Genomic DNA, 57,671 nt, shown 5'->3' on the forward strand with positions numbered 1-57,671 from the left:
TACCACCTGTACCACGCCGCCGTTGACACCTGATCCGAAAGCGGAGATCGTCACGGTGAAGGTAACGAGCGAAGCGGGCAAAACGGAGTTTACACCGGGCGAGTCGGTAGACTATACCATTACGGTGACCAATAACGGTCCGAGCGATGCGACCGCGGTGAACGTGAAAGATACGGCCCCTGCGGGAACGACCATTACGAACTGGACGGCTGTGGTAACCACCGGAACGGTGACCTTACCGAACACATCGGGCACAGGTGATATCAATGAAACAATCGCCACGCTTCCGAACGGAGCAGTGGTGACCTATACGGTAACGGTGCAGACTCCAGGAAACTTTACGGAACCATTGGTGAACACCGTGCAGGTGACTACGCCAACGGAAGATCCGACACCCGGCTGTACAGCTTGTGAGACAACGCCATTACAACCAAATATCATAAGAACATTTAAATCACTGAAAACAGTGACGGATGCGAATGGTAACGGAAGAGCTGAATCCGGCGAAGAATTAACGTATACAATCAGTGTAGAGAATACCGGTAATGTAGATCTGGAAGACTTACATATTAGTGATCCGGTCCCTGTAGGAACAGACTATGTACAAGGTAGCGCCAACAATGGTGGTGTGATCACTGGCAATGTATTGAATTGGACGCTGGATGTGCCTTATGGCCAAACACGGAACGTGAGCTTTAAGGTGAAGGTGCAGAATAACCTGAGCGGTATATCGCAAATTGTGAACACAGCGAAAGTAACGAATCCGCTTAGTCCAAACACGACACCGCAAGAGCCGAGTGCTCCGCCTGTACCAACAAGCAATAACAGAAGCTTTGTTGCCAATAAAACGGTTGCTGATGCAAGCGGCGATGGAAAAGTGAAAGCCGGCGAAGAGCTGACCTACAACATTACAGTAGCGAATACGGGTGATGTTGATCTGGAAGGTTTGACGATCCGGGATGCAATTCCGACCGGTACCTCTTATATCGAGGGAAGCGCAGATAGTGGTGGAAGTCTTGCAAACGGTGCACTTAATTGGACTATCAATATTCCTTACGGTGAACAACGAAGTGTAAGCTTTAAGGTAAGGGTAAACAACGACTTGACGGATATCCTGGAGATTGCGAATACAGCGACGGTTTCTGATCCAAACGGCTCTGATACTACAACACCTCAACAGCCGAGTTCGCCATCTTTACCGGTTGATATCGTTAAACCGGAGGCTTCCGACGATTTGACGGAAACGGAGTCAGGAAAACCGGTGACTATTCCGGTATTAGACAACGACAGTCCGGGAGATGCAGCCTTTGATCCTTCAAGCTTTGAAATTATCCAGCAACCAATGCATGGAACAATTACGATAGGAACCGACGGTAACCTCATTTATACCCCTAACCCGGGATATACCGGAACCGAAACGTTTACCTATCGCGTGAAGGATGCAAATGGTAATTGGACGAATGTGGCAACCGTGACGATTACTATTAAGCCGAATCCATTGAAGATACCGAATGCCATTACACCAAATGGAGATGGTAAAAACGACTTGTTTGTCATTATCGGACTAGAAGGATACGAACGGGCAGAGCTTGTCATATTCAACCGATGGGGTAACGAGGTTTATAAGAGTGAGAATTATAACAATACGTGGGATGGCCAGGGATTAAATGAAGGTACGTATTACTACATCCTTCAACTATCTAATGGGGGCAACAAGGAAACTCATAAAGGTTGGATCTTGCTTAAACGAAGTTATTAATAAGGATATCTAGGGAGCGTTAGCTATGAACAAGAACATAAAAAGTGCAATACTAGCAATTAGCTTACTGTACGGGGTGATGCTGCCGGCCAAAGGCCAGCAGAACATCCAGTTTACGCAGTACATTTTTAATACACTTAGTGTAAATCCGGCTTACGCAGGGTACAAGGAAGAATGGTTTGCCCAATTGGCTTTACGAAACCAGTGGGTAAACATGCCGGGTAATCCGAAAACCGGTCAGGTATCGATTGACGGATTATTGGATCCCTACACAAAAAATAACGGCGTTGGTTTACAGATTACAGCCGATAAACTGGGACCGCAAGCGGCTACTTCAATTTATGGTAACTACTCGTACCGCCTGCGATTGAATACCGAAGACTCCAAACGCCTGAGTTTTGGCGTTGGTGTCGGGGTAACGCAATACAGTCTGGACGGTAGTTTAGTGGATGTACATGATGGGGGCGATCTGGGTTTGCCGGCAGGAAAAATTAGCAGCTTTATTCCGGATGTACGCTTTGGTGTATATTATTATACCAATAAATGGTATGCCGGTGCTTCTGTTATGGATTTGTTGAGTGGCGATAACAGCAACAACATCTTTAGGTGGGATAGCAATACGACCGGAAATATACGTCGTAAAAGACACCTGTATCTCGTAGCGGGTACGCTTCATAAGCTCGACCGTAATACTATGTTTAAGCCTAGTATCTTGATTAAAGAAGACTTTAACGGGCCAACAACCTTTGACTTCAATGCCATGTTTATTTTCAATAGCAGACTCTGGTTGGGTGCGAGTTATCGGAATGGTTTTGCGATTTGGAATAAAGACTACACGCGCAATCAAAGCCTGAATGTTAATAATGCTTTGGCAGGAATCATTCAAATGTATGTGTCTGACCGACTGCGAATCGGCTATTCGTATGATTATAGTATAAGTAAGTTAAGTACGGTTCAGAATGGAACACATGAGTTGACGCTTGGATTTACCTTCCCGCCAAAAGGTAATCGGATTATTAGTCCGCGGTTTTTCTGATACGGCACCCATGCAATTAATAGGAATGAATTTGATAACAGCAGCTAAACGAGCTGAAATTTAAGGGATCATGAAGCTTGAATATAATTTCATCACATTTATCGTTTTACTGAGCATCTTTAATGTAGCGATAGGTCAAGAACAATTAACGCAGCAGCAAAGAGCTGATCGGTTTTACTATGAATATCAGTATGCGAATGCCATTCCTATTTATTTGAAATTGGCAAATGCAAAACGGCCGGAACTGAGCGATCTAGAGCGTCTTTCTGAGTGCTATTTCAAAATTAACGACTATAAAAATGCCGAAAACTGGTATGCTAAAGTAGTGGTACATCCGGAAAGTAAACCGGAGAATTTTGTCCGATATGGTGAAATTTTAAAAGCCAATGCTAAATATGTGGAGGCAAAACAGGCTTTTGAAGATTATGCAACGAAAGTAGGAAATAGAGAAGCGGTATCCGTTGAAATTGCCGGTTGCGACTCTGCTTTAAAATGGTTGAAGGAACCAACTAGCTACCAAATTCGAAATGAAGAAGGTATTAATACCAAACTTTCTGAGTTCGCTGCCTTTCCCATCGGCGATCAAGTGTTCTATGCAGGAGAAAGGGATTCGATCAATGATAGAGATCGATATGGATGGACCGGGAAATCCTATTTATATGTTTATACGGCGGAACGTGGAGACGGAATCGGCTTGAGCAATCCTAGGCGATATAACAGCGACTTTAATGATCAGGCCTACCATGTGGGGCCTATTGCGAGTAATAAAGCGGGAGATACTTTATTTGTTACTCGGACTTATGCACTCAAAAAAGAAACTGAAATTAATAAGGAAGTAAAGCGAAAATACCGAACGCACAATCTGGAACTTTACATTTATACAAAAAACAGTGAAGGGAAGTGGGAGGGGAAGGCCTTTCCGTACAATGATACCAAATCTTATTCACTCGGCCATGCTTCCTTGAGTAAGGATGGCCGAATCTTGTATTACGTTTCGGATAGGCCGGGCGGATCAGGCGGAACGGATATTTGGTATTCTGAAAAATTGGCGGATGGCTCTTGGGGTACGCCGCAAAATGCGGGTCCAACCATTAATACGGCAAAAGATGAGCTATTCCCCAACCTAGATGAATCGGGCGTCTTATATTTTTCGAGCGATGGTATTGCAGGAATGGGCGGACTGGATATTTTTAAGAGTGAGGGAGAAAAAGGAAGCTGGACCAAGCCCTTAAACTTAAAAAACCCCATCAATTCGCCGGGAGATGATTTTGCTTTTGTTGTGCAGGAGCGGACAGACAAAGGCATGGCCGGTTACTTGGCTTCGAACCGATATGAAGGACTTGGAGGGGATGACATCTATTCCTTTATCTACGAAAAACCGAAGATACTACTTGTCTTAAAGGGTAAGACCTACAATAAAGCGACGAATGAACTGCTCCCAGCAACGAATGTAACCTTATATGGAGCGAATAAAGCGACACTTGGCCAGCAAAGCACAAAAGCAGATGGTACGTTTATTTTCGCTATTGAGCCAGGGCAGACTTATGAGGTATTGGGGCAGAAGATCAATTTTACATCTGATTCGGTAGCAGTTTCGACCCTCGGGATTATAAAGTCCGATACATTGGAAGTAGCTTTATATTTAGATCCCGCAATTAAAAAGGGCATGACCTTTAGGTTGGAAAATATTTTGTATGATTTTGATAAAAGCAATATCCGTAAAGACGCTGCATTGATCTTGGACAAGCTTGTTAAGATTATGGAAGAATATCCTAGCTTAAAAATTGAGCTTTCTTCCCACACCGATAGTCGCGGAAGTGATGCTTATAATTTGGCTTTATCCGACCGACGTGCTAAATCGGCGGTTCAGTACCTCGAGCAAAGAGGGATAGCGAAAGACAGAATGGTAGCAAAAGGTTACGGCGAAACAAAACTGGTTAATCGCTGTGCGAATGGAGTGAGTTGTAGTATACCGGAACACCAGGCTAATAGGCGGACGGAATTTACGGTGTTAGAGGATTAGGTGATCACAGTGGATGAATGCTAGTCCAAGGTTGTTTGCTTTAGTAAATTGTGATATATTTCTCACAATTTCGCATTTAATCATTCCGGCCCGATAATAGTGGCTATTATACTTGATGAACCGAAATAATTTCAGTTACTTTATTCATCAATTATAAAGCTAGGGAAGCGAATCTAACCTGGTTCGATCAACTATAATTCGGTAGCCTATGAAAGCAACCATTGGCATTGTGGAGGATCACACGTTAGTGTTAAAATCCTTGGAGATTATCATTAACTCTTTCTCTTGTTTTGAGGTCACTTTATTGGCGGATAGCGGCTCCTCCCTATTTGAGCAAATAGATAAGGGGGAGTCGGTACCGGATATCTTGTTAATAGACATGCTCATGCCTGAAATGAACGGAGATGAGGTGGCAGCACGCGTCAAAAAAAAATATGCAAACGTTAAATTGGTTGCGATTTCCGGGCTCGACGATTCGGTCAGTGTTATGAAAATGATCCGAGCCGGTTGCTGTGCGTATTTGCAAAAAAATATAGAATTAGAAGAATTGGAAGGTGCACTTCAGGAGATATGGATGAAGGGTTATTACAACAATTACCTGACAAACATGGGGTTTCAGGCTTCCAATACAGATTGGATGGACTTAAGAGACCGAGAATTGGAGTTTCTTCGTTTAGCTTGTTCCGATTTAAATTACCATGAAATAGCTGATTGCATGTGCCTTTCCATTAAAACAATCGACGGTTATCGGGCTTGCTTGTTTGCGAAATTTGGCGTGAAAAGTAGAGTGGGTTTAGTGTTGGAAGCATTAAAACATAATCTAATCTCTTTAACATCGCAAGCCTATTTGAAACGTAAGTATTAGTTTACTTGCTCCACCCTCCGCGTAATCAAAGGTGGTAAATAATAAAAAGAACAAGGCTATCTTAAAAGCGAGACAGCCTTGCTCCATGACTAACTTTTAGTCGGTTTCAAAGCCATATTTCTTGTAGATTGCTTTTGCCTCCTCGGAAGTTAGATAGTCTAAAAAATCGGCAGCGGCTCGGGGATGGGGTGCTTGTTTCAATTTACCGGCTATATAGGTAGCGCGTATGTTCTGTTCATCCGCTATTGGAATCAATTCAACCGGGTGGCCGATCATTTTCTGATAATAAGCTTCGGAATACCACACGGGGGCCACATCGCTTTGTCCGTATAATATACGCAGTGGACTTTCACGATGATGGATGCGTGTTAAATAAGTACGGTTGTTTTTTACTTTTGTCTGCATGATGGTTTCATACAAAGTTTCACCTCCGGCTTTTTTATAAGCGGCTTCAATCTGACGCCCGATTCCCTCCCAAGCCGGGTTCGGCATGCTGACCCGAATATCTTTTTTTCCTAGATCTTTTAAGGCCTTAATTTTTTTCGGATTTTTCTTTGGAACCATTAAGGCTAATTTATTGTACGCATAGACTTCCGTACGATCAAAATAGCTTGCCATCTCTGTTATCCGATTTTTTCCTGCGGTATAGACATCGGGTTGATGGGTAATCCGTAGATTGCCCATAGTCAGCGATCCGCCTTCTATTTGCTTTGCCAATATACCGGGCGGAAGTGTTTCAGCAAAGATGCGCTGGTACTCGGGATGCTTCTCCTTAAATCCACTAAGTAGCTCATCGATGCACATAAATTGATTACCCGCGAAGAATACAACGAGTTGCGGATTTTCCACATCACCATATAAATCAGGTGCATTGTTTATACCAGGCACGGTAAATTGAACACTCGATTCCGGTGGCGTATTCCAAGGTGGGTCATAATGGTGCCCTTGTTGTGCCTTAGCCAAGTGAAGGGTGAGTATACTTGCCATAAAAAAGAATGTTGTCTTCATGTTTTGATTTGTTATTGTGTTTGTTCTCTTGATCATTGTCTTGTTTCCTGTGTGTTCTGATTGGTAAGCGATCAAGGCTTAATAATCGTCCAGCCCTGGGCTGAGCGAATAACCAACTCGCCATTTCCACTGGGTACATAGGCAATAAAGTCATACAACTCTTCTTTTTTCAGTTTTCTTTCCTTTAAAGAATTTAAACATTGGGCTACAATTACGCCTTGATCGATTAAGCTTTTTAATGCGGGTTCATATTTGCCATTTTTTAGGTACGCTTCCGTACCTCCGGAGAAAGCGATCAGCTCTATTTCGATTTTTTCTTTTAGTCGCGGATCTTGCAGTACATTGTTGATGTTCCGTATGGCTTTTTCGATGGTAGCCGGAGCGTTACTATCCAGTTGATAGATGGCGCGATACCGAGGTTGGATCGCCTCGGCGCCTTGATAAGCCCTGTTACGGATAATGGCTTGGCTATCTTGGGCATAAACAAAAGATGCTAGACTTAAAAATAAAGCAGTAGCGAGAATAAATGGTTTCAATGATTTCATGATCGATATGGTATTAATGTTAAAAATTAAAAGGTCCTAATTTATGTTGTGTTATGGTAACCTGATCTATATAAGGCGGATAAGGGCAATCCTTTGGCTTTTTGGTCAGATCGGGATAGTCCAATTCTTTATTTGCTTTTTGCGGTCTGCTAAAGGAATTGATATAAGCAGCTACGTCATAGGCTTCTTCATCCGTTAAAATCGGGTTTTCAGCAGTTGCTCCCAAGGGCATATTCCCTTTGATGAATCGAGCCGCTGTCAGTAAACGGGCCATACCCGCTCCGTCATTGAAAGAATCGTTGCCCCAAAGCGGAGGGTATAGATAACCTTTTCCGTCGCCACTTTTACCTCGACGGTTACCCTGTCCATTTTCGCCATGGCAAGTTATACAATGTCGTTTGAATACAGCGGCTCCTTTTATTCTATCAGCTGCTCGACTAGGCTTGTTTAGCTGAACGAATCCTTGTCCCTCGATACGCTTACCGATTGCGACATCTCGGCTGAGATGCTTTATATAGCTGATCATAGCGAGCATCTCTTTACTATCAACCGGAATAGCTTTTCCGTTCATGCTTCGTTCAAAGCAACCATTGATGCGCTCCTCTAAAGATTCAACTTTATTTTCGCGTCCGATGTAAATAGGGAAGACTCCGGACAGACCAATATAGGGTGCAGCGTAAGCTTTGGTGCCTCCATTTAGATGGCAACTGGAGCAGGCCAGATTGTTACCGGTAACCATTCCTTCCTTTACTTCCGGACCTAGATATTTATAGGTTTCCGTGATTAATCGATGGCCGTAAGCAGCTAGTTCACCTTCTTTACTATTGTCGAAAGGTTTGATTATGGCCTCATTTATATGGGATGGATAGACGCCTGCTGTCGTTTTTTCCGCATTAGGGCCGACTACGGGAACCTGTACGGTCCTGCCATGGAGGATATAAATACACGACCCGATTAATAGCAAGATAAGGCATGTAAGGATTTTCGTGTACTTTGTCAACCGATAAACTTCCTGCCGGGCCGTCTCATCATCTGTAAAAGCTTCTTTTATCTTTTCCATGGTGGCAAATCTAGGTGCTATCTGTATCAGATTTAAACGAGCTTTTTTTATAGGGTATAACAGGAAGTTATGGAGCGGTTTTGGTTGAATTGTAAGTAGTTGAGTCGTTGAGTGGTTAAGTCGTTGAATAGTTAAGTGGTTAAATAGTTAATTTAGCTAATGTGATGATGTGACAATTAGCCAGTGTGACAATTAGCCAATGTGACAATTAGCCAATGTGACAATTATTTGTAAGTCAATGTGATGATGAGCATGCTAGTGGCTGAAAGCTGATTTCTGATAGCTAAAAGCTAATGCCTAAAGCCTATTGCCTAAGGCTTATAGCCTAAAAGGAAAATACGTATTTTTGAAAGTAAGTGAATCGCATCTGAAATGAAAGCACTAATTATTATCGATATACAACTCGATTTTTTGCCGGGAGGCGCTCTTGCAGTGGAACGAGGGGACGAAGTTATTCCAATTATCAATGAATTGCAATCGTCTTACGAGTTAGTGGTAGCTACACAGGATTGGCATCCGGCAAATCATAAAAGTTTTTTTACTGAACATCCGGGAAAACAGGTTTTTGAACGAATTCAATGGAATGGCTTGGAGCAAGTGCTTTGGCCGGTACACTGTGTACAGGGAACAGCGGGAGCGGCCTTAGCGCCGGAACTGTCAACGAATGCGGTCGAAGCTATTTTTAGAAAGGGCATGGATCAACATATTGATAGCTACAGCGGCTTTTTTGATAATGGAAGGAAGAAATCGACAGGTATGGCGGACTTTCTGAAGGGAAGAGGTGTAACAGAAGTAGCAGTTTGTGGTCTTGCAGCCGATTATTGCGTCTATTATACAGCCAATGATGCCCTTGACCTGGGATTTAAAGCCGGTATTATTGAACACGCCTCCCGTGCCATTGATCCGGAACGATATCAACGGCTGAAGCTCGATTTCCAAGAAAAAGGAGGACAGATTTTATAAGTATTACAAATAGAATGCTTTGTCGTGCCTCCTCGCAGAGACGCTCCTATCCACGTCCTTGCCTGCCTACCGCAGGCAGGCGACATGAAGAAGTGGAGTCTGGAAAGAAGTGAAGCAATCTAGGTATTATAAGCAGGCGTCATTTCCGATAATCATATTAAAAATATCCCACGTTCATTTGAAAACCATGCAAGCGTTTCTATTTTTGTTTACTATACTCATAGCCTATGTTAACAATTAGCGAACTCTTTATTTATCCAGTCAAATCGTTGGGCGGTATTTCGCTTTCGGAGGCCGAAGTCACCGATAGAGGCTTTAAATACGATCGGCGATGGATGTTGATCGATGAAAACAATCAATTTCTTACGCAACGCGTCCACCCGCAAATGGCTTTGTTTAAGCTCGAGATAGGGGCAGATTGCTTGTCGGTAACGCATCCTGAATGGGGAAAAATGCGTATACCTTTTGAGCCGGTTGAAGCTCAATTCAGCGAAGTTGTTATTTGGGAAGATACCTGCCGAGCGGTCTCCGTGAGCCGTGAGGTGGATGCCTGGTTTAGTGATGCCTTGGGCTTGACCTGCCGATTGGTGTATATGCCGGACAGTACCGCGCGCGAAGTGGATCAACGCTACGCGCCTAAAGGCATGATTACTTCTTTTCGGATGCTTACCCGTTTTTGATGATAGGACAAGCATCATTGGATGACTTAAACGCCCGGCTGGAGATCGCTCTTCCCATGAATCGCTTTAGGCCTAATATCGTATTTACAGGGGGCGCTGCCTTTGAAGAGGATCGCATGAACCATATACGAATTGGTGGCACGATCGATTTTTACGGCGTTAAGCTTTGTGCGCGGTGTGTGATGACTACAATTGATCAACAAAGTGCAAAAAAGGCGAAAGAACCGTTAAAAACATTGGCCTCGTACCGTTCAAGGGAAAAGAAAATTCTATTCGGACAGAATCTTATACATCAAGGTAGTGGTTTTGTTAAGGTTGGCGACCCTTTGGAAGTGCTGAGTACCCACACGGAGGAACGTTTTATAGTGGGAGGTAGTTGAGTAGTTGGGGCTTTAAATGGTTGAGTTGTTAAATAGTTGAGTAGTTAAATGGTTGAGTTGTTAAATAGTTGGCTTGTTAAATAGTTGGGTGGTTGAATGGTTCATTCGTTGAGCAGACTATCATAGGAATGGCTGACAGTTGCGATAGCAGTGGCAGAAGGGCGTTACGCGTAGGGCGAACTATTCACTATTAACAATTCCCTTATTCACTGTTTATAGCGTAAAGCTTTTAGCTTTTTTAAAAAAAATCCAAACAAAAAAGAAATCACTATGTTATCTATATAGATTTTTTTAAAGGGGTGGCTTTTAATAAGTCTGAGAATAAACCCATTGAACCTGATTTGGGTAATGCCAACGAAGGAATTAAGAAAGTCAAGGCGGCCTAGGTAGAAACTTGGGCCGTCTTTTTTAGTGCAAAAGGCTTGTATATGCATAAGGGAAGCTATTATATGGTTAACGGCATTACGTTTTATCGTTTAATAGCCGCTCCTTTTCTCCTGTTTCTTATCTTTTCTGAACAGCTTAACTGGTTCAAATGGTTACTAGCCTTCAGCTTTTTTACCGATGCCATCGACGGTTTTTTGGCTAGAAAGTACAAGGTTGTGAGTGTTATGGGCGCCAAGATGGACTCCATTGCGGACGATTTAACCATATTGGTGGCCGTTATTGGGCTATTTGTCTATCACAAGGATTTCCTATCCAGGGAGTATAGTTGGATACTCGTATTGCTTATTCTCTTTCTCATTCAAGTTGGCTCAGCGTTGATTCGTTATGGAAAATTTACCAGCTTTCATACCTACCTCGCTAAAGTGGCCGCCGTTGCCCAAGCACTTTTCTTAATACCGTCATTTTTTCTTACCACGCCTTCTTTACCCTTATTTTATATCGCGATCGCCTTTACGACTTTAGATCTACTCGAAGAAACCATCATGGTATGGCTGTTGCCCAACTGGAAAGCTGACGTCAAGGGGATAAAGGAAGCGCTGCGAGTGCGACGGAAGCAAAATCCAAGCTAGGCCTGTTGAATGGGTAGACTGAACCAAAACGTGGAGCCTTCGCCCGGTGAACTGACTGCGCCGATTTGACCTTGGTGACGTTTAATGATGTCCGACGAGATGAACAGACCTAAACCCAATCCTGAAAACTGTGACGACGATTCTTCTACACGGAAAAAGCGGTCAAATACCAGATCGAGCTTTTCCTGTGGTATGCCGATGCCGTAATCTTTAACGGAGATCTTTACTTCTTTCCCGTTTTGCTCGGCGAAGAGGTCTACTTTATCCGCTTTGGGTGAATACTTAATGGCATTGGTCAAAAAATTAATCAATACCTGCTCAATACGGTTTTTATCGGCATATACATCGACATCTATATTGCCGTGTATTTGAATCGTATGGCCCCCCATATTTTTTACTTCGTACACACAATCTTGTATCAATTCATTGATGTTAAACGTTGATTTCTGTAAGATAATCTTCCCTGCCTGAATTTTCGTTACGTCCAGCAGATTCTCGATTAAGAAAGTAATTTTATCGACCTGCTGATTGGCTTTCGCTACAAATGTTTTGAGCATACCATTGGGTCCGCCTTTTTCCGCTAGTCGATCGATAAGCTGCAAGCTGGCCTTCATGCTCGTAATTGGCGTTTTTAATTCGTGGCTGGCAATGCTCATAAACTCATCCTTCTTGGTAGCTAATTCCCTGGTAGCTAACTCGGCTTCTTTTAATGTACTTACATCCATTAATGAGCTGATTACTCGAAAAGGCATACCGGACTCATTATTCAGGATAAAACTTCTATCGAACACGTGGCAGTAAGAGCCATCCCCTTTGTGAAAACGATATTCGCCGCTCCATTGTTCGGCACCTTGGTTAATCGCTTTAAGCAAATCTTTTCGTACAGCTTTCACATCCTCGGGATGGATTTTGCTGAACCATTGATTGATTTCCTTTAAATTCTCTTCCGACTTATAGGCGAAGATGGAATAGAAATTATCGCTGTACCATACCGTATTATTAACAAGATCCCAATCGCGTATGCAGTCGTTGGTGGCACGAGCTACCAACCGAAAACGCTCTTCGCTCAGCGCTAATTCAGCGGTTCTTTTTGCTACTTCCTCTTCCAGGCCACTATTGAGGTTCTTCAACTGCTCACGCGCAACAACGAGTTCATTATAGTTTTTGCGCAACCTATCGGTCGTTTCCCGTTGCAGTGTAATATCATTAAACGTGAGCGCCAGGCCGTCTTTCATTTTGACCATGCTCACCTCAAACCACTGTTCTCGGCTGTCGATCTGTAAATTACAGGCAATCTTACGAGCAGTTCCGGAAGAATAGGTGTCAAGTAGTTTTTTGGTGACCCGCTGGCCGAGGCGTTTGCTTAAATGCCCGAAAAAGGACGGATGTTCTTTATGAATAGCTAGTTTATCTAACAGATTGATTCCTGCTTCATTTTGGGTGAGCAAGGCAAATTGTTGATCGGGGCTTGAAGCGTCCTTATTGACCGCTAGCACAAATATGGCTTCTAAGCTGGCATCAAATACGGCTTTGATGATGCTGTTCAGGTTTTCCAAAGCGGAAATATCAATGAAGCTTAATACAAGGCCATCGATCTCCTTGTCGCGTCGAACGAAGGGATAAATACGCATAAGGTAGATGCGGCCATCCTGCAATTGCACCTCTTTTTCGTAAAAGCCTTTGTCGCTTTGCGCTTTCTTAATATCTTCCAACAGGTTATCATTGGCAAGATTATTGGAAATATGGCCGATGGGCCGTCCGATGTCACCTTCTATTAAATTAATTAGGCGCATGGCTTGCGGGTTAAACTTCCGGATTTTTAAATCCTTGTCCAGAAATACCTGACCGATCTCCGTGCTTTTGAAGTAATTGTCAAGGTCATCATTCAACTCGATGAGCTCCTTAATCTTCAGCTGGTGCTCCGTGTTTAAGGTATGCAACTCCTCATTGAGCGACTGCAACTCTTCGTTGGAACTTTGTAACTCTTCGTTACTGGATAATAATTCTTCATTGGAGCTCTGGAGTTCTTCATTGGTTGTCTCCAATCCTTCTATCGCCAATTGCAAATTATTACGTGTTTCGCTCAATTGCTCTTCCAGCTCCTGAATGTAGCGCTTTTCATCTGGCGAATCGCTACGCGGCGTAAACGTCGATAGGGGTTCATGTTCCCGCAGCGGGATGGTTACATCAATAAAGACCAGCATGGATAGATGCTCGTGTGGAGGTGCCGCTGGGTGTATGTGGATATTGACATGATTGATTTGGTCATCCTTACGGAAGCTTAAGCCCGTCAAAGATACTTTTATTCCTTCTTGTCTCGATTCACGTATGGCATTGCTCAATGGTAGTTTTACCTCCTCGGGAACCATACTGAGGATATTCAAATTCAGCTTTTTTTTGGGAAGGCTCAAATAATTGTGGTAGTTGCCGAGGGTTTCTTTGACCTCATTGTAACCGTCTATATAGATAACGGTATAACCGAGTTCGTCCAACATGAGTTGTTGAAAATCACGACGAAGGCTTTCACTGACACTCAGTGATTCAGTGGCTTTCCGAGGAACATAGGAGGAACTACTGAGGGTGCCTAACGTATTCCCATATTCGCCCAAGTACTTTTTCAGCTGATGTGGCGACCTTTTGAAAATCTTCCATTTGCCCGATATTTGTTCAAACCCGTTTTCAAGAGCCCCGGTGGTTTCACTGGGTCCTAAAAAGAGGGCACCGCCCGGTTTCAGGGCAAAATGAAAGATCGACAATATTTTCTCTTGCAATACCTTGTTCATGTAGATCAGCATATTGCGACAACTGACCAGATCGTTTTTTATAAAAGCCGGATCTTTGATGACATTATGGTGAGCGAAAACAACTTGCTTTCGAATGCGTGGTATAACAGTATAGTGATTATCCTCTAGCGTGAAATAGCGTTTCAATATCGAAGAGGGTACATCCTTTTCAATGGATAAGGGATATCGATTTCTGCTGGCAAGTCGAATGTTACTTTCATCGACATCGGTGGCAAAGATCTTGACCGGAAGCCGAGTTGCCGTCTGCTGAAGGTATTGATCCAGCGATATGGCCAATGAGTAGGCTTCCTCGCCGGTGCTACAGGCACAAACCCATATCTTAAAGGTCTCCCCGGTTGCTTTTTGCTTGACCAGCGATGGGTAAACTTGTTCTTCTAGGTAGCGGAACGCTTCGGGGTCCCGAAAAAAACGCGTCACATTGATTAATAAATCATTTGCTAAACTATGCACCTCGTCCGCATTTCCTTCCAGGAATTCGATGTATTTTTGAACGCTTTTTATTTGCTGCAGCCGTATGCGCCGCGAAATACGGCGGATAATCGTCGGTGTTTTATAATAATTGAAGTCGCGATCACTGTTTTCATGCACCAGTGCCAGAATACGATCCACCTGTTGATCGTTCAGCTCACCGCTCAGCATTTCATCTTCCCCGTTCATGAGCTGTATATAATCCAGCATCTGCTGAGGCATTTCCTTAGGAGGTAATATCGCATCCGCATAGCCACTCATAATGGCCATATTAGGCATGCCGTCAAATTTAGCCGTATTTGGCTCTTGTACGAGCACATAGCCTTTGTTCTTTTTTATAGCCTGAATACCTTTGGTACCATCACTTCCCGTACCGGAGAGGATGACAGCAATAGCCCTTTCCTGTTGGTCGTTTGCCAGCGAGTCCAAAAAAATATCAATGGCGTTGTTGGGAACATTGTTGACCACTTTTTCTGCTAGACACAAGATACCATTGTGAATGGTCATGCTCATCCGATTTGGAATTACATAAATGGCACCACGCTCGACCGTCATATTATCTTTGGCTTCCAGCACTTTCATTTTCGTGTGCTTGGATACCAATTCCACTAAAAGGCTCTTATAATCGGGCGATAAATGTTGTATAATGATAAAAGATAATTGTGAAAAATCCTGTACGGCATCGAAAAAGCTATTGATAGCTTCTAAGCCACCGGCAGAGGCTCCAATGGCTACTATATAGTGGGCCGTTTCTCTTATATCCTTTTTTTCGGTCATAGAAAGATGATACTGCAATAATAATTATTATTCCTGCGCATTTTTACTTAAATACTCAAATATGTAGAGTCGGATGGCGTGAGCGGCCTCTTTTTCTTCCTCTTTCCAAGGGACGGATGAGTTCTTCACCTCTTGTTTCCAAATCCTAAAGGAGTTACGTGGATGATAAGTGCCGGCATCCTGCTCGAAATTTACGGCTTCGTTTGGATTTCCGCCCCAGTCAATGGTATAAGGGTGTTCAGATCTAAAACACAACAGATAATTTCCCTTGTGTTTGTCTATTTCGATGGCCAATAAACCGCTGCCTATATTCGAATACACTTGCGCTTCTTCAAATTCATTTGTCATATTATTACTAACAAAAACCGGTTCTAATTGCTTTTCCTGTAACCAAAAGACAAGGTTTTGTAATTGCTCTTCGGTTGGAACAGCGCCGGTGCTATAGTATTTATTGTCGTATATCAATACGGCTCCTTGCGCACTAAATAGTTTCAATAAATGATATTCGTCATCAAAAAGTGCTTTTTCAAGGGAAACTTCACGGTATAGATTGCGAAGGATAGCATTTTTATGAGTTGAGATGGTGCTGCTGAATGCAAAGGTCTCGGCACTTAACAGATTGGCAAGTTGTTTCGAAACAAAATCAGCCAGTAGCTCAAACTGACAGCAGGTTTCGAAATCCGGGTAGCGCGGTGTATTATGATGAAAGGAGACCAGCCCCCAAAGTGTATCATTTACGAGAAGCCGCACAGACATGCTGGCATCTACTTCCATATTATGCAGGTATTCCAAATGCACCGGTGCAACACTCCGTAGATGGCAATCAGACAAATCAACAAACGACATACTGAGTGGGTTGATAATCGGGTACAGCTTTACCGGTTCATAATGGGATGTCGGTATCAAGCGATAGGGGCTTTTTTTATAGAGTTCTCTTGCACTCTTCGGAATATCGGAAGCCGGGAATTGTTGGCCTAAATAGCTCACCTTCCCACTATGGTTTGCCTCCGCAACTACTTTTCCATTCCAATGCTCATCGAACTGATAAATCATAACCCGGTCAAACCCTGAAAGTAGCTGGAATTGATGGGCCGTAGCCGATAAAAGTGTGGGAAGGTCATGCTTTTGTTCTAGCTCTGCAAAATTATACCGAAGCGCCTGATAAATTTCCAAAAAACTTTTTTCTTCGCTTGTGGGGCTTAATTCTACTAATAGATAAGGCCCTTTCATATGGATTAGCGCTAAAAATAAGCTGTCGGCCAAACGTAGACGAAATGGAATCTTTTGACTGCTGAAGTGGTTGCCGGTAAGCTTTTCGGCATGCAACGATTCGTCCAGCCAATCATTGATAGTGGTTCCGATAATGGCATCTAGGGGCTGATTGAATAGCGCTGCTATGTTTTCGCTTACTTGTACGATCTCCAAATGTTCCGGATCTAAAACTAAGAGATACCCATGAGGCTGAATTAAATTAACATTATGTAGGGGTATTTTTCCGCAAAATTCAGCATCATAGTTTCTGATCGTCATGTTATCGTTCTCCTGTAATTTGTAGCGCTTTTTCGTAAAAGTACTATTTAATAAATTAATTGTTGTCTCTTCCGGTTTACAAAGTACCCTTAAGGGACCAAATCGGACTTAATCATCTTAATAAAACGAAGAAGCAAAACTTTTGTTTCATCCTGTTAGGATATTTTTTTTCTTTAGACGAAACGATTTGATTACCTATTTGCTGTTTTCAATTTCGTGTAGACTGTAGTTGACGCCAAACAATAACCGGTACATTGGGTTATCTTAAAAAAGAACTGCGATTATGGCATTGAAGGAACCGATCTTGAAGCTGCTGCGTAAAAAGTATGATCCATTATCTTTGGTGGAATTAACTTTTCAGCGTTACGATCTGATGTTTAAAACCGATGAAGAGGGGAGGCCTATTTTGCTTTTTATGGGCAAGAAGGACGCGAATGGGAATATACGGGGTGAACGATACGCTAGAAGACTTAAGTTTGACAAGGAAGGACGTCTCATTAAAGACCACTGGGATCAGAAAGGGAAAGCCACGCCTTAGTGAAACAAGGGGCCTGGTTACCCATTTTAGCCCCTTGTTGTTCGTTAAGCTCTTAATTTAAGATCGGAAATAAAGGAGAGGTGATTGAGATAGTCAACGATATCCTCTCTACTTTTTCCTGTTTTCTGCTCTAACCGATGGACCAGCTCGATCTCTTTACCTTCTTCATAGTATAGGTCATCTTCCGTGAGCTCACTCCATTTCGTTCTTATCTGATTTTTAATCTGTCGCCATGATCTTTTTAATTTCCATTCACTCATATGCATTTCATGTTAGGTAAACGTATAGACGTAAATTTCACTTACTTTGTTTGCAAGCTAAGAATTATTTATTTCTTTTTAGTGACGTCTTCTGTGATTATTTCAATAATTTACACAGGGAGGCGGTGTTTACGTGGTATGAAACTGGTTGGTATACAGTTTTTTCACAATTGGGTCTCAATTTTTTCTTTTTAACTAACGAACTTATTACTTTTGTCCTAGTAGAATCAACCTAAATTAATCTCATGACAAAAAATCCGCTGTTAGATGAGCAAACAATCGCCTTTCTGGAAGAGTTCGCTGAAAGTATTCGTGCCGAAATTGACGCCATACAATGTACCATTGATATCGTGCAGAAACGAAAGCAAATTTCTGTTTTTCATGAACCCAAAATGACGGATGCTGCAACAGAAGAGGCGGTTTCTTCCCCAGCGAAATGGAGGAGAGGTGTTTTGGTGCCTGTTGAAAAATTCGACCCTTTCGGTAAATTGGATAGAAAAATTGCTTATGCACTCACACGTTTAGGAACGGGCGACCGTGATGCCATTTTAAACGAAATCCATCAGGCGCAGCCGGACCGGGATAAATACAAACTGGAGAACGCTTTGGCAGTGCGGATGAATTACCTTTTGAAGAACGGTTTTGTGGATGCGCAAAAAATCGGAAGAAAGTATCAATATCAATTGCTCAAGACGGACTGAAAGAAATAGCTGTATGCAAAAAGCTAATATGCTACAATAGCTTGCATACATACTACAATAGCACTATTGTTCTCGCTGATAAATTTGTCAGTATAAATCTAATCTGTTTGACTAGTAGATAATCAATAGGTGTAAAACGGCAAAGAGCCTTTTTACGCATAGCTATACTGATTATCAATCTAGCAGATTGGATTGATTCAATAGGCTATGGAAAGAATTATTGCGAAATACTATATTGAAACTCCCTTTGATCCGGAAAAAGCGGCTTTGATCTTGACGGGCGAACAATCATCGGGTACCTTTGTGTCAGTTCCCGGTGAAACGGAAGATCTAAAGCGACGCTTTGCTGCGCGTGTGGAAAGCGTTCACCTGCTGGGATCGGTTTCACAGCCGGCCATTCCGAGCACGAAGTTCACATCCGAACGGTATCAACGAGCTTATATCGAAATCTCTTGGTCGATAGAAAATTTTGGCTATAATTTACCGGTGCTTATTTCCACTTTGCAAGGGAACCTCTATGAACTCAGTCAATTCACCGGCTTGAAATTATTAGATATCCAATTCCCTACCGCCTATGGCGCTCACTTTGAAGGGCCTCGTTTTGGAGTGGCCGGTTCCCGAGCAAGTACAAAGGTGGACGGACGACCCTTGATCGGCACCATTATTAAACCGAGTATTGGCATGAGCCCTTCAGATAGTGCTAAATTGGTGAAAACCTTGGTGGAGGCCGGTATTGACTTCATAAAAGATGACGAACTGCAATCAGCAGCAGCTAACTCCAAGTTAGAAGATCGGGTTGACGCCATTATGCGTGTCATTAATGCGCATGCGGACAAAACCGGGAAAAAGGTTATGTATGCTTTTAACATTAGCGATGAATTGGATAGCATGTTGTCTCGTTATGACTATATCGTTAAGGCAGGTGGGACCTGCGCCATGCTTAGTATCAATAGTGTTGGCCTTGCCGGCGTAAAAAAAATATGTGATCAGGGTGCATTGGTTATCCACGGTCATCGGAATGGTTGGGGTATGCTGAATAGGCACCCCCTGCTGGGTATTGAATTTACGGCCTACCAAAAACTTTGGCGCCTGGCAGGCGTAGATCAGCTACATGTAAATGGAATTCAGAATAAATTCTGGGAATCGGATGATTCGGTGGTACAGTCCATCGAAGCTTGCCTAACGCCTTTATTTTCTCGTGAAACATTATTGCCCGTGGTATCTTCCGGCCAGTGGGGAGGGCAAGCCTTTGAAACCTACAGACGTACGAAAACCATTGATTTATTGTACATGGCAGGAGGCGGGATTATGGCGCATCCCAAAGGTCCCGGTGGGGGTGTGGTGGCCTTGCAACAGGCTTGGGAGGGCGCGGTTAAAGGACTTGCCATGGAAGAGGCCGTTCGACTATATCCTGAATTTGCCCAATCGGTTCAAAAATTTGGTCAGCAATAAACATGGATGCAATGCAGGCCCCCTTCTTCGCCTATTATGGTGATGATTTTACCGGATCTACCGACGCCTTAGAATGTCTCAATCAGGCGGGGTTAAAAACCGTATTATTTATTGATGTGCCGAACGTTGAGCAGTTGGCACGCTATCCCGGGATACAGGCTATTGGTGTTGCCGGGATGACGCGAACCATGAATCCGGTGGCTATGGGAAAGGAGTTGTCGCAAGCCTTTGCTGCTTTAAAAGCATTGGGAGTTCGACATGTGCATTACAAAGTTTGTTCAACCTTCGACTCCTCGCCGCAAATAGGGAGTATCGGTACGGCCGCAGAAGTTGGGATCAGTATCTTTAATCCCCGCCTTGTTCCCTTATTGGTGGCTGCCCCGCCTTTGGGAAGATTTTGTTTATTCGGTAACCTTTTTGCCAAAATGGGAATCGGTAGTCGAGGCGATATTTATCGCCTGGATCGCCACCCTGCTATCAGCTACCATCCGGTTACACCCATGCAAGAGGCGGATTTACGTTTGCATTTATCCAAACAAACGGAATTACCTGTTGGCTTGGTGAACATTTTATCGGTTCATCAGGGGGTGGAGGAAATTAGGACAAAAACGCAGGCATGCTTAGACCAGGGAATTCCGATGGTGCTTTTTGATGCTCTTCATCTTTCGGATTTAATGCCGATCGCCGAGGTGCTGGATACATACGGCACACCGGAGAACCCCCTGTTTTCAATAGGATCTTCAGGCATAGAAATGGCTTTCGGTATGTATTGGAAGAACAGGGGGTTGGGAAAACAAACGGTGGATTGGCCAGCTTTAAACCGTGTCGGAAAGCTTTTGGTGCTTTCAGGCAGTTGCTCGCCTGTAACGGCGAAGCAAATCGAGTATGCGCTTCTTCATGGTTTTCGGGCAGTCGCTGTTCCTGCTTCTGTTATTGATTCCACAGCCGATTTACAAACGCTTATGCGCAGCTGTATAGAACAAACGCTTGCTTTTATGGAAGCGGGTTTTCCCGTAATTCTGCATACCAGTTTAGGTCAAGAGGATGAACGGATCGCGGAAACGCGTGAATTGCTGCGTCAAAAAGGATATGCCGAAACGGAGATAAGTGCACAAACAGCCCGCATTCACGGGCAAGTGTTAGGTGAAATTGCTCGCTATATTGCAAGGACTACTGATTTGGGACGTCTTGGCGTAGCGGGAGGCGATACCTCGAGCCTCGTTGCGCGTGCTTTAGGAATAGAAGCAGTAGAGATGATTGCTCCGTTTTCACCCGGTGCACCTTTATGCCGGGCCTTCGCACCTAACACACCCTTGGATGGAATAGAAATTAATTTCAAGGGTGGACAAGTAGGGGATGAACATTATTTTATTAAGCTATGGGGCGCGAACGCTTCTTAAATATTTTATGATATGATACCAAAGACTTTAGGACTTATTCATACGTCGGCTACGTTGATTCCTGTTTTTCAGCAACTATGCCAGCAATATTTGCCGGGCGTAAACCTCTTCAATATTGTAGATGATAGTTTAGTGAAGAATATTATTGCACGAGGCGGTAAACTTACGCCTTCCATCTCCAAGCGGGTGGCCGATTATGTCGCCTCCGCGGAAGACTCAGGTGCCGATTATATTCTGGTTACTTGCTCGTCCATCGGTGCTGCGGTAGAGGCGGCAGCCGACACTGTCAGGGTGCCGGTACTTAGGGTAGATCAACCGATGGCCGACCTGGCTGTACAGAAAGGTAAACGGATAGGTGTTATCGCAACGCTCCGAACTACCCTGGAGCCAACAGCCAACCTGGTGCAACGAAGAGCTGCTTTGGCAGGAAAGGAAATTGAAATAAATGCACGATTATGTGAGGGCGCATTTGAAGCCTTAATGGGTGGTGATGCCGCTAAACACGATGAATTAGTAGCAAAAGCATTGCGTCAACTGATGCAGGAAGTGGATGTTATTCTATTAGCCCAAGCTAGTATGGCACGAGTGGTTGATACATTAGCAGATGAAGATAAGGGGTACCGATCTTAGCCAGTCCTCCTAATGCCATCCAATATATTGCAAACTTAGTCTAAGGATGCTCATGATGCATTTACGAAGAGCCTGTTTGGGAATAAGTGGCATTGTCGCCCTTCTCCTATTACTTGGGATTGTGTTGCAAAACGAAGCCATCTGGCAGCCTGCTGCGGTTTGTACCGCCTTGGGCCTAGCGGTGGGTATAGGAAGCATCGATATACTGAGAAATTACCAATACACAGCCTGGATTATTGTCGCAGTCGTTTCGGCTATGATTTACCCACAGGCTTTTACGCAATGGGGCGAAGTGGATTTGAGGAATAAATGGTTAATTTTAATCATTATACAGCTCGTTATGTTCGGTATGGGAATACAAATGAGCATTCGTGATTTTTCGGGTCTCGGTAGTACGGGCAGAGGAGTTTTGATCGGCTTAATCTGTCATTTTTCGGTGATGCCTTTGGTTGGGTATTTATTGACACGTCTGTTTCCTTTCGATGACGAAATTGCTGCCGGCATTATTCTTATCGGTTCTTGTTCGAGCGGATTGGCCTCCAACGTGATGGTATACCTAGCGCGGGCAAATTTGGTTCTATCGGTAACGGTTACGGCCATGGCCACGCTGGCGGCTCCTTTTTTAACGCCTTTGCTGATGCGTTTGCTGGCGGGGACATTGATTGAAGTGAAATTTTTGCCGATGATGCTGGAAATTATACAGATCGTCATCGTGCCTATAGGAGCGGCCCTGTTACATGATTACCTCAAAACGGCCAAGCCCGCACGAAAGAAGCTTGTGGTCGTCATCGGACTCGTCTGCGCCGGTTGGCTCTTCTCGCAGGTGCTATTTTTATGGGATTTATTAGCCTCGCATTTCTCGGTGCCGGCCGGCCAATCTTTGACTGTCCTGAACTTTTTTACGGGGGCATTTATTGTGGGCGGACTATATCACCTTCTTTATCTCCGCTTTAAGCGTATTGATCAGTTAGTGCCCTATGTATCGATGTTTGGCATTGTTTATTTCACCACGGTAACTACCGCTGCCGGCAGGGAGCATCTGTTACAAGTGGGGCTGCTCTTATTTTTGGCTTCGGTTTTGCATAATGGTGCTGGTTACTTCTTCGGTTACTGGCTTGCCCGCCTTTTTAAATTAGATAAAAATTCCGCCCGCACCATTGCTTTTGAAGTAGGTTTACAAAATGGTGGGATGGCATCGGGCTTAGCAGGAAGTATGGGTAAATTGGCAACCGTAGGTTTAGCCGCTGCTGTATTCAGTCCATGGATGAATATTTCCGGATCTTTATTGGCTAATTATTGGCGGAAAAGACCGGTCATTGATGAGAACGAAGAGAAGTAAATACCGCTAATTTCTTTTATGCAAAACTTTTAGCAAGAATCGGAGGTTTCTATTGGGAACAGCAAGGTGTGGCTATGACGGCTTTCTTTAACCCCATTATTAAACATAAATATACAGCTGATCCAACAGTTATAAGTTACGGTGATCGCGTCTACCTCTACACCGGGCATGATGATCCGCCTCCTGGAGTTGATGATTATGTAATGAACGATTGGTGCTGTTTTTCTTCGAACGACTTAATGAATTGGGAAGAGCATCCGACTCCACTAAAGGCGACCGATTTTTCCTGGGCTTCGGGTGATGCCTTCGCGTCTAATGTGGTGTGTCGTGATCACATTTTTTACTGGTATGTAGCCGTTTCCCATCGATCAATTTTCGGAAAAGCAATCGGTGTAGCGGTGTCCAATAGGCCAACAGGTCCATTTACCGATGCTAAAGGGTCGGCGCTGATTACCGGCGATATGTTACCCTGTCCCACAACGGAAAAGGCAAACCTGGATCCGAGTGTGGTCATCGATGACATCGGACAAGCTTATTTATTTTGGGGAAATACGACCTGTTATTACGCGAAGTTGAAGGCGAATATGATCGAGTTGGACAGTGACATCCAAGTGGTGAATGTCCCCGCATTTGGGGAAGGGGCACACGTCTTTAAGCGGAATGGATGGTATTACTTGATGTATGGTTATGGTTTTCCGGAAGACATAGCCTATGCCATGAGCCCCACCGTGCATGGGCCGTGGGATTTCAAAGGAGTTATCAATAAGATGCCCTATAACTGTGAAACGAATCGTGCGGCGACACTTGATTTTCAAGGAAAATCTTATTTTTTTTATCATAATGGAGCTTTAGAAGGAGGAGGCAGTCACAGACGGTCGGTCTGCCTCGACCTCCTTTCCTACAGGCCCGATGGCACCATCGAGCCGATTATCGTGACCCGAGAAGGAATAACAGCCGATGAGGGTTGATCTGACTTTACTTGGCACCGTCTATTGCTGACTTTTCTACTTTTCGAGCTGCAGGTGTTTTAAACTGTGCATGCTCAATTTTTAGTACAATTGGATTGGGCCATTGGTTGTTGGTGTAGAAACGTTGCCCATTGACAGCACTCACAGCGAGGCCGGCCGGGCTTGTGCTAGCTATTGTTTTTGCTGATAACCCTTCTTGGTACTCAACTAGCTCACTTTTGTAACCCAGTATACTCACTTTGGTCTGTTCACTTCCGATGATATAGGGAAGTAAGAAGTTTCTCCGGGCGCCATAGGCCCAATCGGATGGCTCTTCACGTGTAACGAATGCGTAAATAGTCTCGTCATTATTTGCTTGAGTAAACCAGATGTCGCCATCACGTATAGTTGGCAAGGGCTTGACCTCATAAATTGATTCTCTGTTGGCAAAGTTCCATAAGGCAATTTCACGAAGCAGGTTCTCTTGTTCTGTTTGCATGGATCCATTTGGTTTAGGGCCTACATTTAATAGAAAATTACCACCTTTCGCCCGAATTTCAATCAACATGTTGATAATCTCCGTACCGCTTTTATGTGGATCATTGGTGGCTTTGTATTGCCAGTCGGTGCCCATCGTATAACAGGCTTCCCAAGGACGAGGTAAGGGAGCGTCAGGAATATGCTGTTCAGGTGTTTTCATCAGATCGCGCGTAATCACCAGATCAGGATTGATACTCCAGGCATATTCGCGAAGTCCATCTCCCGGGCCGTCGATGAAAAGGATATCGATATTTCCATAATGGGTTAGCAATTCCTTCAACTGCGCTTTATCATAGTCAAATAAGGCTTTGTTATTTGCCGGATAATGCATAGGATGCTGTAAGCGACCTAAAGGAAGTTTCTGGCGATGAAGGAAATAAAAATCTTCCGGCGAAAAATAAATGCCGATAGCGATGCCTTGCTTTCGAAAGGCGTCAATAAGCTGCTTCGTGATATCCCCTTTATAAGGCGTATTCATTACATTAAAGGGCGTTGTCTTGGTATCAAACATACAGAAACCGGCATGATGCTTTGCGGTAAATACTACATATCTCATGCCTGCCAATTTGGCCATCATCGCCCATTCGTCGGGATTAAACTCCTTCGGGTTGAAAAAATGAGGAAGCTCTTCGATGTAGCGATTCACATAATCGTCCGATGCACCGGCTAGGGAGTGACTAATAACACCACCCAAGGAGACGTCTACGTTCCAATGAATAAACATACCGAAGGCTAAATCCTGAAACCAGGCAACTCGCTCCGGCTTGTTGTCTTTCTGTTGGGCATTCGCGCATAAGAGGATATGAAAAATCGCAAAAGATAGATAGAAACATTTGAGGCGAAGTTTTGAAAATAGCATCGTGTAGCGTTTTAAGATCCCGGTTTATCTTCAGAAACTAAATTAGCAAAACTTACGACTTTTTCTATAGGAATATAGAATTACTTTTTTAGGTATACAAACATTGGTTGGGGGAGATCATTACCTACAGCTAATTTTTTTTCGTGTAAGCTAAAACAATACGGATTTCTTCTTGTTTTTGAAAACATGAGCGTTAAGCATGTTCTTATTATTGTCTAACCTGATGAATAAGAGCCAACCCGTTCTAAGAATGAAGTCAAAAGATACTAATCAGTTTACATACATGAAACAAATAATCGTTGTAGAAGATGACAAAGATATAAGAGAATTAGTGGAATATCTATTGGTTAATGAACAATTTGATGTGAAAAGTTGTGCAAATGTAAAAGAGTTTAGGCAACGTATACAAGGTAATAAACCGAACCTCATTTTGCTAGATATCATGTTGCCGGATGGGAATGGTGTCGATCTTTGTCGAGAGCTCTATCGGGATGAAAAAACGAAGGACATTCCAGTCGTACTCATGTCAGCACACGGTAGGCGCAATTTAGTTGAAACGGAGCATTGTGTGCGCGATTTTATCGAAAAACCTTTCGATATCGACCATTTCATTAATACCATTAATCACTACAGTGTGTAATTGACTTTAAACAATTCCACGGTTTTTCCCAAGTCATTTTTTTTAAAGAAAGAAACTACAATGACTATAATTTTGTTACTATGACAGTATTTAATTGTTAGTTAAATTTGAAACATGAAGATTGCTGTCGTAGATTATAATCCGATCCATCGGGAAGGCGTAAAAAAGACCCTCGAAAAACACGATTTAGACGTTGTATTTGCCGGGCAACACTTGGATGACTTACCGAAGAGCACGGAATTACTGCTTTGTTTTGTGGATCAGTACGGAAATCAACGATGGCAAAATTGCATTCAGCAAGCGGTTGCCTCCGGATTGAAAGTAATAGTTTATGATATTGCTTCGAACCTACAAAGACCAGCCCTGTTTAAAAAACTAGGTGCGCATGGTTATCTTTCCAGTACGTTTAATTTAGATGATTTTCCGCAGGTTTTAAGGGTTGTTAAAAAAAACAACTTTTTTATCGATCCATCTTTACCCTTTTTGTTTTTTGAACGTTTGGCACCTTACGAAAATTATTTGGATGCATTTAATCCTAACGTTGCCTTAACCGATCAGGAAAATGAGGTACTGGATCTATTAATCGAGGGTTATACTACAAAGGAAATCTCGAAACGTTTAACAAGCAATAAAAGATTGATCGATGAGACAAAAGAAAAAATTTTTGCGAAGATAGGTGCTGTAGACAACTTGAGCCTGATATTGTATCGCATTTGTAGCCGGCTTTAGAAAGAACTTTCGCGACTCGGTTTTTCACTTCGATAAATGGCTTGCACCCAACTGGACTTCCCGCAATTTTTACAGCTTGTATCTTTGCCCTGATCCAAGCCACAGTAAGCGCAGACGGTTTGATCGGTAAGCTGAAAGCGATGTAGGTAAGCCGTATCGTTCGCAGGAATAATGGATAAACCGGCGAGGTCGTCTTCATTTTCAATTAAGGTAAAGCTGCCGTTGGGCTCAATGTAAAGTCTTTTCACCTGACCTAGATGAACGATATGCTCGGAACGCAATTGTGCAAAAACGCGTTCTCGGGTCAATGTAGTGCTTCTTATATTTTGCAGGCATAGGACTCCGTTTTCAACCAACGTATCGATATTACCTTGACTAATGCGCTCGAATTTTTCGCTCTTACTGGCTCGCTTGGCGATTATACGGCCAAAAAAAACGACTACGATCGCGATAATAATGGCTGGGAGAATACCTCGTTCCGGTGACTGAATGGGAACCCCAATAGCAGCGGCTAAGGTGACAAGGGAGGCCTGTTCGGTGCGACTTAACTGGCCTGCCATACGACTGCCGATTAGACGGAAGCCGATCATAAGGATCGCATAAATAACAATGGTGCGGATAACGATTTCAATAAAGAAGGCACCTGGGGCCTCTCCTATAAATACTCTCAGCCAGTCGCCAAGTTGAATGTCTTCTTTTTTCATCGGATATTAAATAATGGCTTGGATAAATTCGGTAGCTCCACAGTTGGCACAGGGATCTTGTTGGGTCCTACTTACCTTGCCACAGCTGCAGCAAGCGTAATCACCGTCGTTGTATTGTGTATCGGATAAGCGCAGGTCATTTAGTGGATAAAGGGATAGGCCCGCTCTTTTACCCTGATGTTGATAAACGCTAAAGAGTCCGCAGGCTTCTAAATAAACGCGATCCACTTGCCCTAAATTGAATATTTTCTGATTTCGGAGTTTGGAAAATAATTGCTGCCTGGAGATATTCATTTTTTGCAGCGTTGGTAAATCGATTATTCCGTCTCTTACGAGTAGGTTTACTTTTCCTTGTATAACATCCTCCGCCTCGTGATTTTTATACGAAAGATAATTAAGGCCCCGTAGAAAAGCGACCGCGAGCAGCAGTATGATTATCCCTTGTACAATTCCTCGATCGGGGATTTGCATAGGCACAGCCACAATGGCACCCATGGTAATCATCACCGCCATTTCCGCTATCGTCAACTGCCCCGTCATGCGTTTTCCTAATAGTTTGAGGACAAGCAATAAGGCCAAATAAATAATAATCGTCCGTATGAACACTTCTAGCATAAAGGCCGCGGGCGTTTCTCCAAATAGGATACGTTGTATGTCCGTCAATTTTATTTCTTCTTTCTTCATAGGATCGCGCTTGTGCCCTTGGTTTACCCTCAGAAGAAATTCAAAACATTGGCCAAATTACTGCAGTTAGTTGGCAAGCTCATGGTGCGACGGGAGCCAGCGCTCTTACTTTTTAATTGTTTTGATTTATATACAACAATGAGGCAAGAAAGCGACAGACATCTACTTTTTGTTGTACCATCGAAATCCATATCCGAAGAGGTTTATACATTGGCGCTGTTACGCAGGTTCTACCCTGTTAGCAGCATCCGCGTTTGATTTTTAGCTCTTTTTATGGTGATGTGGCTGTGAATAGGAGGGTGGATCACTGGCAGGAAAGCTCTGTTCGATCTCATCGTCTAACTCTTGATCCATTTTCTTCTTCGCCTCTGCGTGTTGCCTTTTTTCTTCGTTTTCAGCGTCGACCGCTTTTTTATCCTTTTTCATAACTTAATTTTTTCCGATAGCAACAATCTGCTACCCTTTAGTAACAAGCTATAAATGATACAGTTTTGGAAAAAGGATAAAGAGCCCGAACAAAAAGTAAAGGATACCTGGAGACGATGTTAGGCCTTGGAAATCTATTTGACGTCATACGGGCGAAAATAAATTCCACTGATAAGTGGTAGAACAATCGGGTTTGTTTTCTGTTTATTTAAAGCCGATCTTTTTGAGAAGTGAACGTAGGCATCGGCGGGCTAATCGTGTATGTAGCTTAAAAAAAGATATGAGCGCAAACAATGCAATTGAAAGAGTAAACCACTCGTTAACACTCGAAGAAGATCTATCCTTGCATATAAAGGGATGGAAGACCCAAAAAGTGGGTGGTCTGCTCATCTTGATTTTAATGATTTTGACAGCTCTTGGGTTGTTCGGTGAAGGGCCCTTAAGTGCCCGAAAAATAGTAAACGGGGATATCACAGTGGAGTATGAACGTTATCTACGGTATCAGAAAGAGATGGATGTTAGCCTTCGTCTTTCGAATCAAGCCAATGTGCAGATAGCTATTCCAATTGAATACCTCGATTGTTTTAAAATCGAAAAGATAGTACCGGAGGCAAATGAGAGCATCATTTCCGACGGAAAGGTCGTTTATACTTTTAACGTTGATAAAACGGGGGAAACTATTCTCCATTTCTATTTGCATGCACAAAAACCGGGGAGCGCAAAGGGAACATGGGAAGTTAATCACCACAATTTTCAAATCAATCAGTTTATTTATCCTTAAATACGATGAATCCAATTATACGAGGTATTGCCATTTATCTCTTCTTGCTGGTACTTTTTCGGGTATTGGGCAAACGTAGTTTAGCAGAGACGACAACTTTTGATTTTGTTTTGCTATTAATTATAGGAGAAGCTACGCAACAAGCGTTGTTGGGCGAAGATTTTTCAATGACGAATAGTTTGATTCTCATTACGGTGCTGATCGGGCTCGATATGATTTTGGGCAAATTTAAGGGGCGTTTTCCACGGTTGGATAAGATGCTGGAAGGGACACCCCTGATATTAATTGATCAAGGTCAACCTTTGAAAGAGCGAATGAAGCGAGCAGGTGTGGAAGAAGAAGATATTATGGAAGCAGCTCGTCTTAATCATGGGCTGGAACAGTTGAACCAAATAAAGTATGCCGTTTTAGAAAGAAACGGAAGTATTTCTATTATCCCATTCACTGCTCAAAGCTAATTAAGTCATTCGTTGGTTTGCCACCTGATCGTATTTACAACAGCTGCTTCTGAATTCGTTGTACAAAATCGTGAATATCAAATGGTTTTTTGATAAAATCCTCTGCGGGGCATTTACCATCGCCCATGAGTTGATGGTGCGCCGACATAATAATGATGGGTATATGTGAGGTAGATTGATTGGCTTTCAGTTGGTTGCATATGTCAATCCCGTTTCCGTCAGGCAACATCACATCCAACAAAAAGAGATCGGCGTGATTATCTTGAACATCCTTCCAAAAACTCTCTGCCCGTGCGTGGCTTTGAACGGCTAATTTCTCTTCTACTAAAATGTATTCGATGATTTCGCGAATGTCGGCATCGTCCTCAAGAATAACAACTTTCTTTTCCATAAAATGGGCTTTGTCTTTAGCTTATAGTTTTGCAACAATAGCTGCGCCATTATTCTCAACACAAGCCTGAATTCTACAGAATGTGTAACAAGTGTGTAATTAAGTCGTTGACCGGTATCGGTTTTCACTTAAGATAAATAGGCTCTTAATTCATAACCGTGGCAATATTTTGGACACAATGTTCAATAAAAATGGGAGCGAGCAAAGATAGCATAGGAGCTATTTTAGTTGACGAAATGGGCGGCCCCGGGAGTTCCCTGAGCATTTGATATGCTAAATGAAATTTTCAAAAACTTTAAGCGATTTAGGTCGTTGTTTTAATATCTACTTTAAAAACATGCAGTTATGGCAAATTTTGGAACGCCCGACGAAGGGCAACACACAAAGGAAATCGAAAATCAAACGGCAAAGATCCCATCGACAGTTTTTTTGGCAGCTGCTGTCGTTTCGATGGGCGCATCGTTAACCTTAAAATGCATGGGATGCAAGCATAGTGCTCTTTTCGTAGGGCAATGGGCGGCTCCTTTCCTACTTTTAGGGATTTACAACAAAATCGTGAAAACGTCCGGTAATGATTAAGAGATGCTAAAAGGCCTGGACATTACCGGGCCTTTTTTATGCTCTTTAAGACCGACTCGGCCTCTACCTCGGTTATGTGGAAACGCGTGGAAACATAAGCCAAACCCAAGCAATACTGTTCATTGCCTTGATAAATAAACACATCAATTTGCTAATTAGGACACTGCATCCATACCAAAATCGATGCGTTGTTTTTTACCTACCCTGTATGGTGTAATAGAACGCAAACGGAGATTGGCAACATATTGGTTTACTTATAAAGGAATAACCATAAACATTTAGGGAAATGAAAAAGCATGAAAAAGAACCAACACCGAAACCCACCCAGTTTGATGTGGATGAATCGGTCGGGGATTCCGCATTAGCGACGGAAAAGGAAGGTAAGAAGGAACCAAAGTCGTTCGATGAAGATGAATCGATCGGCAATAGTAACATGGATAATAAAAAAAGGAACAAGTAAAGTGTTGATATTATGAACGATAGAGAAAATACAGGAAGATACGCCTTAATTACCGGCGGGACCAGCGGTATTGGCTTGGAGCTGGCAAAGTTGTTTGCAGAGAATGATTACAATTTAGTGTTGGTGGCTAGAAACGAGCAGGAGCTGGTTCAGACTGCCGAAGAATTACGTACTAACGGAAGAGAGGTTATTACGGTGGTCGCCGACTTCTTTAACCCGGATGCTCCCTTTTCTGTATACGAGGAAGTGAAGGCTTATGGCATTGATATCGATGTGTTGATAAACAACGCCGGACAAGGGGTGTATGGAAAGTTCATAGAAACGGAATTGCAGCGCGAGTTGGACATCATACATCTAAATATTAGTGCTTGTGTCGTGCTCAGCAAATTTTTTGTCAAGGATATGGTACAACGAGGTTATGGTAAGATCTTAAATTTATCGTCAATAGCAGGCAAAATTCCCGGCCCTTATCAGGCGGTGTATCATGGTACTAAAGCCTTTGTTCATTTCTTTAGCGAGGCAATCCGTAGCGAATTGAAGGATACCGGCGTGACGGTAACGTCGCTATTACCCGGAGCAACCGATACCGATTTCTTTAGGAAAGCAGATATGGAAGAATCAAAGATTGTCCAAGAGCAGGAGTTGGCAGATCCAGCTTTCGTTGCCAGAAAAGGCTACGAGGCGCTCATGAAAGGAGAAGATATGGTGGTCGCCGGATTTAAAAACAAAATGCAAGTCGCCATCGGAAACTTAAGTACGGACGAAGCGGCAACGGAGCGAATGGGTAATATGCAAAAACCGACTGACCAATAAATTGGTGCCGCTGTTCTAAAAAAAAATCACGTCTGTCTTCTTTATAGATCATGCTTAGTGGTAGCGGCCTTGTATTGGACGCAGAAGAAAGATTTGACTAAGGGCACCTATGGTGTGCGCCTCTATTGGAACGATTTTGGCAATAGCTTACCTACCTGTTACTTATAAACATGAATAAACTTTCTTTAAGCGAACCACCTACACGGCCGCGAGGCGGCATTCGGTGGAAACCGATTGGTGACTCAGGCTCGTTAGACGTAGACCCGCGTCTAATGATTCTGGATATCGATTATACAGCGGCTAAATTACTTAATTGTGATCAAAGGAGCGTTAGAGGATATAATGTCTGGGATGTCTTATGTGCCTCCTTGCCTGCCTATCATCATCAGGTGGTGAATGCAGCGATCACGAACAGGGAAAGGCGTGTTATTCGCACCCGATTAAGTGGAACGAATGTTCCTGTTTTTCTAACAGTAGTACCTAAAAGCAATGGCTGCATGAACATTATGGTATCAAGAATTTCTTAAGATTAGATGCAGTTCGCACGTAAACCCAAAAATAATGGTGCTTAAAAAAGAAACAACGAAAAATGAAGCTGTTCTAAACCTTACCGCTTCGCTTAGAGCAGCCTTGGAAGGAGACGGTGTATTTCAGTCGCTTGTGAAGGAAGTGAAGTTATTGGCTTCTAATAAGGAAGGGATATATAGATTGGAGCAAGTGCTTGTCGATCACGAAGGACAGCTAAAGGAAGTTGTTTTTGATGGCAAACATTATAGATAAATAAATTTTCTTCTAAATTGTAAAGTTTAGTGCCACCACGTTGTCGAGATGACATCGTGGTTTTTTTTGCCAGATTAACGACAATAAAAAAATATAGGTTACCTACCCGCAACTGTAATAATGGTAGGATTCTTGTTTTTATCTATGTGACGTGTTGTTTTTAGTATTTTTTCCAAAAGCCCTTTGCTGTCGTGAGATAACAAAGGGCTTTTTATCGATAATTTGATACGGTACCATACGCAAAGCTTTATTGAGCTAAGCCGCGCATAGCAGATTATTCGTCATATTGATATTTCAACACAATCACAGCGAGCGGAGGTAATATTAGGGACAAAGAATGTGTCCGACCATGATAAGGAATAGGGGCAGTTTCAATAATTGCATCGTTTAACACATCGCTTCCATGATATTTGAGATTGTCTGAATTAAGGACTTCACTATAAAATCCTTTTTTGGGTGCACCTATGCGGTAATTTTTACGCACTACGGGCGTAAAGTTAGCTACAAATAAAAGACTATCATCTTGCTCATCACTTTTTCTAATCCAGCTGATAACACTGTTAACGGCATCGTCTATTGCATTCCACTCAAAACCCGCGGGATCATAATTGTGTACATGCATCGCCGGTTCGGTTTGATAAAGCTTGTTTAAGTCCTGAATAAACGCTACGAGCCCCCGATTGGGCGCTCCAAGAGATTCGTCCCAGCTTAAACCATCATCGTGTTTCCATTCGTGCGACTGACCAAACTCAGCACCCATATAAATCATTTTTCCGCCCGGATGTCCGTACATGAAAGCGTATAATAAACGAAGGTTAGCAAATTGTTGCCAGGCATCGCCCGGCATTTTCTTTAACAAAGATGCTTTTCCATACACTACTTCGTCATGCGATAAAGGAAGAATAAACTTTTCTGAATAGGCATAAACCATGCTGAAGGTTAATTGACCTTGATGATAACGACGATAAAGAGGGTCTTTTTGAAAGTAAGATAGGGTATCATGCATCCAACCCATCATCCACTTGAAATCGAAACCCAAACCGCCAAGCTGTACGGGGGCTGTTACTCTAGGCCAAGCGGTTGACTCTTCTGCGATTGTAAAGGCCCGTGGACAATATAGATGCACGGCCTCGTTTAGCTCTTGCAGAAATTGAATAGCTTCTAAATTTTCCCTACCTCCATACTTATTCGGAATCCACTGGCCTTCGACTCGCGAATAATCGAGGTATAACATAGAAGCAACGGCGTCGACACGTAGGCCATCAATGTGGTACTTTTCTAACCAAAAGAGGGCATTGGAGATCAGAAAAGAACGCACTTCGTTTCGATCGTAATTAAAGATGCTACTTTTCCAGTCGGGATGGAAGCCTTTCTTGGGGTCGGCGTGTTCGTAGAGGTGGGTGCCATCAAAATAGCCTAAACCGTGCTCGTCTGTTGGAAAGTGTGAGGGTACCCAATCCAGTATGACACCGATATCGTGCTGATGCAACGTATCTACGAGATACATAAAGTCTTGTGGCGATCCATATCGACTGCTTGGTGCGAAGTAGCCCACAACCTGATAGCCCCAGGAGCCATAAAACGGATGTTCCATCACGGGCATAAACTCGACATGGCTGAATCCAAGTTCCTTACAATAAGTTGGTAGTTCTGAAGCCAACTGGCTATAGCTTAAAAAGCTTGTGGGATCATCGTTGTGGCGTTTCCATGAACCAATATGCGTTTCATAAATTTTCAATGGAACGGTGAAGATATCGGTGCGCCTTTGTTTTTCTAGCCACGACTCATCCTGCCAGGCATAGTTTAAGTGGGCAATTCGTGATGCCGTCCGCGGCGGTTCTTCCCAAGCATACGCGTAGGGGTCGCCTTTTTCCACTTCGTAGCCATTGTATCCTTTAATATAGTATTTGTAACACTCACCTTCCAACCGATCGGGAATGAATAGCTCCCATATTCCGGAATCATCAGGTCTTCGTCCCATCGGATTAGCCGTTCGATCCCAATGGTTAAAATCGCCGACAACGGAAACTTGTTCGGCATTGGGCGCCCACACAGCAAAGTGAACTCCTTGTGCATCCGTTTCGCTGACAAGATGAGCGCCCAACTTACCATAAAGCTGGTAATGTTTGCCCTCCTTAAACAAACTGAGATCAAAGGCGGTGAAACGTGACTTAGGGTCGGTATGCGGAGCGGTGTTCATGATCGTTGATTTTATGCCTTAAACTTCTTTTAAAATGGATTTAATGCCTCGGAGCGGAACTAGTACCCAGTCGGGACGATTGTTAATCTCATAATTCAGTTCATATACGGCCTTTTGTAGCAAATATACGTCCATCATGATTTGTAGATCCTCCAACCGGGTTGGTATAAATGCTGCTTCATTAACCTTGTCAAGGTAGGCACGCATGAAAAAGCCGCTCATATAGTGGTACCATTGCTCGATAAATGGAGTTAGCGTTTTGATGTCGTCCTCTCGGATCTGGTTATCAAGAAGCAGGCTGCCGAAGGCAGCGTAGTGTAAGGAGCGCAACATACCGGCTACGTCACGTAAGGGCGAAAACTTCAAGCGCCGTTCACTATAACTTCGAGCCGGCTCGCCTTCAAAGTCGAGTATTAAAAAATCTTTGCCCGTAAAAAGTACCTGACCTAAATGGTAGTCTCCGTGAATTCGGGTTTTGACAGCATCTATTCGATGCTGATAGATACGTTTCATGGTACTGAGGACTCTCTCGCGGAGTAACAGCACTTCTTTTGCTTCTTCCTGAACCTCTGCACTTAGGTTTTCCATATTTTTTTGAAGACTCTGAAAGCTTGCTCGCACCAGTGATTGGAGTGAGGAATATAGGGAGCGCTGGTAATGGAGCGAAAAGGGCTCAGGTTTAAATTCGGGTAGTTCCGTTGGTTTTGCTAAAGCGAGATGCATTTCGGCAGTTCTTATACCTAACAGCTTTACCAATTCTGCAAGGTTGCCTTCCAGCAGCAATTTCATGTTGTTGGGTATCTCATCAAAATTTAAGGGAAGTAATAGCTTTCCCTTTACTTCTTCCAGCAGTGAATTGGGATCAGCGTGAGACAATACCCTTTCATTGAAATCGTTTAAGCGATCGAGCATATAAGTCCATCCATCACTGTTGCTTACGGCCATTTCCTGCATCATGGCTAAAACCATCGTATGGCCTGATTTAAATTCCCATTGTATTCTACCTAAATAAGCGGGGACGTGCTTGAACCGAGCCGTTCCCGAAAGATAGGCGATCATTTCCACGTCGGGATTAATGATTGCGTCGACCTTTCGATAGATTTTAAGATAAAACGTATTATCGTAAATAATAGAAGTATTGCTCTGCTCTGCACTCAATACACGAGGCCTGGGCCTTGGATTTTCCTTGATATGTTTTTTTACTTTTTTGTTTCCCAAAAAGCTTATTTGTCCGTTTTTTTGACCTATGTGTCGGTTACCAACCATATTGGCGATGATGGCATGCTGCAACTCAATTCCATAAATGGCGTCATAAAGAACGCCTTCCGTGTGGCCTACTTTCAAATGGGCGATTACTGATTGCGGGCAATTGTCTTGTAAACGATAGGAAAATTGCCCCTTGCCGAAAGCTACAGGCAATTGATAGGTTTCCGGTAAGCCATCATGATAGGATACCTCGATAAGCAATAAAAAGGCGGTTCCTTCTTCCAAACCAATAGTAGCGTGATCAATGATTCGGAAATTTTCAGGTCCCTTGCCTTTCCCTCCAAACCAACGTAATTTCATGATGTAATCCGGTAGAATACGGTTTTCCAGTTGTTCGATAACAGGCTCGTCTAACAGCTCTTTCCACTCGTCTATCTCGATTAAATGTAATCTTGCTTCATCCGCCAGCTCGGGATGTGCTTTTTCGAGTAAGAACACTTGACTTGCATAAGGGCCTAATGTGAAAAAATAGGGTATATCTTCCTTTATGACAGGGAAGCGGTTGCGACTTAGAATTTCGATCGGGGCAAACCCTTTGTAAGTCTCTAGAAATAGCTCCGCAGCCTGCGAGAAGCGGGACAAATTGGCCACTACGAGCATAATTTCATTGTCATATGTTCTTGTAAAGGCTAAAATTTTAGCGTTTTCCGTGTACACGAATTGAATGTCGCCACGACCAAAAGCCTTATACTTTTTACGAGTGCTGATCATTCGTTTCATCCACCAAAGTAGAGAAGAGGTGTTGCGCGATTGTAATTCAACATTGACTGATTCATAGTGATATTCAGGGTCTAGAATGAGCGGGAGGTACAATCGTTGCGGATTAGCTTCAGAAAAGCCTGCGTTACGATCGGGATGCCATTGCATAGGGGTACGAACACCGTCTCGGTCGCCCAAATAGTAATTGTCGCCCATGCCTATTTCGTCTCCGTAATAGATTACGGGAGTACCCGGTAATGAAAACAATAAGGCATTAAGCAATTCAATTTTCTTTCGATTGTTCTCTAATAAAGGGGCTAATCGGTGCCTGATCCCTAAATTAATTCTGGCTACAGGATCCTTGACATAAACCTTGTACATATAATCACGCTCTTCGTCGGTTACCATTTCCAATGTAAGTTCATCGTGGTTCCGCAGAAAAATTGCCCACTGGCAAGTAGGAGGGATGGAAGGCGTCTGTTCAAAAATATCGGTCAGAGGATATCGGTCTTCCATCTGTAATGCCATAAACATCCGCGGCATAATGGGGAAATGGTAATTCATGTGGCATTCGTCTCCCGCTCCAAAATAAGCGGCAGAATCCTCCGGCCACATATTGGCTTCCGCTAAAAGAAGGGTGCCTGGGTAATGCAGGTCTATGTGCTCCCGTAGTTTCTTTAAAAAGGCATGGGTTTCGGGTAGGTTTTCGCAATTAGTGCCGTCTCGCTCAAAAAGGTAAGGGACAGCGTCCAATCGAAAGCCGTCTACTCCCATGGCGCACCAATAATTTAGAATATCGAACACTTCCTTTTGCACCAAGGGGTTGTCGTAATTAAGATCAGGTTGATGATGAAAGAATCGATGCCAATAGTATTGCTGAGCAATTGGATCCCACGACCAATTGGAACTTTCGAAGTCTTGAAAAATAATCCGTGCATCGGCGTACCGATTGGGATCATCGGTCCACACATAATAATTTCGAAGTCCGGAGCCTTTAGGAGCTCTTCGCGCTCGTTGAAACCACGGATGCTGATCCGAGGTATGGTTGATAACGAGCTCAGTTATTACCTTTAGGCCGCGTTTATGTGCCTCTCTAAGAAGGCGTTTAAATTTTTTGATGTTACCGTATGCCGGATTGATGTTATAATAGTCGGCTATGTCGTATCCATCATCTCGAAGGGGCGAAGGATAAAATGGGAGTAACCAAATGGCGGTAATACCTAAGTCCTGTAAATAATCAAGTTTTTGAAGCAGCCCTTCAAAGTCGCCCACCCCATCGCCATTTCCATCGCGAAACGCTTTGATGTGCAACTCATATATGATGGCATCTTTGTACCAGTGAAGTTGGTTGTCTAATTGGCCGTTTTTCATAACAATTTATTGAGTTACATAAAAATATGGGCAGGCATGAGGTAAGGATTCAGTTCTATATAATTCCATTCGCCAAACCATTCATACTTGTCTCCGCTTAGCAGATCGAATAAATGATAGGGCTTATCAGCATCTAAATGAAGGGCCGATAATGGAATCTTAACGAAGGCTCCCTGGCTATTGAAAAGATCAAGGTTCACGGCAATAATTAACCGGTCCTGCTTGCGTTGATCCGTTTTTACATAACAGATCAACTGGTCATTTTGTACCTCCGCAAACTCAATATTATACGTGTTTTGTAATGCGGGGTGCAGTTTCCGGATCCGGTTAAGTCGTGCAATGATTTCGCCTATCCGCGTATGTGCGTTCCAGTCCCAATGCTTTATCTCATACTTCTCATTGTTTGTGTATTCTTCTTTTCCCGGATGCGCTTCATTGAGACCAAATTCGTAAACCGGGCCGTAAATGCCATAATTGGCAGAAAGCGTTGCTGCGAGGATGGCACGCATGATATGGGCATTTTCTCCACACTCACTTAGCATGGGGGGTAAAATGTCGGGCGTATTAGGCCAAAAACATGGCCTAAAGTAGTATCGCATATCAGTTTTTGTGAGCTCATACAGGTATGTTTCGAGCTCCCATTTGGTGTTTCGCCAGGTAAAATAAGTATACGACTGATTGAAGCCTCCTTTTGCCAATTGCTCCATAATGCGTGGTCGGGTGAAAGCCTCTGCTAGGAAGATAGTTGCCGGGTGGTCTTTCCGAATTTCCGGTATCACCCATTCCCAAAAGGCGAGTGCTTTGGTGTGCGGATTATCAATACGGAAAATGCTAATCCCGATAGCAATCCAGTAGGATAGGACACTCTTTAGTTCGCTCCATAGATTTTGCCAGTCGGATGTCTCAAAATCGAAAGGTAGGATGTCCTCATAGCGTTTTGGTGGGTTCTCAGCGTATTGGATGGATCCATCAGGTCGCCATTTAAACCAGTTGGGATGGAGCTGCACATAGGGATGATCGGGGGCGCATTGAAAAGCGATATCCATGGCTATTTCGATATCATATTTCTTGGCTGATATGATTAGTTCCTGGAAGTCTTCTAAGCTGCCCAGTTGCGGATGAATCGCTTTATGTCCGCCATGTCGATTACCGATTGCCCAAGGTGACCCGGGTTCTTCCGGATTAGCGATAAGTGCGTTGTTCTTTCCTTTTCTTTTCACTTCACCGATGGGATGAATAGGAGGGAGGTAAAGCACGTCAAAGCCCATTTTTGCGATTCTCGGTAATAGCCGCTTGACGTCTTGGAAGCTTCCATGTTGTCCCGGTATCTCAGCGGTGGATCGTGGAAAAAGCTCATACCAGGTGCTAAAACCAGCCTTTTGACGTTCTGCCTCAATTTTGTAAACTTGGGTGATAGAAGTAAAGGGCTCTAAGCGGTACTGCCGCATAATGGGTAATGTCTCCTCCTTTAATGTCTTTAGTAAATCCTTTTCTATTGCGCCTTGTCGCAAAACCGCTCCCCACTTTTGCAGTTCGGGGAGCAATAAAGGAAGTTCGGTTGTGGCCTCTTCGAGCAGATTTGCGCCGATTAGCAAATCAACGTAAACATCTTGTTCGGCCTCTACCTTCTTTTGCAAGCCATTGATCCAGGAAGCATAGTGATTGACCCAAGCTCTTATACAGAAAAAGTAAACACCTATCGCGGGAAAGCGGAAGGTTGCTGCCCAATGATCATTGATCACATGCTGCATGGCAACCTCCTGCCACTCGTTTGCATGCTGCGCCTTTATGAAAAGGCTTGCAGATACTTGGTCGTGTCCGTCAGCAAAAAGATCAGCGGTAAAGGAAGTTTCATCATTTATCACTGCTTTTGAGGGATAGGTACCATTATCGATAGTGGGCATCACGTGCGTGATATAAACCCTTTGCCGACCCATTATATTATCCATATATCCATCCCCATTGAAATTAAAATCTATACTATTCAATGGTGCATCAGAATAGTGCCGGTATCCTTAAAAAGATATAACTCAAAAAAGATTGGTGTTTTTTAGTGCGATAACGTTCCACGCATGTAGGCACCGTCGGGATGAATGAACGTGTTGATGATATAGTGTGCATTTGGAATGATTTTTATATGGTACTGAAAAACTTACACTACTATAGCATAGAAGATGCATGTGTCATATGGTCGACGCCGCCAAAGGAATAGCCTGATGAAGCTAATCAACACAGGTCCCTACATAGTTGTTCAATACTGTTTAATTAAGGGCTTGCATATGCTCGCAAGACCTGTCAATCATGCTTTTGCTTGGAGAGATTCTTGTATATAAAAAGGAAAAGCAACGAATGATCGTAGACAAATTAAGACCCGGTGATCACATCCAAATCATCGCCCCTGCACAGAGCTTAATGCCCAAATTAACGCAAGAGATGCGTATTCGGGGCGTGAAGAGGTTAGAGGAATTAGGTTTAACGGTAAGCTTTGGAGATCACGTCCATGAAATAGATGAGTTTGGATCAACAACCATAGACAATCGCTTAGCGGATCTACATCGAGCTTACGAAGATAAATCGGTGAAGGCAATTTTAGCGGTATCCGGAGGAACAACATCTAACCAGTTATTGCCCTATATAGATTATAAATTGTTAAAAGACAACCCTAAAATTCTTTGTGGTTTGTCAGATATCACGGCTCTAATAAACGCCGTCTATGCTAAAACCGATGTAGTGACCTACTACGGCCCTCATTTCAATATGTTGAGTGCGGGAGAAGATCTTGGTTTCTCTCTCGATTATTTTCGCGCATGTCTTTTTGACGATAAGCCGATAAGCCTTAGCCCTTCGCTATTTTACTATAATTCTATATGGGAACATGAACAGTTGGATAATCCCGGTTATTGGGTAATTAATGAAGGAGATGTGGAAGGGAAAATTCTGGGAGGGAATTTCTTAACTTTTAACTTTTTACAGGGCAGCGAGTATCTGCCTGATACAAGTGACAGTATCTTTTTTTTGGAAGACAACGGTCCGGAAGATTATAAAAACGTTCAAAACCAGTTGCAAGCGCTTCTCAATCAACCTAGCTTTAGTGGGGTAAAAGCGCTCGCTATTGGTCGGTTTAAACAGAACTCGATGATGACCAAAGAGATTCTTACGAAAATTATCAAGACAAAAAAGCAACTCGACGGTATTCCGGTTATTGCCAATATCGATTTTGGCCATACCCTTCCAATGATAACCATTCCAATTGGAGGGCGCGCTCGTGTCATAGCCGATCCAACGAATCCCGTGATTGAATTACTGATACATTAAGTTGTGATCGCCATTACACCGATTCAGGCGATTCGTATGCGAATACTAAAATTTAAAAGGCATCGCTATGGTAATTTTAGGACATAGAGAAAACCTTGCCGGGAAATGGGGTGACCGAATCGTATCAGGCTGGAATAGGATACGATACTGATTTCCGTATTATTCAATTAAACGATAAAAATGAAGATTCGAGGCATGGATCATGCGTATACTTCTGATATAAATAAAATTTGCCTATGAAAAAGTATTTGATTTTTGCGTTTGTGTATTTGACGATAAGCCATTTCGTCTTATCGTGCAGTGATGATGATGACACCAACCCGGTGATGATGGATAACCAAACTTTTGTTTCGACGGCTGCGAGCAGCAATCAGTTTGAAATTATGGCAGGAGCGCAGGCCGTTGAAAAAGGAAGTGCTGAAGCCGTGCGAAGTTACGGAGAGCATATGGTGAACGATCACGGGAAAGCGGGTGAAGAGTTAAAAGCAATAGCGGAGACGCAGGGCTTTACGGTGCCCATGGAACTTGCAGCGAAGGAAAAGGCGAACCTAGACCAGCTGACACCACTTACGGGAGAAGCTTTTGACAAAGCTTTTGCGCAGATCATGGTGAAATCGCACGAAGAGGCGGTTTTGTTATTTTCCGAGGCAGCGAGTCAGAGCGGTGTACCGAACAGTGCTTTGAGGACTTGGGCGAACGAAAAATTGCCAACCCTTGAAGCGCATTTGGAAGATGCGAAAGCTTTGAATACTCAAATTAATCCCTAATTTCTTTCTAATTCTTCAAGTCGGAGGAGCACCGCCAAGTGCTCCTTCTTCGCTTAAAAAAATTAAAGTACATGATGAAAAAGAGTAATGATGGTAAGTTTATACCGATGACATCGGTCAATAGCAATAGCGGACAAGAAGTCACCAAGGATGTTTTTTACTATACCAATCAAATTGTTAATATCGTCATGATTGGTGAGGTTGGAAAAGAAGGATGGGTTTTGGTGGATACCGGTATGCCGAAGTGTGCAGACGAAATGATAGCGGTGGCTCGATCTCGTTTTGACGAACATCCTCCGGCAGCTATCGTGTTGACCCATGGGCATTTTGATCATGTGGGAAATGTAGTCGACTTATTGACCCATTGGCCCGATGTGCCGGTTTTTGCGCATCCCTTGGAATTCCCTTACTTAACAGGGCTACAGGACTATCCAGAGCCGGATACTTCAGTGGAAGGGGGTATGTTGGCGAAATTGGCGGCCATTTATCCACATGAATCGATCGATATTAAGGAACGACTGTTCCCTTTACCGGAAGACGGCCAAGTACCTTTTTTATCGGATTGGCAATGGATACACGTACCGGGACACGCTCCGGGTCAAATAGCTTTGTTCCGAGAAGGAGATCGTCTTTTATTGTCTGCCGATGCCATTGTGACGGTAAGGCAAGATGCACTCTATAAGGTGTTGATGCAAAAAAAGGAGATTAATGGGCCACCGCGATATTTGACGACTAACTGGAAAGCAGCCTATGATTCAGCCGTAAAGCTACAACAGCTAAGGCCTGCTCTCTTAATTGCCGGACATGGTGAGGCAATGGAGGGAAAGGATTTAACCATGGGTTTGAGTCGTTTGATAACAGAATTTGATAAAATCGCCATACCAAAACATGGTAGATTTGTGGACTAAAACTAAGCGGGCAATGGCGCTGAAACCCATTCACAGGCTATTTGCTGATCTTCCAGTCGATATGTCCGGATTTCACCGTGTACCAAGGGGCTGAGTATATCGTAGATTTTGCGAACCCACTGCTGATCGGATACGATGGCCATTCGATTCCATTTGCTAAAGTGTTCAAAACTGACTTTAATATATTCTAAAAGGGCCTGAAGACTGTAATCTTCAAAACCCGTTTCTAGCAATACAATAAAATTGATTTGAGGATAAGCTTTCGCAACTTCGGCGATACGCTGCACTACAATTTCTTTGTATTCTTCGCCGTTAACTTTTCCTTGCGCCCGATAAGCCACCACATGTGGTGGAAAATTATCCATTAATGCTAACATTTCTTTTCCGTTGTTTTGCTGAAGTATATATATGTTGATCACCTGGTTTTGGCATAACAATCCGTTGCGACTCGCGAACGGTAATTAAACCGGAGATGCATAATCCGATACCCATCAGCAGATGAAAAGCATAGGTAGTTTCTGAAAATAAATATAACCACGGCGATAAGGCCAAGTAAGCACCACCAAAAATATCGGCATATAAATGTATATCCATTGGGATGGTTTTCCGTACACCTCCCTCATAATTCGTTAACAAGGACATACCCAAAATCATTACACCAAACAATATACACAACACAGTAGCCGGTCGCTCCTCGCTAAAATGGAAAAGAAAGGGGGCAACTATTAGCAGTAAGGCAGCGCCATAATCTAATACGGCGTGCAGTATTCGGGGGAAGATTCTTACTAGCATAATATTTCAATTTTTTGTTCACATGAGTGAATTTCGTAGATTCAAAAAGCAGGCTGCCTCCCATAAAAGGCAGCCTGCTAGTTTAACTTAAGACACCGCCCTGAGCCACGCCATGTTGACTGGCGGGCGCGGTACAGAGGCCGGCAATAATGGAGAATACACCGACGATGAGATGAGGCAAAAATACCTGATCACTGAAATTAAGCAGCCAAGGCGATAAGGCCAATAATATGCCCAAGATGACATCCATTACCAAATGCGTTGACATCGGAATAACCTTGGCAACTCCGCCTTCATGCCGGGTAAGTAAAGCCATACCCAATACTAAAACACCGGCAATAATAGCACTGTACTTTGCCCCCGGGATATGGGAAAAACCCAGTAAGGTGGGAGCAAGAATTAATAAGATTCCCACTATATAGTCTAACATAGCGTGAACGCGTCTACTGATAAATTTCATATATTATCTTTTTTGTTTATCATTTGTTCAGCTTGGGCATAACCTTCTCTAATGGGGGGAGCTAGCATAGGTTCCTCGCCCATGGGTGTGCCATGCTCGTAGGTAAAAACGCCTTTGCCGTCAATGGAGGTTCCATCGGTCCATCGAGCAATCGGTTTTTCGGGCATATTAATATTAGTAGAAATAAAGGAGTAGGCAACGGAGCTAACTTCTTCTTCCTGCGGAAAGCTATTCGGAATAGGATGCGCGCTTGGGCCACCTAATTCCTCGAGAACGGCTAGCCACTGATTTTGATGCATGGTATCACGCGCAATCAAAAAGGCTAGCATGTCTTTCATGCCTGGATCGGTAGTTGATTCCCATAAACGCGTGGCTAAGGTACGCCCGGTAGCTTCCGCCATCACATTTGCGTGCATGTCTGCTGCTAGGTTACCACTTGCTACCACCCAAGAGCCGTTAAACGGTACACCGTTGGCATCGGCAGCCATAGCCGCTAAACCGGCAGAAAGGTAGTGGCGAGGGTCCATCCCTCCCATGATCTGTTCAACCACCGGATTGGACGACACCACTTCGTCAATAATAGAACCTTTCGCTCCCTCCAAGTTTAAGGCAACGGCCGTACACAACATCTCGATGTGCGAAATTTCTTCCGTTCCCGTCTCCAAAAGCATGTTTCTGTATTTTGCCGGCCCCCGGTTGCCCCAAGCTTGGAAAAGATACTGTAGACATACTCTAATTTCTCCTTCGATACCGCCGATTGCCTGTTGTAACAAACGCGCGAATTGCGGGTTGGGCTTATCAACCCGAACCTTGTACTGTAATCTTCTGTCGTGAAAAAACATAGCTGATTCTCTTTTAGTTAAACTATTGGATTTAACTATGATAATATCATGCCGTATCGATAATGCCCCCGAAATGGACATTATGATTCCGCAATAGTGGGATCGGACGAGTGGATTATACTAGGATAATATCTGTTTATTAGGACGTAGAAAAAACCTTGCCAAAAAAATGCATGGGTATGAGGGTAACCGAGGCGTAGCTTCATACAACCAAATATGGATCTGTTAAAGGCCGAGGAGGGTTTAAGGTGTTTTCGGTAATGGAAGTGTAATAACGAATTCACTGCCTTTCCCGTATTCGCTAACAACGTTGATTCTACCATCGTGTCGTTCAATGATCTCCCGGGAAAGATAAAGCCCGATTCCTAACCCTGCTATACCCGAAGTATTATCGGCACGATAAAATCGGGTAAAGACTTGTTGTTGTTGAGAAGACGTCAATCCCATGCCTTCGTCTCGGATGCTGATGGTAGCAACGGTTTCTTTCTTTTCGCATTGAACAAAAACCTCATTGGCGTTCGGTGAATACTTAACGGCATTGCTTAAGAGGTTAATGATAACCTGTTCGATTCGTTGTTTATCGGCTTTAATGGTAATCGGGTATGCGGGGCGGTTCAACGAAATATCGTGGCTATTGACGGAAAAGCGAAAAGACTCTACGGTTTCTTGGACCAGCTCGCCGAGATCGAACAGTTCGGTATTAAACTGAAGCTTACCAGCTTCGATTTTGGAAATATCCAATAATTCGGACACCAATTTGTTTAGTTTGTCTAATTGTTTTACGCTTTTATCAACAAACAGAGACGCCATTTTACTGTCGGGTTTCTTTTCCAACAATTGCAGATAGCCGTAAACGCTTGTAAGTGGTGTTTTAAGCTCATGACTGGCTAATGCGATAAACTCATCTTTCTTTGCGCTTAAGGCCTTGACCTCTTCGAATAACCTGGAATTGTCGAGGGCGATGGCTGCTTGGGCTGTGATGTTACTGATCAAGCTTTCATGGTGTACATTGAACTTGCCGGGCTCCGGATGTCCTAAAAACAGTCCGCCCATTACGACCCCTTTGGCAGAAACAACGGGAGCCGCCAAATAACTCACGACGGGAAGATGACCATGCGGCATTCCGTAGTAAGGGTAATTTTGACCGTAACGGGAATCTTTTCTGATGTCGTCGGATCGTACAATCTCATTGCCGTTGAAGGTTGGGTGAAGCAGGGGTGTGTCGCGCGGCATTTCCAAATGCTTAAGTGCTTCGGCTGGATAACCCGATACGGTAAATCGGGTTTTTATTGTTCCATCTACCTCAACTAAATGGTAAAAAAATGCACCAAAGGCTGCGCCGGTCACTTCTTTACTCGCATCTGTCACTTGCTGTAAAGTGCTCTGTACATCCAATTTCGAAGAAATAGCCCGGCTGATAGAATTGAGGGTTTCCAAATCCCGCGTGTACTGATAGATAGCATTTTGTACCTTCACTTCTTCCGATATATCCCGGGCGATTTTGGATGCACCTATAATTTTGCCTTGCTTGTCCCTAATCGGGGACACGGTGAGCGATATAAGTATTTCCTTTCCGTATTTATTGAGTCGTACCGTTTGATAATGGTCAACTTTTTCTCCTTTACGGACCTGCCCTAAAATATAGTCTTCCTCACTTAAGCGCGGTTTGGGGATTAAAATGGTAATGGATTTCCCCATTACTTCTTCCGCTGTATAGCCGAAAAGTCGCTCGGCACCAATGTTCCAACTAGTAATAATACCCTGAAGGTCTTTACTGACAATAGCATCATCCGATGATTCGACAATGGATGAAAGGAAAGCTTGCCGCTCTTCCAAGGGGGTACGGTCACTGATGTCAACTAGTGTAGCGTGAGTGCCGGTAATTTCACCAGCGGCATTATAAAGCACCTTGGGAAACACCAAGAGTTTTCGGTTTGTCCCGTCAGGTCGTTCAATGATTACTTCGGATTGATCGGTGCGATTTAGACCCTTAGCCGTTAAAGCAGTCGGAAATTCTTCTTCAGCCAGTTTCTTCCCATCGGGGCTATAGACCTTGTAAGCACCACTCCAACGGTCTTTTTGCAGGTTGGGCGTTCGGCCCCAAAGGGTGGCTGCAGCAGTATTATAAAAAATAATGGTGCCTTCGGTATTACAGGCATAAATAGCCACCGCTGAGTCGTAAACCAAATTGTGCAACAAAAAGTCGGCATCATTCCCAAAAGGGTTGTACGCCGCATTTGTAAAGGAGTCTCCCATTATTTAACCTAATTTCTTTGAACTGGTTTGTAAATATAGACTATTTCTATAATAGCCCAAGAGCTGGATGCCGAAATCATTACAAATTAAATGCCGAAAATTTGTGAAGCGTAAGCACTGTTTTCTGAATTTGAATTAAAACAATTATGACTTTATGATTAGAATCAATCAGTCAATTATTACGTTATATAGAAAAATCCAACACCGAAGCTGCTTAAATTTGTTATAGTTCTAGCAAAAGCTGAACATACAAAGGTGGGTCCAAATTGAATGATCATAAAAAGTTATCCATGACTAAAGAAAACAGTAACCCCTTAGACGGACTGAGTGTTAACACCATCCGTTTCCTGGCGACCGATATGGTGCAACAGGCAAATTCGGGCCATCCCGGGCTTCCGCTGGGAGCCGCGCCCATGGCATATGTTTTATGGAATCGTTTTCTGCGGTTTAATCCGAAAGATCCTAAATGGCCGAATCGCGACCGCTTCATCCTTTCTGCCGGCCACGGCTCGGCATTATTGTACAGTTTATTGCATTTATACGGATATGATCTGCCGCTGACTGAACTGCAACACTTTCGGCAATTGGGATCAAAAACACCCGGCCATCCGGAATCGGTGTTGACTCCAGGAATTGAGGTGACTACCGGTCCGCTAGGGCAGGGGTTTGGAAATGGCGTGGGAATCGCTATTGCTGAGCGGTTTTTAGCGACGAAATACAATAAAGAGAGCTACGATTTAATAGATCATTATACCTATGCGATTGTTAGCGACGGCGATTTAATGGAAGGGGTCGCTTCAGAGGCGGCATCTTTAGCAGGACACCTCAAGTTGGGCAAGCTTATTTATTTATATGATGATAATGCGATTTCCCTCGATGGGCCGACCAGCTTGGCCTTTACAGAGGATGTGCCTGCACGCTTTAGGGCTTATGGCTGGCAAACCTTAACGGTAGAGGATGGCAATGATCTGGATGCCATTGAGCAGGCCATTTTAGCAGCGCAGGCTGAAACCGAAAAACCCTCTTTAATATCCGTTAAAACGATTATCGGTTATGGCAGTCCGCAACAGGGAACGAATAAGGTACATGGCAATCCACTGGGTATCGAAAATCTAAAGAAAACGAAGGAGTTTTTCGGATGGGACCCGGAGAAAAACTTTTTTATACCGGAAGAAGTGAGCGATTACCTTTTGGGCCGAGGACAAAAAGGAGCTGAATTGCAACAGGCATGGAACGAGCAATTTACATCTTATAAAGTAGTTTTTGAAGCAGAAGCGAAGGACCTTGAAATTAGCTTTGAAGGTGAATTGCCAGCGGGCTGGGATAATGGGATGCCTACTTTCAATGCCGCGGATGCGCTAGCAACCAGAGAGGCTTCGGGAAAGGTATTGGAAGTATTGCGCCAAAACATAAGCTGGTTGATTGGCGGCTCAGCGGATTTAGCAAGTTCGAACAATACGCCTGTTAAAGGAGATGAAAGTTTCCAGCCGGGACATTACGACTTACGCAACATTTGGTTTGGTGTCCGCGAACACGGTATGGGCGCAATATTAAATGGTATGGCCTCTTACGGGGGTACGCGTGTCTATGGCGGTACCTTTTTGACGTTTTCGGATTATATGCGAGGAGCCATTCGTTTGGCAGCCTTAACGAAAGCACCGGTCACCTATATATTTACGCATGATAGTGTTGCCTTAGGTGAGGATGGCCCTACGCATCAGTCGGTTGAACATGTTTCGGCTTTGCGGTTAATCCCCAACTTGACGGTCATACGGCCGGCAGACGCTTTTGAGACGATAGCAGCCTGGAAAGTTGCTATGAGTCGACTAAAGGGGCCGGTAGCACTCATCTTGTCGCGACAGAAGTTACCGGTTATCGATCAGCAGCGTTACGCTTCCGGCGATAATTTAAGCAAAGGCGGCTATGTCTTAAGTGACACCGATGGTACCCCTGATATTATTCTTATAGCCACGGGGTCGGAGGTGCAACTCGTTTTAGAAGCGCAAGAGCAACTGACGAAGGAAGGCATTGGCGCCAGGGTTGTCAGTATGCCTTCCTTTGAACTGTTTAATCAACAGGATCAGGCCTATCGTGAGCAGGTTCTGCCACCTCATGTGGCCAAACGGTTAGCCGTGGAAGCAGGTGTGACGCCACTATGGTATCAGTATGTTGGTGCAGACGGAGATGTAATAGGCATCGATACCTTCGGTGAATCGGGTGAAGGCAAAGCGGTGATGACACATTTTGGTTTTACTGCCAGGCATGTTTACGATCGAGCTCTTAAGTTGTTGAAACGTTAAGTAGTTGAGACGTTGAGTAGTTGAGTAGGGAATTAGTTTAGTAGTTAAAGTGATGAATTATAATTGATGAACGAATGAATGATGAGTGATCAGTTGTGAGTTGCCCGTTGTGAGTTGTGAGAAAGGTTCGAGCGACTGATAACCGAAAGCTGATAGCTGATTTCCGATGGCTTCTTGCCACCGAAGGCAGCATGCATACCTTTGGAAATAGACACAAATAAATAATTATTATAATGAAACCTGCATGAGCTACCGCTCAAAAAAGAGCGTGATTAACGCGGCTCATGCAAGCTGAATTGCCACTAAAAGTCTAATTTAATCAGATGAAACCATCATGATTTATTCAAACCACACAGGGGTATGAATGAATCTGATAGCTTCATCGCCACTAAAAGTCTAATTTAATCAGATGAAAAATCCATTAGCAAAGATCCCTGATTTCGGCCAAAGTATATGGTTGGATTATATCAAAAGATCGTTTATTCAATCCGGTGAATTGAAGAAATTGATAGACGAAGACAATTTAAGAGGAGTTACCTCAAATCCTGCAATTTTCGAAGAAGCGATTGCACGTAGTGAAGACTATAATGATACCATCAGTGAATTGGGAAAGACGGATATCTCGAATGAGGAAATTTTTCTCAAAATGGCTATTGAGGATGTTCAGCATGCCGCTGATGTTTTTAAGGGGGTTTACGAACAGACCAAAGGACTGGATGGCTACGTAAGTCTAGAGGTTTCACCCGGTTTGGCATTGGATACCGAAGGCTCTATTGCAGAGGCACGATCGTCCTGGAAAGCACTTGACCGTCCGAATGTGATGATTAAAATTCCCGGCACAAAGGAAGGCTTGCCGGCCATTAAACAGTTGATAAGCGAAGGCATTAATATCAACGTAACGCTACTTTTTGGTTTAGACCGATATCGCGAAGTAGCGGAAGCTTATATTGCAGGATTAGAAGAACGGGCAGAAAGAGGAGAACCCCTGGAAAAAGTAACCTCGGTAGCAAGTTTCTTTTTAAGTCGCATCGACACAATGGTAGATACGATGTTAGACGAGGTTGCTGAAAATGATCCGAGTAAAGCTACAGCGGCAAAGCAGATTAAAGGACAGGTCGCAATCGCAAGTGCTAAAGTGGCATATAGTATTTATAACGAACTTTTTATGTCTGATCGTTTTCTGGAATTGGAAGCCAAGGGTGCTAAACCACAGCGTTTGCTATGGGCCAGCACCAGTGTGAAAAACAAAGCCTATGATGATCTAATGTATGTTGAAGCACTTATCGGCCCACAAACGGTAGACACCTTGCCAAAAGAAACCTTGAATGCCTATCGCGATCATGGCAACCCCGCAGCACGCTTAAAAGATGACCTTGAGCACGCACGTTATACGCTGTACAAATTGGAAGATATTGTTGGCATTAAGCTTTCAGACGTTACGCAACACCTGGAAGAAGAAGGGATTCAGAAATTTATTAAACCTTTTGATAGCTTGATGGACGTGCTAGCACAGAAACGCAAGGAGGTGGTTTCCTAATGCCTGAACACAATAGCACCATTAAAGCACTCTTTCTGGATATAGGAGGAGTGTTTTTAACAAATGGCTGGGATACAGAAGCTCGTAAAGAAGCAGCAATCAAATTCGGACTTGATTTTGAGGAACTGAATGGAAGACATCGTATCATCTTTGACGCCTATGAGTCAGGTAAATCTACTTTGGACGAATATTTGACTTTGTTAATATTCTATAAACCACGCAATTTTACACGAGAGGATATTAAAGCATTTATGATGCAAAAGTCGCAACCTTATCCCGAGATGATCGAATTGATCCGTACCATAAAACGGAAGCATCATCTTCTCACCATCGCCGTGAATAATGAAGGCAGGGAATTGAACGACTACCGCATTCAGCAATTTGACCTAAAGAGTTTTATTGATGTTTTTGCCTCTTCTTGTTTTGTGCATATGCGAAAACCCGATATGGATATGTATCAACTTGCAATCGATCTGGCACAGGTAAAGCCTGAAGAAATCGTCTATTTAGACGATCGCCCGGTCTTTATTGAGGCGGCTTGCCAACTGGGTATACAGGGTGTTGAACATGTCGATGTAGCAACGACGAAATCAGCTTTGGCTCAGTACGGATTAATATAGTATTGTTAAGTGGTTGAGTAGGGCGATGGTTAAGTAGTTGTTAACGCACAACGCCCTACTCAATTCTTAATTGTTCGCTGTTGATTGTTAGCTATCAGTAATCAGCTGTCAGAAATCGGCTTTCGGCTATTCCGAGTTATAAGTTCTACGTTATAGGTTTTACGTAAGGGCATCTGCTAATGTGGTAACCATTATCACATTGGCTCATTCGCCAGCTGTCAGTAATCAGCTTTCAGTCGCACCAGCCCTTATCACATCATCACATTGGCCAATTGGCTCATCGGCTAACCGACCGCAGGAAGCTCATGAGTGCCGAAAAAGCAAGCACTTACGAATAATTGTCACACTGGCTAATTGGCTAATTGTCACATTGGCTAATCAAGCTATAAGCCATAGGCTTTAGGCATTAGCTTTTAGCTATCAGAAATCAGCTTTCAGCCACTAACCTGTTCATCATCACATTGGCTCATCGGCTAATTATTCACTATCTGTTTTTATTATTAAGGTGTTCATGAGCTCACTTTGTTCGGTTATCACATTGACCAATTAACGTCTCAACAACTTAACTATTTCCCTACTCAACAACCTACTATTCAACTATTTTTCTTTACTAAGGTTAATCGTGATCGAGTGTTCGTCCAAACCTTCAATGTGCTCATCGGTAAAAATGTCTTTTGATTTCTCCTGAATGGCAGTGAGTAAATCCTCTGCCGATCCTTCGTAGTCTACTAAGATCACAGAGCCGGATGGACTGAATTTCATCTTGGTACTTTCGACTCCCTTGCACGTCTCAACCTGCTCGTTTAGCTTTTTAAGATTCGTGAGGTTAATACCGGAAATATTAATGGTCGTAAAATCTTCTTCCGCACTTTCCTTTTTCTTAAAAAAGCCTAACACTTTATCACCGGTTCCTTTTGTTTTATCGGCTGTGTTAGATGCTTTTTCTACTTTGTTTAATGCTTGGTCTACTTTATCAAATAAACTTTGCGCTTTCACGCTGGCCACACACAAAAAAATCAGGGGGGCACAGCAAACAATTAACTTTTTCATAATCCAACTTGTTATTTAATACGTTTCAGTTTGTTCAGGTAAAGGGCTAATAAAATACTTTATGGACTCTTTCTGTAATACACATTAGCTTAACAAAATTGCTTGATTCCGTATGGTTCTACAATCCTCATAAATGAGTTATTTTTTCTACAGGTTTTCCGGTAGTTTTAGATCGTTTATTGCTCAAGAAAATGAACAAGATGAATAAGCGACTTTAGATCATGATTTTTCGACTTTCACTGCCGTTCCTTGTCAAAATATGCGTGATTCTCAGCTAAGTGATGAAAATCGTCATGATGAAACTTGAGGTTCTGAATTATAGGAAATAAACCGAATTAGATATTTTAGCCTTCTTTTAACTTAATTCGTTTAATAATTTTATGCGTATTTTAACAATTAACCGTAACTGCTTAATTTTATGTGTCTTGTTCATATTGATCTTCATTGGCGGATGTAAAAAGGATGATCCCGTCAACCCGACCCCGGAAGTCCCGTCACTTACAATGGCCCAACTTTATCAACACGCTATTTTGGATGCAATGGTAGCCGATAGTTCGGAAGTCATTGACACACTTTGGCAAATTTCGAAAGAGAACACGGCGCTGCAATGGAAAACAATCAATGGGAAAGACTATGTTTTATTAGCCAGCTTTATGCGCTATCCGAACAGCTACCCGGTAGGAGATTCCATTTCGAACGTATGGGGCGAATCTTGGGTCTTTATTCCTCAACAAATGAAAGCGCGCATTGGCAAAGACTTACAGACTACCAGTGATACGACCATGCGTATCTGTCAGCTCTTAGGTCTGCCTCCAGCCAACGAAAGAAGCAACACACATATTGCGGAAATGTGGGTAAACCCCGAACGCCTGTATCGACCTGCCGGAGATCCGAGAGTTGCTACACGGACAGCGGGGGCAGTATTAAGTAATAACGTTTCAGAAACTTATAACACTTGGTTCAATAATTATATTCTTTTTGCTTATTATAGAACCCTCTCCGGTTCTGCTGATTTTCATTATCCTTGGACTCGCTTAGGTTATACGTATGATTGGGCTCCTGACAGCCCTGAAGTCGGTCTGAGTGAATACGTACTTCAGGCAAGCTCGGGGTCTTGGGTCGAACGTGTAGCTCCGGTCGGAAGCTATTTTTGATAGCCTTCGTAATACACCCGGAAATGTAAAAGAAGAGTTAACGGCTTTGCTCTTTGAATTAAAAAGAAAGCCTGTCTTCTTATACACGGAAAAAAATAATTATCTACGAATTAGTGTTTCTCGGTTAAAATCTGAACAAAATGAACAAAGGCCATGTGTGCACTTTTTTGTTCGTTTGTACCTGAATTGGTGGTGTTTTTTTAAGCCATAGTAATGGCCTAAACTCAAGTTATCAATTATATTATAAAGCAAGTACATTCATTTACCTGTGCTGTGAGAAATACCTTTTCGAGTATACTATTTTTTCTTTTTTTCTTTTCAGTTCCGGGGGCGATAGATGTTTTGGCCCGGCAAAAGCCGGCATTATCAACTAATAGAGATAGCACTAAGAATGTAAGTGATAGTACGGGAGTGCTTTATCCCATTAAGGACGAACCTTTCCTAAATTTATACCAACGAGATAATGGTATTCATCTTCGTAAGCCCGGGACTATCAAAAGGGAAATAGACTTTGATCCCATTGGTAGGCAATATATCATTCGAGATAATATTGGAAGCAGCATGTACCGTCCGCCACAGTACTTGAGTATTGACGAATATCAGCAATATGAAAACCAATCGTTGAAAGAACGTACTTGGCGAGAGCTGTCGGATGACTTTTCCAGACGTGCGCGGAAAGATGGATGGATTCCTAGTATTCAAGTGAATAGCCCTACTTTCGAGAAGATTTTTGGTGGAAATACGATTAATATTATACCTAGGGGAAGTGTGGATGCTACCATTATGGGACAATATAATAAAAACGATAATCCCATGTTCAATGAGCGCCAACGGAAGCAATTCGGATTTGATTTCGATCAGCGTATCCAGATGAACTTAACCGGTCAGATCGGTGATCGAATGCGCATCATTACCAATTATAATACGGAGGCGCAGTTCGACTTTGAAAATCAGATTAAGTTTGACTACGTGGGAAAAGATGACGCAATCATTCGTCGTATCGAAGTGGGTAATGTAAGTATGCCTTTAAATTCTACATTAATTTCAGGCACACAAGCTCTTTTCGGTGTAAAGACGCAATTGCAATTTGGTAAATTGGGGGTAACGAGTGTCTTTTCACAGCAACGATCGCAAAGCAAGGAGATCACTATTACCAATGGCGCGCAGCAAAATGAGTTTTCGTTGAAAGCTGACGAGTACGAACAGAACAAGCATTACTTCCTTGCGCAGTACTTTCGCGACAATTATAACAGAGCAATGTCCAACGCTCCTCTATTATTAACGAATGTTAATATTACGCAGATCGAAGTTTGGGTTACGAATAGGAGCAACTCGATCGAAAATAGCCGAGATGTATTGGCTTTTATGGACTTAGGAGAAAGTCGCCCCTGGAATCCGATGTTTAATCAGCCGGGAGGTTCTCAGTTACCGGCGGCGGGTGTGGTAGGCGACCCTGCCTTTCCTGAACAGTCGAACCGGCTCTTGCAGATTTTGCAACAGCAATACCCCGATGCCCGCTATAGCTCATCAAATGCTGTTGCCGCCCTTTTCCAAAGTAGTGGAGCTAACGACAACTATGCTCGCCTTTCCAATGCACGGAAATTAACGGAAAAGGAGTATACTGTGAATCGACGGTTGGGATATATTTCCTTAAATACACCATTAAATGCTGATCAGGTACTGGCGGTTGCTTATCGCTATACAGCCAACGGGAGGGAATACCAGGTAGGCGAATTTTCTACGGATATTCCTATTAGCCCATCTAATCCACAGGTGCTCTTTACCAAGTTGTTGAAAAATGAAGTATTGAAGCCTAATTTACCTGTTTGGGACCTAATGATGAAAAACATCTACTCGATCGGTGCTTATCGGGTAGGACGAAATAATTTTATTCTGAATGTCTTTAGACTGGAAGACGAAACGGGGGTTGAACGGCCGGTGATGTTTGAAGGGAAAAATACCACCAACAAATTATGGCTGCAGTTGACAGGCTTGGACCGACTTAATCCACAGAATGATCGACAGCCTGACGGGGTTTTTGACTTTTTGGAAGGCCTGACGATCGACCCGGAATATGGAAGGGTTGTATTCCCGGTAGTGGAACCTTTCGGAAAGGATTTGAAGAGCTTATTCGCCCCGGGAGAGGAGCAGTTGGCAGAGCGGTATGCGTTTCAAGAACTCTATGACTCAACCAAGGTGGTTGCACAGCAACTGTTTGCCAACAAAAATAGATACGCAATACGCGGCACCTATGAATCCGAAGCAGGATCGGAGTTCCAGCTAGGAGCGATTAACATCCCCCGAGGGTCGGTGCAGGTCTATGCAGGTGGGATTCCCTTGCAAGAAGGGGCAGACTTTACGGTGGATTACGAAATTGGAAGGGTACGCATCTTAAATGAGGCGCTACTAAGATCCGGGCAGGCCATTCGAATAAAGATGGAAAACAATGAACTCTTTGGCTTACAACAACGGACCTTATTTGGGTCCCGATTAGATTATATGGTGAACGACCAACTTCAACTGGGCGGTACCATTATGAATTTATCGGAACGACCGCTAACGCAAAAAGTCAATTTAGCGCAAGAACCAATCTCCAATACCATTTGGGGATTTGATGTGAACTATAACGCTCCTTCTCGATGGCTTACGCGTATGGTGGATAAAATTCCATTTATTAATACACGTGAGGAATCTACTATTTCCTTCTATGGCGAATTTGCTAATCTGATACCGGGACATTCGAAGGCAACCAATATCGCCGGATCCAGAAATGGCGCCAGCTATATTGATGATTTTGAAAACAGTCGGTCTATAATTGATTTAAAAGGCGCCTATAGCTGGCAAATTTCGGGTACGCCTCAATTGTTTCCCGAGTCACAGCTATCTAATGATTTACGCTATGGCTACAACAGGGCCCGACTAGCCTTCTATAATATTGATCCGGTTTTTTATCGGAATGATAATAGTCTTACACCTGCGAATATTAGGGGTAATTTAACGGAATTGTCGAACCATTACGTACGGGAGGTATTGGAACAGGAGGTGTTTCCGAATAAGCAAACGGTTACCGGACAGCCTTTGTTCATGTCTACACTTGACCTCAGTTTTT

At 43.3% G+C, this 57,671-nt stretch carries 52 protein-coding genes and 1 riboswitch (1 of these 53 cut by a window edge); of the genes, 32 read left to right on the plus strand and 20 right to left on the minus strand.

Annotated features, from left to right (window positions below; translation table 11 throughout):
* The 4 genes from QT327_RS19220 to QT327_RS19235 form a co-directional block, all read left to right on the plus strand.
* On the plus strand, window positions 1-1,759 hold a 1,759-nt coding region (locus tag QT327_RS19220; protein WP_289553755.1), incomplete at its 5' end, for a T9SS type B sorting domain-containing protein.
* Between the two features lie 25 nt (window positions 1,760-1,784).
* Complete coding sequence (locus tag QT327_RS19225) at window positions 1,785-2,795, plus strand: PorP/SprF family type IX secretion system membrane protein (protein ID WP_289553757.1); 1,011 nt, start codon at window positions 1,785-1,787, stop codon at window positions 2,793-2,795.
* Between the two features lie 70 nt (window positions 2,796-2,865).
* Window positions 2,866-4,818, plus strand: coding sequence for an OmpA family protein (locus QT327_RS19230; protein WP_289553758.1), 1,953 nt, complete (start codon window positions 2,866-2,868; stop codon window positions 4,816-4,818).
* 208 nt (window positions 4,819-5,026) lie between these two features.
* Complete coding sequence (locus tag QT327_RS19235; RefSeq protein WP_289553760.1) at window positions 5,027-5,683, plus strand: response regulator transcription factor; 657 nt, start codon at window positions 5,027-5,029, stop codon at window positions 5,681-5,683.
* Between the two features lie 96 nt (window positions 5,684-5,779).
* On the opposite strand, the gene QT327_RS19240 is transcribed toward QT327_RS19235, so the two are convergent.
* From QT327_RS19240 to QT327_RS19250, 3 genes are all read right to left on the minus strand, one after another.
* The gene (locus tag QT327_RS19240; RefSeq protein ID WP_289553762.1) at window positions 5,780-6,691 is read right to left on the minus strand and encodes a molybdate ABC transporter substrate-binding protein; all 912 of its coding nucleotides are present in this window, start codon (window positions 6,689-6,691) and stop codon (window positions 5,780-5,782) included.
* A gap of 71 nt (window positions 6,692-6,762) precedes the next feature.
* Window positions 6,763-7,236, minus strand: coding sequence for a DsrE family protein (locus QT327_RS19245; RefSeq protein ID WP_289553763.1), 474 nt, complete (start codon window positions 7,234-7,236; stop codon window positions 6,763-6,765).
* Between the two features lie 19 nt (window positions 7,237-7,255).
* Window positions 7,256-8,296 carry a c-type cytochrome gene (locus QT327_RS19250; protein WP_289553765.1) on the minus strand — a complete coding sequence of 347 codons (1,041 nt, stop codon included), beginning with the start codon at window positions 8,294-8,296 and terminating at the stop codon, window positions 7,256-7,258.
* A gap of 372 nt (window positions 8,297-8,668) precedes the next feature.
* Here QT327_RS19250 and pncA point away from each other — a divergent pair, with 372 nt between their 5' ends.
* The 4 genes from pncA to QT327_RS19270 all read left to right on the plus strand — a co-directional run bounded on the left by pncA (window position 8,669) and on the right by QT327_RS19270 (window position 11,335).
* A complete protein-coding gene (gene pncA, locus QT327_RS19255; protein WP_289553766.1) occupies window positions 8,669-9,259 on the plus strand; it encodes a bifunctional nicotinamidase/pyrazinamidase in 591 nt (196 codons plus the stop codon).
* Between the two features lie 227 nt (window positions 9,260-9,486).
* The gene (locus QT327_RS19260; protein WP_289553767.1) at window positions 9,487-9,939 is read left to right on the plus strand and encodes an MOSC N-terminal beta barrel domain-containing protein; all 453 of its coding nucleotides are present in this window, start codon (window positions 9,487-9,489) and stop codon (window positions 9,937-9,939) included.
* Window positions 9,939-10,319, plus strand: coding sequence for an MOSC domain-containing protein (locus QT327_RS19265; RefSeq protein WP_289553769.1), 381 nt, complete (start codon window positions 9,939-9,941; stop codon window positions 10,317-10,319). Before QT327_RS19260 ends, QT327_RS19265 begins: the two co-directional genes overlap by 1 nt.
* A 285-nt stretch (window positions 10,320-10,604) precedes the next feature.
* Window positions 10,605-10,699, plus strand: a riboswitch (TPP riboswitch).
* 48 nt (window positions 10,700-10,747) lie between these two features.
* Window positions 10,748-11,335, plus strand: a complete 588-nt coding sequence (locus tag QT327_RS19270) for a CDP-alcohol phosphatidyltransferase family protein (RefSeq protein ID WP_289553770.1) — start codon at window positions 10,748-10,750, stop codon at window positions 11,333-11,335.
* On the opposite strand, the gene QT327_RS19275 is transcribed toward QT327_RS19270, so the two are convergent.
* Both QT327_RS19275 and QT327_RS19280 read right to left on the minus strand, forming a co-directional pair.
* Entirely contained in the window at window positions 11,332-15,384 is a 4,053-nt protein-coding gene (locus tag QT327_RS19275; RefSeq protein ID WP_289553771.1) for a chemotaxis protein CheB, read from the minus strand. The genes QT327_RS19270 and QT327_RS19275 overlap by 4 nt on opposite strands.
* Window positions 15,385-15,411: 27 nt before the next feature.
* Window positions 15,412-16,914, minus strand: coding sequence for a GAF domain-containing protein (locus tag QT327_RS19280; protein WP_289553773.1), 1,503 nt, complete (start codon window positions 16,912-16,914; stop codon window positions 15,412-15,414).
* Between the two features lie 283 nt (window positions 16,915-17,197).
* Between QT327_RS19280 and QT327_RS19285 the strand changes: the two genes are divergently transcribed.
* Entirely contained in the window at window positions 17,198-17,452 is a 255-nt protein-coding gene (locus tag QT327_RS19285; RefSeq protein WP_013665435.1) for a hypothetical protein, read from the plus strand.
* A 44-nt stretch (window positions 17,453-17,496) separates the two neighbouring features.
* Here QT327_RS19285 and QT327_RS19290 read toward each other — a convergent pair whose 3' ends face one another.
* Window positions 17,497-17,712 carry a CsbD family protein gene (locus QT327_RS19290; protein ID WP_013665436.1) on the minus strand — a complete coding sequence of 72 codons (216 nt, stop codon included), beginning with the start codon at window positions 17,710-17,712 and terminating at the stop codon, window positions 17,497-17,499.
* Window positions 17,713-17,957: 245 nt separating this feature from the next.
* On the opposite strand from QT327_RS19290, the gene QT327_RS19295 reads away from it, so the two are divergent.
* From QT327_RS19295 to QT327_RS19320, 6 genes are all read left to right on the plus strand, one after another.
* On the plus strand, window positions 17,958-18,413 hold the full coding sequence (locus QT327_RS19295) for a soluble adenylyl cyclase-like protein (protein WP_289553774.1): 456 nt from the start codon (window positions 17,958-17,960) through the stop codon (window positions 18,411-18,413).
* 207 nt (window positions 18,414-18,620) lie between these two features.
* Window positions 18,621-19,865, plus strand: a complete 1,245-nt coding sequence (locus QT327_RS19300; RefSeq protein ID WP_289553775.1) for a ribulose-bisphosphate carboxylase large subunit family protein — start codon at window positions 18,621-18,623, stop codon at window positions 19,863-19,865.
* Window positions 19,866-19,867: 2 nt separating this feature from the next.
* Entirely contained in the window at window positions 19,868-21,265 is a 1,398-nt protein-coding gene (locus QT327_RS19305; RefSeq protein ID WP_289553777.1) for a four-carbon acid sugar kinase family protein, read from the plus strand.
* Window positions 21,266-21,277: 12 nt separating this feature from the next.
* A complete protein-coding gene (locus QT327_RS19310; protein WP_289553778.1) occupies window positions 21,278-21,895 on the plus strand; it encodes an aspartate/glutamate racemase family protein in 618 nt (205 codons plus the stop codon).
* A 52-nt stretch (window positions 21,896-21,947) separates the two neighbouring features.
* Window positions 21,948-23,234, plus strand: a complete 1,287-nt coding sequence (locus tag QT327_RS19315; protein WP_289553779.1) for a bile acid:sodium symporter family protein — start codon at window positions 21,948-21,950, stop codon at window positions 23,232-23,234.
* Window positions 23,235-23,308: 74 nt separating this feature from the next.
* Entirely contained in the window at window positions 23,309-24,202 is an 894-nt protein-coding gene (locus tag QT327_RS19320) for a glycoside hydrolase family 43 protein (RefSeq protein ID WP_149105295.1), read from the plus strand.
* Between the two features lie 7 nt (window positions 24,203-24,209).
* Here QT327_RS19320 and QT327_RS19325 read toward each other — a convergent pair whose 3' ends face one another.
* Complete coding sequence (locus QT327_RS19325; RefSeq protein ID WP_130856340.1) at window positions 24,210-25,580, minus strand: alpha-L-fucosidase; 1,371 nt, start codon at window positions 25,578-25,580, stop codon at window positions 24,210-24,212.
* A 283-nt stretch (window positions 25,581-25,863) separates the two neighbouring features.
* On the opposite strand from QT327_RS19325, the gene QT327_RS19330 reads away from it, so the two are divergent.
* Window positions 25,864-26,220 (plus strand): response regulator, encoded by a 357-nt coding sequence (locus QT327_RS19330; protein WP_041388145.1) that lies wholly within the window; start codon window positions 25,864-25,866, stop codon window positions 26,218-26,220.
* A 114-nt stretch (window positions 26,221-26,334) separates the two neighbouring features.
* On the plus strand, window positions 26,335-26,949 hold the full coding sequence (locus tag QT327_RS19335; protein WP_130856341.1) for a LuxR C-terminal-related transcriptional regulator: 615 nt from the start codon (window positions 26,335-26,337) through the stop codon (window positions 26,947-26,949).
* Here the strand turns inward: QT327_RS19335 and QT327_RS19340 are convergent.
* The 3 genes from QT327_RS19340 to QT327_RS19350 form a co-directional block, all read right to left on the minus strand.
* Window positions 26,946-27,653, minus strand: a complete 708-nt coding sequence (locus tag QT327_RS19340; protein ID WP_130856342.1) for a DUF421 domain-containing protein — start codon at window positions 27,651-27,653, stop codon at window positions 26,946-26,948. The genes QT327_RS19335 and QT327_RS19340 overlap by 4 nt on opposite strands.
* 6 nt (window positions 27,654-27,659) lie before the next feature.
* Window positions 27,660-28,337 (minus strand): DUF421 domain-containing protein, encoded by a 678-nt coding sequence (locus tag QT327_RS19345; RefSeq protein WP_130856343.1) that lies wholly within the window; start codon window positions 28,335-28,337, stop codon window positions 27,660-27,662.
* Window positions 28,338-28,598: 261 nt separating this feature from the next.
* Complete coding sequence (locus QT327_RS19350) at window positions 28,599-28,763, minus strand: hypothetical protein (protein ID WP_289553782.1); 165 nt, start codon at window positions 28,761-28,763, stop codon at window positions 28,599-28,601.
* A gap of 280 nt (window positions 28,764-29,043) precedes the next feature.
* Here QT327_RS19350 and QT327_RS19355 point away from each other — a divergent pair, with 280 nt between their 5' ends.
* Window positions 29,044-29,544, plus strand: coding sequence for a hypothetical protein (locus tag QT327_RS19355; protein ID WP_149105296.1), 501 nt, complete (start codon window positions 29,044-29,046; stop codon window positions 29,542-29,544).
* Window positions 29,545-29,549: 5 nt separating this feature from the next.
* Window positions 29,550-30,002: a DUF421 domain-containing protein gene (locus QT327_RS19360; protein ID WP_013665450.1), complete on the plus strand. Its 453-nt coding sequence runs from the start codon at window positions 29,550-29,552 to the stop codon at window positions 30,000-30,002.
* A 34-nt stretch (window positions 30,003-30,036) separates the two neighbouring features.
* Here QT327_RS19360 and QT327_RS19365 read toward each other — a convergent pair whose 3' ends face one another.
* The gene (locus QT327_RS19365; protein WP_013665451.1) at window positions 30,037-30,393 is read right to left on the minus strand and encodes a response regulator transcription factor; all 357 of its coding nucleotides are present in this window, start codon (window positions 30,391-30,393) and stop codon (window positions 30,037-30,039) included.
* A gap of 345 nt (window positions 30,394-30,738) precedes the next feature.
* Between QT327_RS19365 and QT327_RS19370 the strand changes: the two genes are divergently transcribed.
* The 5 genes from QT327_RS19370 to QT327_RS19390 all read left to right on the plus strand — a co-directional run bounded on the left by QT327_RS19370 (window position 30,739) and on the right by QT327_RS19390 (window position 33,025).
* A complete protein-coding gene (locus tag QT327_RS19370) occupies window positions 30,739-30,972 on the plus strand; it encodes a hypothetical protein (RefSeq protein ID WP_013665452.1) in 234 nt (77 codons plus the stop codon).
* A gap of 286 nt (window positions 30,973-31,258) precedes the next feature.
* Window positions 31,259-31,432, plus strand: coding sequence for a hypothetical protein (locus QT327_RS19375; protein ID WP_165446985.1), 174 nt, complete (start codon window positions 31,259-31,261; stop codon window positions 31,430-31,432).
* Window positions 31,433-31,444: 12 nt separating this feature from the next.
* Window positions 31,445-32,245, plus strand: coding sequence for an SDR family NAD(P)-dependent oxidoreductase (locus QT327_RS19380; RefSeq protein WP_149105297.1), 801 nt, complete (start codon window positions 31,445-31,447; stop codon window positions 32,243-32,245).
* Window positions 32,246-32,415: 170 nt separating this feature from the next.
* A complete protein-coding gene (locus tag QT327_RS19385) occupies window positions 32,416-32,772 on the plus strand; it encodes a nitrogen regulation protein NR(II) (protein ID WP_130856346.1) in 357 nt (118 codons plus the stop codon).
* A 34-nt stretch (window positions 32,773-32,806) separates the two neighbouring features.
* A complete protein-coding gene (locus QT327_RS19390; protein WP_130856347.1) occupies window positions 32,807-33,025 on the plus strand; it encodes a hypothetical protein in 219 nt (72 codons plus the stop codon).
* Between the two features lie 274 nt (window positions 33,026-33,299).
* Here QT327_RS19390 and glgB read toward each other — a convergent pair whose 3' ends face one another.
* Genes glgB through QT327_RS19405 form a run of 3 tightly spaced genes read right to left on the minus strand, consistent with a single transcriptional unit; the run spans window position 33,300 to window position 40,510 of the window.
* Complete coding sequence (glgB, locus tag QT327_RS19395) at window positions 33,300-35,225, minus strand: 1,4-alpha-glucan branching protein GlgB (protein ID WP_130856348.1); 1,926 nt, start codon at window positions 35,223-35,225, stop codon at window positions 33,300-33,302.
* An 18-nt stretch (window positions 35,226-35,243) separates the two neighbouring features.
* Complete coding sequence (gene treS, locus QT327_RS19400) at window positions 35,244-38,561, minus strand: maltose alpha-D-glucosyltransferase (RefSeq protein WP_130856349.1); 3,318 nt, start codon at window positions 38,559-38,561, stop codon at window positions 35,244-35,246.
* Between the two features lie 14 nt (window positions 38,562-38,575).
* On the minus strand, window positions 38,576-40,510 hold the full coding sequence (locus QT327_RS19405) for an alpha-1,4-glucan--maltose-1-phosphate maltosyltransferase (protein WP_289553785.1): 1,935 nt from the start codon (window positions 40,508-40,510) through the stop codon (window positions 38,576-38,578).
* 352 nt (window positions 40,511-40,862) lie between these two features.
* Between QT327_RS19405 and QT327_RS19410 the strand changes: the two genes are divergently transcribed.
* From QT327_RS19410 to QT327_RS19420, 3 genes are all read left to right on the plus strand, one after another.
* Window positions 40,863-41,876 carry a S66 peptidase family protein gene (locus tag QT327_RS19410; RefSeq protein WP_130856350.1) on the plus strand — a complete coding sequence of 338 codons (1,014 nt, stop codon included), beginning with the start codon at window positions 40,863-40,865 and terminating at the stop codon, window positions 41,874-41,876.
* A gap of 236 nt (window positions 41,877-42,112) precedes the next feature.
* Window positions 42,113-42,643, plus strand: a complete 531-nt coding sequence (locus QT327_RS19415; protein ID WP_130856351.1) for a DUF4142 domain-containing protein — start codon at window positions 42,113-42,115, stop codon at window positions 42,641-42,643.
* A 71-nt stretch (window positions 42,644-42,714) separates the two neighbouring features.
* Entirely contained in the window at window positions 42,715-43,551 is an 837-nt protein-coding gene (locus QT327_RS19420) for an MBL fold metallo-hydrolase (protein ID WP_149105298.1), read from the plus strand.
* A 2-nt stretch (window positions 43,552-43,553) separates the two neighbouring features.
* On the opposite strand, the gene QT327_RS19425 is transcribed toward QT327_RS19420, so the two are convergent.
* The 5 genes from QT327_RS19425 to QT327_RS19445 all read right to left on the minus strand — a co-directional run bounded on the left by QT327_RS19425 (window position 43,554) and on the right by QT327_RS19445 (window position 47,901).
* Entirely contained in the window at window positions 43,554-43,928 is a 375-nt protein-coding gene (locus QT327_RS19425) for a SpoIIAA family protein (protein WP_130856353.1), read from the minus strand.
* Window positions 43,909-44,343, minus strand: a complete 435-nt coding sequence (locus QT327_RS19430; RefSeq protein ID WP_130856354.1) for an SPW repeat domain-containing protein — start codon at window positions 44,341-44,343, stop codon at window positions 43,909-43,911. Before QT327_RS19430 ends, QT327_RS19425 begins: the two co-directional genes overlap by 20 nt.
* Window positions 44,344-44,425: 82 nt before the next feature.
* Window positions 44,426-44,803, minus strand: coding sequence for an SPW repeat domain-containing protein (locus QT327_RS19435; protein WP_130856355.1), 378 nt, complete (start codon window positions 44,801-44,803; stop codon window positions 44,426-44,428).
* Window positions 44,800-45,645 (minus strand): manganese catalase family protein, encoded by an 846-nt coding sequence (locus QT327_RS19440; RefSeq protein ID WP_013665466.1) that lies wholly within the window; start codon window positions 45,643-45,645, stop codon window positions 44,800-44,802. Before QT327_RS19440 ends, QT327_RS19435 begins: the two co-directional genes overlap by 4 nt.
* Before the next feature lie 243 nt (window positions 45,646-45,888).
* Window positions 45,889-47,901, minus strand: a complete 2,013-nt coding sequence (locus tag QT327_RS19445; protein ID WP_130856356.1) for a sensor histidine kinase — start codon at window positions 47,899-47,901, stop codon at window positions 45,889-45,891.
* Window positions 47,902-48,191: 290 nt separating this feature from the next.
* On the opposite strand from QT327_RS19445, the gene tkt reads away from it, so the two are divergent.
* The 3 genes from tkt (at window position 48,192) to QT327_RS19460 (ending at window position 52,358) form a co-directional block, all read left to right on the plus strand.
* The gene (tkt, locus tag QT327_RS19450; RefSeq protein ID WP_130856357.1) at window positions 48,192-50,201 is read left to right on the plus strand and encodes a transketolase; all 2,010 of its coding nucleotides are present in this window, start codon (window positions 48,192-48,194) and stop codon (window positions 50,199-50,201) included.
* Between the two features lie 409 nt (window positions 50,202-50,610).
* Entirely contained in the window at window positions 50,611-51,738 is a 1,128-nt protein-coding gene (tal, locus tag QT327_RS19455) for a transaldolase (protein ID WP_130856358.1), read from the plus strand.
* A complete protein-coding gene (locus QT327_RS19460) occupies window positions 51,738-52,358 on the plus strand; it encodes an HAD-IA family hydrolase (RefSeq protein ID WP_130856359.1) in 621 nt (206 codons plus the stop codon). The genes tal and QT327_RS19460 overlap by 1 nt, the downstream gene beginning before the upstream one ends.
* 597 nt (window positions 52,359-52,955) lie before the next feature.
* On the opposite strand, the gene QT327_RS19465 is transcribed toward QT327_RS19460, so the two are convergent.
* On the minus strand, window positions 52,956-53,408 hold the full coding sequence (locus tag QT327_RS19465) for a hypothetical protein (protein WP_130856360.1): 453 nt from the start codon (window positions 53,406-53,408) through the stop codon (window positions 52,956-52,958).
* A 425-nt stretch (window positions 53,409-53,833) separates the two neighbouring features.
* On the opposite strand from QT327_RS19465, the gene QT327_RS19470 reads away from it, so the two are divergent.
* The gene (locus tag QT327_RS19470) at window positions 53,834-54,562 is read left to right on the plus strand and encodes a hypothetical protein (protein ID WP_289553788.1); all 729 of its coding nucleotides are present in this window, start codon (window positions 53,834-53,836) and stop codon (window positions 54,560-54,562) included.
* Window positions 54,563-54,835: 273 nt separating this feature from the next.
* On the plus strand, window positions 54,836-57,671 hold the 5' end (the start) of the coding sequence (gene sov / locus QT327_RS19475) for a T9SS outer membrane translocon Sov/SprA (protein ID WP_130856362.1). 4,250 nt of this gene lie beyond the right edge of the window; the window shows 2,836 of its 7,086 coding nt (coding positions 1-2,836); the start codon lies at window positions 54,836-54,838; its stop codon lies off the right edge, out of view.

The sequence above is a fragment of the Olivibacter sp. 47 genome (genome assembly GCF_030372825.1).
Lineage (GTDB): Bacteria > Bacteroidota > Bacteroidia > Sphingobacteriales > Sphingobacteriaceae > Olivibacter > Olivibacter oleidegradans.

What these genes read in the sequence shown, in the direction of transcription:
- QT327_RS19225 (WP_289553757.1), top strand. Translation starts at nt 1,785, where the DNA reads ATGAACAAGAACATAAAAAGTGCAATACTAGCAATTAGCTTACTGTAC.
- QT327_RS19230 (WP_289553758.1), top strand. Translation starts at nt 2,866, where the DNA reads ATGAAGCTTGAATATAATTTCATCACATTTATCGTTTTACTGAGCATC.
- QT327_RS19235 (WP_289553760.1), top strand. Translation starts at nt 5,027, where the DNA reads ATGAAAGCAACCATTGGCATTGTGGAGGATCACACGTTAGTGTTAAAA.
- QT327_RS19240 (WP_289553762.1), bottom strand. Translation starts at nt 6,691, where the DNA reads ATGAAGACAACATTCTTTTTTATGGCAAGTATACTCACCCTTCACTTG.
- QT327_RS19245 (WP_289553763.1), bottom strand. Translation starts at nt 7,236, where the DNA reads ATGAAATCATTGAAACCATTTATTCTCGCTACTGCTTTATTTTTAAGT.
- QT327_RS19250 (WP_289553765.1), bottom strand. Translation starts at nt 8,296, where the DNA reads ATGGAAAAGATAAAAGAAGCTTTTACAGATGATGAGACGGCCCGGCAG.
- pncA (WP_289553766.1), top strand. Translation starts at nt 8,669, where the DNA reads ATGAAAGCACTAATTATTATCGATATACAACTCGATTTTTTGCCGGGA.
- QT327_RS19260 (WP_289553767.1), top strand. Translation starts at nt 9,487, where the DNA reads ATGTTAACAATTAGCGAACTCTTTATTTATCCAGTCAAATCGTTGGGC.
- QT327_RS19265 (WP_289553769.1), top strand. Translation starts at nt 9,939, where the DNA reads ATGATAGGACAAGCATCATTGGATGACTTAAACGCCCGGCTGGAGATC.
- QT327_RS19270 (WP_289553770.1), top strand. Translation starts at nt 10,748, where the DNA reads ATGCATAAGGGAAGCTATTATATGGTTAACGGCATTACGTTTTATCGT.
- QT327_RS19275 (WP_289553771.1), bottom strand. Translation starts at nt 15,384, where the DNA reads ATGACCGAAAAAAAGGATATAAGAGAAACGGCCCACTATATAGTAGCC.
- QT327_RS19280 (WP_289553773.1), bottom strand. Translation starts at nt 16,914, where the DNA reads ATGACGATCAGAAACTATGATGCTGAATTTTGCGGAAAAATACCCCTA.
- QT327_RS19285 (WP_013665435.1), top strand. Translation starts at nt 17,198, where the DNA reads ATGGCATTGAAGGAACCGATCTTGAAGCTGCTGCGTAAAAAGTATGAT.
- QT327_RS19290 (WP_013665436.1), bottom strand. Translation starts at nt 17,712, where the DNA reads ATGAGTGAATGGAAATTAAAAAGATCATGGCGACAGATTAAAAATCAG.
- QT327_RS19295 (WP_289553774.1), top strand. Translation starts at nt 17,958, where the DNA reads ATGACAAAAAATCCGCTGTTAGATGAGCAAACAATCGCCTTTCTGGAA.
- QT327_RS19300 (WP_289553775.1), top strand. Translation starts at nt 18,621, where the DNA reads ATGGAAAGAATTATTGCGAAATACTATATTGAAACTCCCTTTGATCCG.
- QT327_RS19305 (WP_289553777.1), top strand. Translation starts at nt 19,868, where the DNA reads ATGGATGCAATGCAGGCCCCCTTCTTCGCCTATTATGGTGATGATTTT.
- QT327_RS19310 (WP_289553778.1), top strand. Translation starts at nt 21,278, where the DNA reads ATGATACCAAAGACTTTAGGACTTATTCATACGTCGGCTACGTTGATT.
- QT327_RS19315 (WP_289553779.1), top strand. Translation starts at nt 21,948, where the DNA reads ATGATGCATTTACGAAGAGCCTGTTTGGGAATAAGTGGCATTGTCGCC.
- QT327_RS19320 (WP_149105295.1), top strand. Translation starts at nt 23,309, where the DNA reads ATGACGGCTTTCTTTAACCCCATTATTAAACATAAATATACAGCTGAT.
- QT327_RS19325 (WP_130856340.1), bottom strand. Translation starts at nt 25,580, where the DNA reads ATGCTATTTTCAAAACTTCGCCTCAAATGTTTCTATCTATCTTTTGCG.
- QT327_RS19330 (WP_041388145.1), top strand. Translation starts at nt 25,864, where the DNA reads ATGAAACAAATAATCGTTGTAGAAGATGACAAAGATATAAGAGAATTA.
- QT327_RS19335 (WP_130856341.1), top strand. Translation starts at nt 26,335, where the DNA reads ATGAAGATTGCTGTCGTAGATTATAATCCGATCCATCGGGAAGGCGTA.
- QT327_RS19340 (WP_130856342.1), bottom strand. Translation starts at nt 27,653, where the DNA reads ATGAAAAAAGAAGACATTCAACTTGGCGACTGGCTGAGAGTATTTATA.
- QT327_RS19345 (WP_130856343.1), bottom strand. Translation starts at nt 28,337, where the DNA reads ATGAAGAAAGAAGAAATAAAATTGACGGACATACAACGTATCCTATTT.
- QT327_RS19350 (WP_289553782.1), bottom strand. Translation starts at nt 28,763, where the DNA reads ATGAAAAAGGATAAAAAAGCGGTCGACGCTGAAAACGAAGAAAAAAGG.
- QT327_RS19355 (WP_149105296.1), top strand. Translation starts at nt 29,044, where the DNA reads ATGAGCGCAAACAATGCAATTGAAAGAGTAAACCACTCGTTAACACTC.
- QT327_RS19360 (WP_013665450.1), top strand. Translation starts at nt 29,550, where the DNA reads ATGAATCCAATTATACGAGGTATTGCCATTTATCTCTTCTTGCTGGTA.
- QT327_RS19365 (WP_013665451.1), bottom strand. Translation starts at nt 30,393, where the DNA reads ATGGAAAAGAAAGTTGTTATTCTTGAGGACGATGCCGACATTCGCGAA.
- QT327_RS19370 (WP_013665452.1), top strand. Translation starts at nt 30,739, where the DNA reads ATGGCAAATTTTGGAACGCCCGACGAAGGGCAACACACAAAGGAAATC.
- QT327_RS19375 (WP_165446985.1), top strand. Translation starts at nt 31,259, where the DNA reads ATGAAAAAGCATGAAAAAGAACCAACACCGAAACCCACCCAGTTTGAT.
- QT327_RS19380 (WP_149105297.1), top strand. Translation starts at nt 31,445, where the DNA reads ATGAACGATAGAGAAAATACAGGAAGATACGCCTTAATTACCGGCGGG.
- QT327_RS19385 (WP_130856346.1), top strand. Translation starts at nt 32,416, where the DNA reads ATGAATAAACTTTCTTTAAGCGAACCACCTACACGGCCGCGAGGCGGC.
- QT327_RS19390 (WP_130856347.1), top strand. Translation starts at nt 32,807, where the DNA reads ATGGTGCTTAAAAAAGAAACAACGAAAAATGAAGCTGTTCTAAACCTT.
- glgB (WP_130856348.1), bottom strand. Translation starts at nt 35,225, where the DNA reads ATGAACACCGCTCCGCATACCGACCCTAAGTCACGTTTCACCGCCTTT.
- treS (WP_130856349.1), bottom strand. Translation starts at nt 38,561, where the DNA reads ATGAAAAACGGCCAATTAGACAACCAACTTCACTGGTACAAAGATGCC.
- QT327_RS19405 (WP_289553785.1), bottom strand. Translation starts at nt 40,510, where the DNA reads ATGGATAATATAATGGGTCGGCAAAGGGTTTATATCACGCACGTGATG.
- QT327_RS19410 (WP_130856350.1), top strand. Translation starts at nt 40,863, where the DNA reads ATGCTTTTGCTTGGAGAGATTCTTGTATATAAAAAGGAAAAGCAACGA.
- QT327_RS19415 (WP_130856351.1), top strand. Translation starts at nt 42,113, where the DNA reads ATGAAAAAGTATTTGATTTTTGCGTTTGTGTATTTGACGATAAGCCAT.
- QT327_RS19420 (WP_149105298.1), top strand. Translation starts at nt 42,715, where the DNA reads ATGATGAAAAAGAGTAATGATGGTAAGTTTATACCGATGACATCGGTC.
- QT327_RS19425 (WP_130856353.1), bottom strand. Translation starts at nt 43,928, where the DNA reads ATGTTAGCATTAATGGATAATTTTCCACCACATGTGGTGGCTTATCGG.
- QT327_RS19430 (WP_130856354.1), bottom strand. Translation starts at nt 44,343, where the DNA reads ATGCTAGTAAGAATCTTCCCCCGAATACTGCACGCCGTATTAGATTAT.
- QT327_RS19435 (WP_130856355.1), bottom strand. Translation starts at nt 44,803, where the DNA reads ATGAAATTTATCAGTAGACGCGTTCACGCTATGTTAGACTATATAGTG.
- QT327_RS19440 (WP_013665466.1), bottom strand. Translation starts at nt 45,645, where the DNA reads ATGTTTTTTCACGACAGAAGATTACAGTACAAGGTTCGGGTTGATAAG.
- QT327_RS19445 (WP_130856356.1), bottom strand. Translation starts at nt 47,901, where the DNA reads ATGGGAGACTCCTTTACAAATGCGGCGTACAACCCTTTTGGGAATGAT.
- tkt (WP_130856357.1), top strand. Translation starts at nt 48,192, where the DNA reads ATGACTAAAGAAAACAGTAACCCCTTAGACGGACTGAGTGTTAACACC.
- tal (WP_130856358.1), top strand. Translation starts at nt 50,611, where the DNA reads ATGAAAAATCCATTAGCAAAGATCCCTGATTTCGGCCAAAGTATATGG.
- QT327_RS19460 (WP_130856359.1), top strand. Translation starts at nt 51,738, where the DNA reads ATGCCTGAACACAATAGCACCATTAAAGCACTCTTTCTGGATATAGGA.
- QT327_RS19465 (WP_130856360.1), bottom strand. Translation starts at nt 53,408, where the DNA reads ATGAAAAAGTTAATTGTTTGCTGTGCCCCCCTGATTTTTTTGTGTGTG.